At 53.8% G+C, this 56,221-nt stretch carries 56 protein-coding genes (1 of these 56 cut by a window edge); 24 read left to right on the top strand and 32 right to left on the bottom strand.

Going from position 1 to position 56,221, the window contains the following annotated elements; all coding sequences use genetic code 11:
• The 3 genes in view from serA to WHS88_09920 are tightly spaced (at most 13 nt apart) and all read right to left on the bottom strand, a layout consistent with a single transcriptional unit that may run on beyond the window.
• A protein-coding gene (gene serA, locus WHS88_09930) for a phosphoglycerate dehydrogenase (GenBank protein MEJ5260497.1) crosses the window boundary here: on the bottom strand, window positions 1-1,147 show its 5' portion. The gene continues 440 nt to the left of window position 1, outside the view; the window shows 1,147 of its 1,587 coding nt (coding positions 1-1,147); its start codon is at window positions 1,145-1,147; its stop codon lies off the left edge, out of view.
• Between the two features lie 13 nt (window positions 1,148-1,160).
• On the bottom strand, window positions 1,161-1,844 hold the full coding sequence (locus WHS88_09925) for a hypothetical protein (protein ID MEJ5260496.1): 684 nt from the start codon (window positions 1,842-1,844) through the stop codon (window positions 1,161-1,163).
• 10 nt (window positions 1,845-1,854) lie between these two features.
• Window positions 1,855-2,328, bottom strand: coding sequence for a DUF2752 domain-containing protein (locus tag WHS88_09920; protein MEJ5260495.1), 474 nt, complete (start codon window positions 2,326-2,328; stop codon window positions 1,855-1,857).
• 53 nt (window positions 2,329-2,381) lie between these two features.
• Here WHS88_09920 and WHS88_09915 point away from each other — a divergent pair, with 53 nt between their 5' ends.
• Entirely contained in the window at window positions 2,382-3,200 is an 819-nt protein-coding gene (locus WHS88_09915) for an inositol monophosphatase (protein MEJ5260494.1), read from the top strand.
• A 98-nt stretch (window positions 3,201-3,298) separates the two neighbouring features.
• On the top strand, window positions 3,299-5,164 hold the full coding sequence (locus tag WHS88_09910) for a hypothetical protein (GenBank protein MEJ5260493.1): 1,866 nt from the start codon (window positions 3,299-3,301) through the stop codon (window positions 5,162-5,164).
• Here WHS88_09910 and WHS88_09905 read toward each other — a convergent pair.
• Genes WHS88_09905 through WHS88_09895 form a run of 3 tightly spaced genes read right to left on the bottom strand, consistent with a single transcriptional unit; the run spans window position 5,159 to window position 8,088 of the window.
• Complete coding sequence (locus WHS88_09905; protein ID MEJ5260492.1) at window positions 5,159-5,728, bottom strand: TetR/AcrR family transcriptional regulator; 570 nt, start codon at window positions 5,726-5,728, stop codon at window positions 5,159-5,161. The two genes, WHS88_09910 and WHS88_09905, sit on opposite strands and share 6 nt — an antisense overlap.
• Window positions 5,698-7,023: a serine/threonine-protein kinase gene (locus WHS88_09900; GenBank protein ID MEJ5260491.1), complete on the bottom strand. Its 1,326-nt coding sequence runs from the start codon at window positions 7,021-7,023 to the stop codon at window positions 5,698-5,700. The genes WHS88_09905 and WHS88_09900 overlap by 31 nt, the downstream gene beginning before the upstream one ends.
• A gap of 36 nt (window positions 7,024-7,059) precedes the next feature.
• Window positions 7,060-8,088: a radical SAM protein gene (locus tag WHS88_09895; protein MEJ5260490.1), complete on the bottom strand. Its 1,029-nt coding sequence runs from the start codon at window positions 8,086-8,088 to the stop codon at window positions 7,060-7,062.
• A gap of 283 nt (window positions 8,089-8,371) precedes the next feature.
• Between WHS88_09895 and WHS88_09890 the strand changes: the two genes are divergently transcribed.
• The gene (locus tag WHS88_09890) at window positions 8,372-8,521 is read left to right on the top strand and encodes a hypothetical protein (protein ID MEJ5260489.1); all 150 of its coding nucleotides are present in this window, start codon (window positions 8,372-8,374) and stop codon (window positions 8,519-8,521) included.
• Between the two features lie 127 nt (window positions 8,522-8,648).
• Here WHS88_09890 and WHS88_09885 read toward each other — a convergent pair whose 3' ends face one another.
• From WHS88_09885 to WHS88_09875, 3 genes are read right to left on the bottom strand one after another with little or no spacing between them, the layout of a single operon-like run.
• The gene (locus tag WHS88_09885; GenBank protein MEJ5260488.1) at window positions 8,649-9,707 is read right to left on the bottom strand and encodes a hypothetical protein; all 1,059 of its coding nucleotides are present in this window, start codon (window positions 9,705-9,707) and stop codon (window positions 8,649-8,651) included.
• Between the two features lie 24 nt (window positions 9,708-9,731).
• Window positions 9,732-11,378, bottom strand: coding sequence for an ATPase, T2SS/T4P/T4SS family (locus WHS88_09880; GenBank protein MEJ5260487.1), 1,647 nt, complete (start codon window positions 11,376-11,378; stop codon window positions 9,732-9,734).
• Between the two features lie 24 nt (window positions 11,379-11,402).
• A complete protein-coding gene (locus WHS88_09875) occupies window positions 11,403-12,539 on the bottom strand; it encodes a PilT/PilU family type 4a pilus ATPase (protein MEJ5260486.1) in 1,137 nt (378 codons plus the stop codon).
• Between the two features lie 284 nt (window positions 12,540-12,823).
• Here WHS88_09875 and WHS88_09870 point away from each other — a divergent pair, with 284 nt between their 5' ends.
• Genes WHS88_09870 through WHS88_09860 form a run of 3 tightly spaced genes read left to right on the top strand, consistent with a single transcriptional unit; the run spans window position 12,824 to window position 15,274 of the window.
• Window positions 12,824-13,465 (top strand): hypothetical protein, encoded by a 642-nt coding sequence (locus WHS88_09870; GenBank protein MEJ5260485.1) that lies wholly within the window; start codon window positions 12,824-12,826, stop codon window positions 13,463-13,465.
• Window positions 13,466-13,491: 26 nt separating this feature from the next.
• Complete coding sequence (locus WHS88_09865) at window positions 13,492-14,499, top strand: class I SAM-dependent methyltransferase (protein MEJ5260484.1); 1,008 nt, start codon at window positions 13,492-13,494, stop codon at window positions 14,497-14,499.
• Window positions 14,492-15,274: a glycosyltransferase family 2 protein gene (locus WHS88_09860; GenBank protein ID MEJ5260483.1), complete on the top strand. Its 783-nt coding sequence runs from the start codon at window positions 14,492-14,494 to the stop codon at window positions 15,272-15,274. The genes WHS88_09865 and WHS88_09860 overlap by 8 nt, the downstream gene beginning before the upstream one ends.
• Here the strand turns inward: WHS88_09860 and WHS88_09855 are convergent.
• From WHS88_09855 to WHS88_09835, 5 genes are read right to left on the bottom strand one after another with little or no spacing between them, the layout of a single operon-like run.
• Complete coding sequence (locus tag WHS88_09855) at window positions 15,210-16,823, bottom strand: glycosyltransferase family 39 protein (protein MEJ5260482.1); 1,614 nt, start codon at window positions 16,821-16,823, stop codon at window positions 15,210-15,212. The two genes, WHS88_09860 and WHS88_09855, sit on opposite strands and share 65 nt — an antisense overlap.
• Window positions 16,824-16,826: 3 nt before the next feature.
• Window positions 16,827-18,047, bottom strand: coding sequence for a M48 family metallopeptidase (locus WHS88_09850; protein ID MEJ5260481.1), 1,221 nt, complete (start codon window positions 18,045-18,047; stop codon window positions 16,827-16,829).
• Window positions 18,048-18,066: 19 nt separating this feature from the next.
• The gene (locus WHS88_09845; GenBank protein MEJ5260480.1) at window positions 18,067-18,432 is read right to left on the bottom strand and encodes a four helix bundle protein; all 366 of its coding nucleotides are present in this window, start codon (window positions 18,430-18,432) and stop codon (window positions 18,067-18,069) included.
• A 38-nt stretch (window positions 18,433-18,470) separates the two neighbouring features.
• Window positions 18,471-19,040 carry a LemA family protein gene (locus tag WHS88_09840; protein ID MEJ5260479.1) on the bottom strand — a complete coding sequence of 190 codons (570 nt, stop codon included), beginning with the start codon at window positions 19,038-19,040 and terminating at the stop codon, window positions 18,471-18,473.
• Between the two features lie 42 nt (window positions 19,041-19,082).
• On the bottom strand, window positions 19,083-19,505 hold the full coding sequence (locus WHS88_09835) for a zf-TFIIB domain-containing protein (protein ID MEJ5260478.1): 423 nt from the start codon (window positions 19,503-19,505) through the stop codon (window positions 19,083-19,085).
• Between the two features lie 190 nt (window positions 19,506-19,695).
• Between WHS88_09835 and WHS88_09830 the strand changes: the two genes are divergently transcribed.
• Entirely contained in the window at window positions 19,696-20,472 is a 777-nt protein-coding gene (locus WHS88_09830; protein ID MEJ5260477.1) for an amidohydrolase family protein, read from the top strand.
• A gap of 27 nt (window positions 20,473-20,499) precedes the next feature.
• The gene (locus tag WHS88_09825) at window positions 20,500-22,044 is read left to right on the top strand and encodes a sodium-dependent transporter (GenBank protein ID MEJ5260476.1); all 1,545 of its coding nucleotides are present in this window, start codon (window positions 20,500-20,502) and stop codon (window positions 22,042-22,044) included.
• A gap of 189 nt (window positions 22,045-22,233) precedes the next feature.
• On the opposite strand, the gene WHS88_09820 is transcribed toward WHS88_09825, so the two are convergent.
• Together WHS88_09820 and WHS88_09815 are read right to left on the bottom strand one after the other, a co-directional pair.
• Complete coding sequence (locus WHS88_09820) at window positions 22,234-22,497, bottom strand: MazG nucleotide pyrophosphohydrolase domain-containing protein (GenBank protein ID MEJ5260475.1); 264 nt, start codon at window positions 22,495-22,497, stop codon at window positions 22,234-22,236.
• A gap of 12 nt (window positions 22,498-22,509) precedes the next feature.
• Window positions 22,510-22,914: an Rrf2 family transcriptional regulator gene (locus tag WHS88_09815; GenBank protein ID MEJ5260474.1), complete on the bottom strand. Its 405-nt coding sequence runs from the start codon at window positions 22,912-22,914 to the stop codon at window positions 22,510-22,512.
• A 341-nt stretch (window positions 22,915-23,255) separates the two neighbouring features.
• Between WHS88_09815 and WHS88_09810 the strand changes: the two genes are divergently transcribed.
• From WHS88_09810 to WHS88_09780, 7 genes are all read left to right on the top strand, one after another.
• Window positions 23,256-23,618, top strand: coding sequence for an STAS domain-containing protein (locus WHS88_09810; protein ID MEJ5260473.1), 363 nt, complete (start codon window positions 23,256-23,258; stop codon window positions 23,616-23,618).
• A gap of 54 nt (window positions 23,619-23,672) precedes the next feature.
• Window positions 23,673-24,137 carry an ATP-binding protein gene (locus WHS88_09805; protein ID MEJ5260472.1) on the top strand — a complete coding sequence of 155 codons (465 nt, stop codon included), beginning with the start codon at window positions 23,673-23,675 and terminating at the stop codon, window positions 24,135-24,137.
• Window positions 24,138-24,251: 114 nt separating this feature from the next.
• Window positions 24,252-24,728, top strand: a complete 477-nt coding sequence (locus WHS88_09800) for a hypothetical protein (GenBank protein ID MEJ5260471.1) — start codon at window positions 24,252-24,254, stop codon at window positions 24,726-24,728.
• A 303-nt stretch (window positions 24,729-25,031) separates the two neighbouring features.
• Window positions 25,032-25,823 carry a YfiR family protein gene (locus WHS88_09795; protein MEJ5260470.1) on the top strand — a complete coding sequence of 264 codons (792 nt, stop codon included), beginning with the start codon at window positions 25,032-25,034 and terminating at the stop codon, window positions 25,821-25,823.
• Window positions 25,813-28,386 carry an ATP-binding protein gene (locus WHS88_09790; protein MEJ5260469.1) on the top strand — a complete coding sequence of 858 codons (2,574 nt, stop codon included), beginning with the start codon at window positions 25,813-25,815 and terminating at the stop codon, window positions 28,384-28,386. Before WHS88_09795 ends, WHS88_09790 begins: the two co-directional genes overlap by 11 nt.
• Window positions 28,387-28,400: 14 nt before the next feature.
• Window positions 28,401-29,798, top strand: a complete 1,398-nt coding sequence (locus WHS88_09785; protein ID MEJ5260468.1) for an ATP-binding protein — start codon at window positions 28,401-28,403, stop codon at window positions 29,796-29,798.
• 30 nt (window positions 29,799-29,828) lie between these two features.
• Entirely contained in the window at window positions 29,829-30,263 is a 435-nt protein-coding gene (locus WHS88_09780; protein MEJ5260467.1) for a response regulator, read from the top strand.
• Window positions 30,264-30,333: 70 nt separating this feature from the next.
• Here WHS88_09780 and WHS88_09775 read toward each other — a convergent pair whose 3' ends face one another.
• Genes WHS88_09775 through WHS88_09740 form a run of 8 tightly spaced genes read right to left on the bottom strand, consistent with a single transcriptional unit; the run spans window position 30,334 to window position 36,990 of the window.
• Window positions 30,334-30,678, bottom strand: coding sequence for a nucleotide pyrophosphohydrolase (locus tag WHS88_09775; GenBank protein MEJ5260466.1), 345 nt, complete (start codon window positions 30,676-30,678; stop codon window positions 30,334-30,336).
• A gap of 11 nt (window positions 30,679-30,689) precedes the next feature.
• Window positions 30,690-31,577: a cysteine synthase A gene (gene cysK, locus WHS88_09770; GenBank protein ID MEJ5260465.1), complete on the bottom strand. Its 888-nt coding sequence runs from the start codon at window positions 31,575-31,577 to the stop codon at window positions 30,690-30,692.
• A gap of 17 nt (window positions 31,578-31,594) precedes the next feature.
• Entirely contained in the window at window positions 31,595-31,861 is a 267-nt protein-coding gene (locus WHS88_09765) for a hypothetical protein (protein ID MEJ5260464.1), read from the bottom strand.
• Between the two features lie 14 nt (window positions 31,862-31,875).
• A complete protein-coding gene (locus WHS88_09760) occupies window positions 31,876-32,310 on the bottom strand; it encodes a C-GCAxxG-C-C family protein (GenBank protein ID MEJ5260463.1) in 435 nt (144 codons plus the stop codon).
• 3 nt (window positions 32,311-32,313) lie between these two features.
• On the bottom strand, window positions 32,314-33,639 hold the full coding sequence (gene hisD / locus WHS88_09755; protein ID MEJ5260462.1) for a histidinol dehydrogenase: 1,326 nt from the start codon (window positions 33,637-33,639) through the stop codon (window positions 32,314-32,316).
• Between the two features lie 23 nt (window positions 33,640-33,662).
• The gene (locus WHS88_09750) at window positions 33,663-34,487 is read right to left on the bottom strand and encodes a hypothetical protein (protein MEJ5260461.1); all 825 of its coding nucleotides are present in this window, start codon (window positions 34,485-34,487) and stop codon (window positions 33,663-33,665) included.
• Window positions 34,484-35,017: an LOG family protein gene (locus WHS88_09745; GenBank protein ID MEJ5260460.1), complete on the bottom strand. Its 534-nt coding sequence runs from the start codon at window positions 35,015-35,017 to the stop codon at window positions 34,484-34,486. Before WHS88_09745 ends, WHS88_09750 begins: the two co-directional genes overlap by 4 nt.
• Window positions 35,014-36,990: an aconitate hydratase gene (locus WHS88_09740; GenBank protein ID MEJ5260459.1), complete on the bottom strand. Its 1,977-nt coding sequence runs from the start codon at window positions 36,988-36,990 to the stop codon at window positions 35,014-35,016. The genes WHS88_09745 and WHS88_09740 overlap by 4 nt, the downstream gene beginning before the upstream one ends.
• 213 nt (window positions 36,991-37,203) lie before the next feature.
• Here WHS88_09740 and WHS88_09735 point away from each other — a divergent pair, with 213 nt between their 5' ends.
• Both WHS88_09735 and WHS88_09730 read left to right on the top strand, forming a co-directional pair.
• Entirely contained in the window at window positions 37,204-37,764 is a 561-nt protein-coding gene (locus WHS88_09735; GenBank protein MEJ5260458.1) for a LemA family protein, read from the top strand.
• A 15-nt stretch (window positions 37,765-37,779) separates the two neighbouring features.
• Window positions 37,780-38,736, top strand: a complete 957-nt coding sequence (locus WHS88_09730; protein ID MEJ5260457.1) for a DUF3137 domain-containing protein — start codon at window positions 37,780-37,782, stop codon at window positions 38,734-38,736.
• A 53-nt stretch (window positions 38,737-38,789) separates the two neighbouring features.
• Here WHS88_09730 and WHS88_09725 read toward each other — a convergent pair whose 3' ends face one another.
• The 6 genes from WHS88_09725 to WHS88_09700 form a co-directional block, all read right to left on the bottom strand.
• A complete protein-coding gene (locus WHS88_09725) occupies window positions 38,790-40,787 on the bottom strand; it encodes a TonB-dependent receptor (protein ID MEJ5260456.1) in 1,998 nt (665 codons plus the stop codon).
• A 267-nt stretch (window positions 40,788-41,054) separates the two neighbouring features.
• On the bottom strand, window positions 41,055-42,671 hold the full coding sequence (locus WHS88_09720; protein MEJ5260455.1) for a TolC family protein: 1,617 nt from the start codon (window positions 42,669-42,671) through the stop codon (window positions 41,055-41,057).
• Window positions 42,664-43,923 (bottom strand): ABC transporter permease, encoded by a 1,260-nt coding sequence (locus tag WHS88_09715; GenBank protein MEJ5260454.1) that lies wholly within the window; start codon window positions 43,921-43,923, stop codon window positions 42,664-42,666. Before WHS88_09715 ends, WHS88_09720 begins: the two co-directional genes overlap by 8 nt.
• Window positions 43,920-44,675 (bottom strand): ABC transporter ATP-binding protein, encoded by a 756-nt coding sequence (locus tag WHS88_09710; GenBank protein ID MEJ5260453.1) that lies wholly within the window; start codon window positions 44,673-44,675, stop codon window positions 43,920-43,922. Before WHS88_09710 ends, WHS88_09715 begins: the two co-directional genes overlap by 4 nt.
• Window positions 44,665-46,035, bottom strand: coding sequence for an efflux RND transporter periplasmic adaptor subunit (locus WHS88_09705; GenBank protein ID MEJ5260452.1), 1,371 nt, complete (start codon window positions 46,033-46,035; stop codon window positions 44,665-44,667). The genes WHS88_09710 and WHS88_09705 overlap by 11 nt, the downstream gene beginning before the upstream one ends.
• 349 nt (window positions 46,036-46,384) lie before the next feature.
• Complete coding sequence (locus WHS88_09700; GenBank protein MEJ5260451.1) at window positions 46,385-47,839, bottom strand: glycosyltransferase; 1,455 nt, start codon at window positions 47,837-47,839, stop codon at window positions 46,385-46,387.
• Window positions 47,840-48,308: 469 nt separating this feature from the next.
• Here WHS88_09700 and WHS88_09695 point away from each other — a divergent pair, with 469 nt between their 5' ends.
• Together WHS88_09695 and WHS88_09690 are read left to right on the top strand one after the other, a co-directional pair.
• Window positions 48,309-49,199, top strand: a complete 891-nt coding sequence (locus tag WHS88_09695; protein ID MEJ5260450.1) for a serine/threonine-protein kinase — start codon at window positions 48,309-48,311, stop codon at window positions 49,197-49,199.
• Entirely contained in the window at window positions 49,159-50,007 is an 849-nt protein-coding gene (locus tag WHS88_09690; GenBank protein MEJ5260449.1) for a metallophosphoesterase, read from the top strand. Before WHS88_09695 ends, WHS88_09690 begins: the two co-directional genes overlap by 41 nt.
• Here WHS88_09690 and WHS88_09685 read toward each other — a convergent pair.
• Both WHS88_09685 and WHS88_09680 read right to left on the bottom strand, forming a co-directional pair.
• On the bottom strand, window positions 50,002-51,072 hold the full coding sequence (locus tag WHS88_09685) for a GGDEF domain-containing protein (protein MEJ5260448.1): 1,071 nt from the start codon (window positions 51,070-51,072) through the stop codon (window positions 50,002-50,004). The two genes, WHS88_09690 and WHS88_09685, sit on opposite strands and share 6 nt — an antisense overlap.
• A 2-nt stretch (window positions 51,073-51,074) precedes the next feature.
• Window positions 51,075-51,545: a hypothetical protein gene (locus WHS88_09680; protein ID MEJ5260447.1), complete on the bottom strand. Its 471-nt coding sequence runs from the start codon at window positions 51,543-51,545 to the stop codon at window positions 51,075-51,077.
• 232 nt (window positions 51,546-51,777) lie between these two features.
• Here WHS88_09680 and WHS88_09675 point away from each other — a divergent pair, with 232 nt between their 5' ends.
• The 5 genes from WHS88_09675 (at window position 51,778) to WHS88_09655 (ending at window position 56,207) form a co-directional block, all read left to right on the top strand.
• On the top strand, window positions 51,778-52,317 hold the full coding sequence (locus WHS88_09675; protein MEJ5260446.1) for a sigma-70 family RNA polymerase sigma factor: 540 nt from the start codon (window positions 51,778-51,780) through the stop codon (window positions 52,315-52,317).
• Window positions 52,314-54,026: a LamG-like jellyroll fold domain-containing protein gene (locus tag WHS88_09670; protein MEJ5260445.1), complete on the top strand. Its 1,713-nt coding sequence runs from the start codon at window positions 52,314-52,316 to the stop codon at window positions 54,024-54,026. The genes WHS88_09675 and WHS88_09670 overlap by 4 nt, the downstream gene beginning before the upstream one ends.
• Window positions 54,027-54,045: 19 nt before the next feature.
• A complete protein-coding gene (locus tag WHS88_09665) occupies window positions 54,046-54,891 on the top strand; it encodes a prepilin-type N-terminal cleavage/methylation domain-containing protein (GenBank protein ID MEJ5260444.1) in 846 nt (281 codons plus the stop codon).
• Between the two features lie 123 nt (window positions 54,892-55,014).
• Window positions 55,015-55,785 (top strand): PEP-CTERM sorting domain-containing protein, encoded by a 771-nt coding sequence (locus tag WHS88_09660; GenBank protein ID MEJ5260443.1) that lies wholly within the window; start codon window positions 55,015-55,017, stop codon window positions 55,783-55,785.
• Window positions 55,786-55,946: 161 nt separating this feature from the next.
• On the top strand, window positions 55,947-56,207 hold the full coding sequence (locus tag WHS88_09655) for a hypothetical protein (protein MEJ5260442.1): 261 nt from the start codon (window positions 55,947-55,949) through the stop codon (window positions 56,205-56,207).
• Window positions 56,208-56,221: the final 14 nt, after the last annotated feature.

Raw genomic sequence — 56,221 nt, 5'->3', positions numbered from 1 at the left:
CGGTGGTGTCAAAATGCGGCTGAAGCAGTCCGATGGCGAACGAGGTGGCAATCGGGTCCACGGTTTTTTCGGCGATGGAGCCGCGGAATTCGATTTGCACATTTTTGAGATGTCCGGATACCATCGCACTGGCCAGGGAGCCGATTCGCTGGGCCAGAGCGGCGTACTGGCTGATGATGGGGGACAGGCCGCCCATGGCCGGGGCATTGACGGCATTGCGGATGGGGCCGCCTTTGATGGCGTCCATCAGGATTTGGGCGGCTTCAACGGCGACTTCAATCTGGGCTTCTTCGGTACTGGCTCCCAAATGCGGGGTGACCAGGCAGTTGTCCAGTTCCTTGAAACGGGTATTCTCCGGCGGCTCTTTGGAGAAGACGTCGAGGGCGGCGCCGGCGATGGTTTTGGCGGCCAGAGCGTTGTACAGGTCCTCTTCATTGATGATGCCGCCGCGGGCGCAGTTAATCAGCCGGCAGCTCGGCTTCATCATCTTCATTTCTTTGGCGGTGATCATGTTGAGGGTTTTTTCATTTTTGGGAACATGGAGCGTAATGAAGTCGGATTCTTTGAAGATTCTTTCCAGAGAATCCGTAATGGCAATTCCCAGTTTTTCCGCCTCAACCGGAGCGGCAAAGGGGTCGTAGCCGAGAATTTTCATATTAAAGCCAAGGGCCATTTTGGCCACGGCCATTCCGATTCGGCCCAGACCGATGATGCCGAGGGTTTTGTTGTTCAGCTGGTTGCCGGTGTATCGCTTGCGGTCCCACTCGCCGCGTTTGAGACTGTTGCAGGCGGGGACGATATTGCGGCTGAGGGCCAGCATCAGGGCCATAGTGTGTTCAGCGGCGCTGAGGGTGTTGCCGCCGGGGGTGTTCATAACCAGAATCCCTTTGCGTGTGGCGGTGGGGACGTCCACGTTGTCGATGCCGACGCCGGCGCGGGCGATTCCTTTCAGTTTGCCGGGACGTTCGAGCACTTTGGCGGTGACTTTGGTGTCGCTGCGGATAATCAGGCCGTCATAATCGCCGATAATCGAGGCCAGTTCCTCTTCTTTGATTCCCGTGCGCACCACGGCTTCGAAATCCTCTGTGGAGTTGATCAGGTCAATTCCTTCCTGGGCCAGTTTGTCGGTAATGAGAATTCGGTACATGGTTTGAAATCTCCTATTCTGTTGAGTTCATAAGGGATTCAAGCGGTTCCAATTCTTCGCTGACTCGGAAAGCAGCTTTGGAGCACGGATAGAGGTGCCGCACGATGCAGTGGGAAACGGCTGTGAGCATGCGATGGACCAGTTGAGAGCGTCCTTTGGGTTCGAAGTCCACGGCGACTCGAATCAGCCGCGGGGTTTTTTCAGGTGGCCAGACAATCTGTCCGGATTCTGTTTCCGCCAGAAATGTTCGGACCGCCAGATTGCCCATATAATAGTTTTGTGAGCCCATAGGCACGGCCTGGAATTCGACGATTTCCACCGAGAGCAGATATGCGGCCTGAACACGGCGTGCTTCTTGCTCGACCTGAGACCAGGAAAAAGCGACGGAAGGATTGTGAAGAGCTGCCGACATCTGGAAAATCTTTTCGGGCGGGATTTTGATTTTTCGGTGGAAATCGGCGGCCAGGGTTTTCTGGAGGAGTCCGGGAATGTCCGCATCGGTTCGGCTGCCGGCGGACGGGCGAACCGCCAGATAGACGGATTTATCTTTTTGTGCGTACAGGGGGAACTGGGCGGCGATTTTCTGTTCCGAAGAGGAGGGGCTCAGAAGAAACCCCAGTGGCGAGCATCCGCCCAGCAGGGCCAGCAGCCCTGCCGCCGAAAACCAATCAAAAAAGCCTATTTTTTTGGGTCTCATTCTGTTTGTTTCAGGGTTGACTTTGCCCAATAAGGGTCAGCAGCAAAACCGCCATCCATCCAACCAGGACAATCAGGGCAGCTGCAAGAATTATCACTTTGCATCCTCCGGGTGAGCGTGCCCACCTCAAAAACGAAAAATCTATCCCAAAAATGGCGATGTGTAAAGCAAAAAAAAAGGCCGCAAAGGCTGCCAGACAAAAGACGGCGGCGGCGGGTTGGAGATAAAAGGACTCTCCAATACGCCCTGATGCGAAGGCCTGGATGGAATGGGTCCAGCCGCACCCGGGACAGGGCAGACCAAAGCGCTGTTTGAAACCGCAGACGCCGAGAATGGGACTGATGTCAAGCCATTGTCGGTCGCAGGCATGGAAAAAGGCGAATCCGACGGCAATGGCCATGGCGACAAAGGCGGCGGCAAGCCGGCCTCCGGCAGAGATGCGGTCGGAAGATTTTTCCGAGCTTATCGGCTGGCAATTGTTCATTTGAGTTGGTAAAATATCTTTTTTAGGTTTGTTCGTCAAGGGAAAGGGAATGTATGGGATTGTCTTCGACAGAAATCCGTGATTTGCTCGAGACGGCCGTGGTGGCGGCGCGTCTGGCCGGGCAGCGGGCCCTGGAAGAACTTCGCTTTGTTCATGCAACGCAGAAGGATGCGGATGAGCTGGTCACACAGGCCGACCCGATTTGTCAGAAGATTATCGTGGACCATATCAAGGAGACCTATCCGGACCATGGTTTTTTGTGTGAGGAGGGGCACGGCGGCAAGCTCTTTAAGCTGGCGCCGCGCGGCGAGCAGGGAATCTGGTGGGTGATTGACCCGATTGACGGCACGAACAATTTTGCCAACGGCCTGCTGTGTTTTTCGGTGAGCATTGCCGCCCTGCAGGATGGACAGCCGATTGTCGGAGTGGTTTTTGAACCGTCGACGGATTCGATGTTTACAGCCGCGGCCGAGATGGAAGCGCAGATGAACGGCTCCCGGATTCAGGTGAATCAGCAGGAGCTGAATCGATTCGCCTGTTTCGGAATCGAGAGCCATATGACGGCGGAGTTTGACAAACCGTATCAGACCATTATGCAAAAAACCCGTTTTCGCTGTCTGGGTTCGACGGCCCTGCACCTGGCGTATGTCGCCAAAGGGGCGATGGTGGGCTCTGTGACCATTCGTTCGCGTCTGTGGGATATTGCGGCCGGCGCTCTTCTTGTGGAACGGGCGGGCGGATTTGTCTCGTCTCCGGAGGGAAAATCTCTCTTTCCTGTCGTCCCGGAATCTTATCAGGGAGATTACATTCCGATTGTTGCAGGTCCGTTAAAGAAAAAGGAGGAAATTCTGAAGATTTTTCAAATGAAATAAAAAAGTTTTCGTGTAACAAGTTTTGAAAAGACCAGTCTTAATCTTGTGTGAATTCTAGAAACTGTTGCTCACCGTTGCTTTTTGAAAGGAGCGTTTGTATGAATCGAAGACTGTTTCCGGTTCTTTTATGTCTTCTTTTGTCGGTTGGCGGATTGTTTGTATCGGTCGGTTATTCGGCCTCCTCATCAAAAGATGCAATCCTCGATTTGCTGCCTGCTGATACGCTGATTTGTTTTCGACTTAATCATTTTACGGGGACGCTGGAGAAACTGGACCAGTATCTGTCGGGTGTAAGCCCGATGCCTGTTTCGATGATGTTTCCGATGTTTTTGGGAGGGGCGTTAGGGGACCCGATGCTGAATGGGGTAGATAAAAACGGTACGATTGCCGCAGCCCTGTTTCTGAATTCGACCGGTGGGGAACCGATGGCGGTGCTTTTGCTGCCCGTACCTGATGCCAAAGTGTACACATCAAGTTCTTATTCTCGGGGGGCGGATGAAAACGGGATTTATACGCTTTCTGCGCCGGGTTCATCGCTTGGTACTGTTGCATTTGTTCCGCTGGAGGGTATCCCCTATCTGATGCTGGGCCCTGCCGAACAGAAACAATCCCTTCTGGCAGTCCGCACGATTTTGAAGGAAAAGAAACAATCTCTGGCCGCTCGTCTGAATCCTGCGGATGCCCAGAATGCCGTTTCAGCTCCGGCGTGGTTTTGGCTGAATGTGGACAAGGGCTATCAGACGGCGGCGGGGCCGTTGAAGGAGGCGGTTCAGCAAGGCCTGCAGGCGGCCTCTCAGGGAGGAGCGGTAATGCCGTTTAAGCCGGAGGCGATTTCGACGATGCTCAATACACTGGATACCTGGATGGGACAGGCGGACAGTCTGAGCATCCTGCTTTCGCCTGTGCCGGAGCAGATGACGGCAGAGGTGCTTTTTACAGCCAAAAAGGATACAGAACTGGCCAAAATGCTGGTACGCGACCCTGCGATGAAACCGGGCTTTTCCCTGGGCGGCTATCTGGATGCGGAAGCCCCCGTTCATGTTTTGGCGGTGCTGAATAAGCCGATGATCGAAAAGGTCAACTGGATTTTTCTGGATGCTTTTCTTTCCCTGGCTGGGGATAAGCAAGCGGCTCTGCGGAGCCAAACGGAGGCCCTGCTGGCCAAAAGTATGAAGGCGACGGGAGCCCAGATGGCTTATTCATACGGCTACACGGCCGGTACCCCTCCGTTTTCAGCTCGTCAGGCGATTGAAATTACGGATGCGGCGGCGATGCGGGAGGTGGTAAAGGAAGGGAAAGACCTGGCGAATGAGTTTTACAAGATGTTCGGAATTCCGGCTGTCTTTACGATGGAGGAAAAGGCGGATCAGTACAAAGGCGTGTCGATTGATCAGATTGTGGTTCGGGTTTCCGTTCCGGAAAATGCATCGGAACAGGACAGAAAGATGCTTAAAACGATGTTTGGAGACGACGAAATTTATTTGATGGCACTCGCAGATAAAAAATTATTTATGGCGATGGGGCCGCAGGCCCGTCAGTCTCTCGAAAGGATGATTGATTTGCCGGCCAATGCCCCGGCTCCTGCGGAGATGCAGGCGGCTTTGAAGGCCGTTCCCAATGCTCAGACGGCGGATGCGGTCGTCTCCGTCAATGTCATTCGGCTGATGAAGGGGTTCGGAGAAATGACACGTTCAACGCAGGCGGTCAGTTCGGATGCTCCGATGCCGCCGTTTTTCGAGATAATTGAGTCCATTCCGGTTCAGACGCAAAGTGCTCTGGCGATCGGGGTCCGGGCGGACGGCGGACGCATTCAGACGCATCTGGTTCTGCCCAAGCAGCATCTGATGGAGATTATGAGCTGGACGATGCAGATTCAGCAGCGGATGATGATACGGCAGTTCCAGCAGAACCAGTCATCGACAACGCCTGCTTCCTCCGCGGCTCCTGTCGGCAATCCTTTATGAGAGAATCAGCCGAAGAGCTGTTTTCAGCAGGGATTCGGTCGGAAGGCCTGCCGGGACAGTGTTCTGCAGCCGGATAAGGCCCACGGCTGTGCTGAGCAGCAGCAGGGCGGAGGAGCGCAGGTCGAGCCGAAGCCCCTGCTCCGACTGAAAGGAGGCAAGAATTTTTTCCAGGCCGCCGGCCTGTTCGGCCCAGAAGAGACTGAACCGATCCGGGACAGGACCGTGGAAGACCGCCGCTTCGTCGGAAAGGCGCAGAACAAGCCGAAAAGCGAGGCCTTCCTGACTGCTGCCGTCCATAATTCGGCTTATCCATTGTTCAAAGGCCTCGTACGGATTCGACTCTGCCAGAGACAAAAACAGTCGGCGAGTTGATTCGAGGGCTTCTTCAAGGAGAGCGGTGCAGACATCCTCTTTGCTTTTGAAATAATGGTAAAAGGCCCCTTTGGTGATTCCGGCAGCGGTGAGAATGTCCTCCAGGGTTGTGGCGCAGAAGCCGTGTCTGCTGAAAAGATTGCCCGCAGCTGTTAGGATCCTTAAGCGGGTTTGGAGGGGATTTCTGGGCATGTTGAAAAAGGAGCCTGTCCGTATGTTAAATCGTAAGACTCACTTTTATTTTTCAACTGAAAAGCCAGGAAAAGCACAATCAGAAACAAAACAGCGCTGAGCGCAATCAAAGCCACTACGGCTACTTTGTATTTGGCGATGATTTCATCTGTGTAGATTTTTTTGGAATCTTCCTGACGATTGACTTCGATGCCGTCCTCCAGTTTTTCGAGGGCCTCCATATTGAACCGCTGGCGAGCGATGACGGGCGGATTGCCGTCCCGTACGGCCTGGAGGTCAATGAGCAGCTCCTCCATATTTTTGTAGCGGTCCTCTTTGTTTTTGGCCATCATGACTTCGATCACTTCCGAAATGCCGGCGGACAGCGACGTATTAATATGGTCCGGCGGGACCAGGGGCTCTTTGAGGTGTTTTCGCATCACTTCGGAGGGGCTGGAGGCATCAAACGGCACCCGGCCGGTGACCATATGATACAGGGTAGCCCCCAGCGCATAGATGTCCGCCCGTCCGTCGATGTCCAGCTCGCCGCGAATCTGTTCGGGAGCGATGTAGTAGGGGGTTCCGAAGGCCTTGCCCTGTTCGTGTTTGGCGGCCTTGATGTCGGAGGCCTCGCGGGCCAGACCCATATCCGCCAGCTTCACGATGCCCTCTTTGTTAATCATGATGTTTTTGGGCTTGACATCGCGATGGATAAGGCCCTGGGCGTGGGCGTGGGCTAACGCGTTGGCCAGCTGGATGATAATATCGAGGGCCTCTTTTTCACTGAAAATCTTGCCTTTGGACAGGTCGTCGTAGAGGGTCTTCCCCTCGACATATTCCATCACAAAATAGTACAGGCCGCCGACTTCGCCTACGTCGATGGCCTGTACGATATTGTTGTGGTTCAGTTTGGCGGCTATCCGGCCTTCTTTATAGAATCGCTCGACATAGTCGCTTTTCTGGACAAATTTTTTCGGCAATACCTTGATGGCTACGATGCGGTCTAAGGACAGCTGCTTGGCCTTATAAACCACTGCCATTGCACCGGAGCCGAGTTTGCCCAGGACGCGATAGCCGGGAATTTGAGTCGATACATCCCGGCTTTCCCGGATGGACCCCTTTAGGCGAGCGGCCTGGGAGGGGGTTAAGACCTGTTTTTCGACCATAAGCCGCTCCAGGGTAACCGGATTGCTTCCGGCGGCTCGAGCCTGCAGCTCTTTTTTGCACTCTTTCAGCTCTTCTTCCGTGCAGAGCTTCTGCTCGACCGCCATGCGTCCGAAAAGTGTATCAAAACTGGTTGCTTCGTTGTCAGCCAAGCCGGACCTCGCTGGATAAAATCACGCATCCTTCCTTCAGCATCTCTTTATCCCATAGCACTCTTCCGGTCCAATTATCGACAAAAACCTTCCTTTGTCAAAAAAAAACCTTCGGATGTCCGTACACAAATGGCATTTGGAGGCATACAAAGGGCTCGGCTGATACCCGTTCGAAACGGCCTGCGGGAGCAGTCCTGCCGGACCCGAATGAAACAAATGGGTCCAGAAAGGCAAATTCGGGGGGTCAAATGTTTCCCAGAGTACATGGAGCGGCTGCCGGGAAAGGTTTCCGAGGATGATGCCGCTGCATTGTCCGCAAAAGACATTTCCGAAGGGGTCGATATGGACCCCGCGGGCATTCAGGAAGGCATTTTGACAAGACTGCTGTTGGATTTGCTCAATCGCCAAGTCGGCTGCCAGAGGCCCAATGGACTCGGCGGCCCTGCCTGTAAACCGGCAGCGGTCCTCTTCGAGCATTTTTCGAAGCTCCGCCCGATTTTGGGGGTCTAAAAAGACCTCAATGTGCGGACAGTTTTCGAGGTATTTTTCCCAGCGGATTTTGACTTTTTCGGGGCCCAATATCTCCTGAGCCAGCGAGCGAAGGGTGCGAACGGCTTCGAGAGGAACGAATTCGGCATGGAAGGGGTCAAAACTGACAGCGAGCTCCTGAAGCCCGATTTTACGGAGAAAATGAAGTTTTTTTCGGGTCTCGGACAGATTGTGCACCCAGAAGCCGTTGGTTTCGAGGGAATTCAGGGGGGGCAGTTTCTGTGCTGCGGCCTTTTCGAGCAGAGCGGCCAGATGGTCAAAGTAAAGGAAAGGTTCACCGCCCGTAATATGGATGTGTGCCTCAGGTCCGGCCAGCTGGACCAGCGAATCCCACGCCTGGAGGGCGATTTCATGCGGCATCAGTCCGCCGGCCTGGGGGCTGCAATAATAGGAACAGAAGCGGCAGGCCGCAGAACACCGGTAAGTGAGCAGAAGGCCGGCATACCGCCAGTGTTTCAGTTTCGGACCGGAACGGTTTTGACGCCGGTTGTAGAGGTTTCGGTTCAGTTCGTTCAAATCAATTCAGCAAAAAATCAAAAATTTTTTCTTTTTTTGTCCGTCTTTCGTAAAGACGGAAATCAGATTTTATTGGACGTTCTGCACGGCTTCGCTTGCACACCGTCGACGGAATTCTATATCCTGTAGTTCCGTTTCCATTTTGTATAAATATTGTATCTGGTTTCAGAGCAGGCCGCAATCCGGCAGTTTCGCAGACAATTCAAGAAAAAAGGGGCCTTCTTCCGATAAACGAAATTGTACATGGACGTAAGAATGGCCTGAAGATAGGGAGATGTGCGGTATGAGTAAACGAGAAATTATTGATTGCATCCTTGAAATCAACAAGTCTGCCAAACCGGAATTTTTGGCCCAGTTTTCCAAAGAGGACCTGGACCTTTATCTGGAACACCTGATGGAAATTGACCTGGAGGAAACCGCGCTCTGCGCCTGAGCCGGGCAGGATTTCAGAATTTGTCTCTATCAGGAGGACAAGCATCCGGGTACTTGTCCTCCTGTTTTTTTGTTTTCGAAGAAGGCCGGACGGACCCTGTTACCGGATAGATAAAGTCCTGTTTTGTTTAGATTGCCCCCAGTGCTTTTTCCACTTCCTCGGTGCTCGGGACCGGTTTGGGCAGGTCAATGATTGCGTTTTGTTTAAAGGCCAGGAGCACCGGACGTCTTTCGGGGGGCAGCTGGAAGACAATATCCAGCCAGAGGGTCCGGTCGGTTCCGAGATTTTTGATTTCGGCAACAATCGGCTCATGAAGATTGAGTGAAACAAGCTGGTTGTTTTGGAGGATGCCGCTGGGGTAAACGACACCGGCTGAACCGAGGAGATGCCCGGCCTGTTCATTTTCCTTTACGAGCAGGACCACCTGGGCGGGGATAAAGGAGATTTTGTCATCCTGTTCCGCGCCGCCTTTGGGGATGGGGTTGCCGGAAATGCCCAGGCGAATAACGGCCATCCGGGGCTGATCGGGAAAATCCCGGAGCCGAACAGGCTGGACGCTGCCCAGGGGCAGTTTGACGGCTTTGGGGGAGCAGACGGCGGGGATGCCCTGTCCGAGGGCGTATCGATTCAAATGCAGGCGGGTCAGGTAATGGCTGTGCAGGACGGCAAAACTCTTGCTGGAGCTTAATGCCCCCCGGCTGACCCAGGAATAAAAGGCCGTGGTGAAGCCGTCGGCGTTGATAATCGGAGGATAGTTGATTCCCAGATGGAGGGGCTGCGAGACGGGATAGCGGCAGTAGAATGTTTTGGGGGGCAGGGGGGAAAGGGCGGCGGCAATCAGGATTACCCCCGAGACCAGCAGGCCGGTGAAGATGCCGGACGGGATTGTAATCATCAGTTTGACAGGACGTCCGAGGTCAAAATCCCCTTTGGCCAGGAATCCGGACAGGACGCGGATAAACAGGAAGCCGAAAAAGAAAATCAGCAGAAAGGCGGCACTCTGTATCCAAGAGACCGCCCATTTTTCCGATACCAGAAGCCCGGCCAGCTGTTCATAGTAGGAAAAGGCCAGGATGCAGCCCATGACAGCGGCCAGCATGTTGGTCATGGCCGTGATGATGTTGCATTTTAAGTAGAAGTAAAGCGCTCCGGCGATGAGGATGATTACAACCAAAATTGTCGGCATAGACAGATTCCGTTTTTCGAACAGTTATGGGTTTTTTGTGCTGAAATTCCGGATAACCTCATTGATGGAGGTAATCCCCATCGACACCTTCTTGATGGACTGCTCCTGCATATAGAGCATTCCGGCCTTGCGCAGTGCGGCAATCATTTCCTGCTGGCTGTTGGCCTGCTTGAGGGCCCGGGCCAAATCGGGGGTGAACCGAATGGTTTCAAAAAGACCGGTGCGTCCGTAGTAGCCGGTGCCCTGGCATTTTTCGCAGATAATCGGTCGGCCCCGTTTGTCGTACTCGATTTCTCCGGGTCGATAGAACATATCTACATCGTTGGCCGGAATATTGAATTTTTTGAACAGGGCCGGATTCGGTTTGTAAGCCACGCGGCACTGGTCACAGAGCATTCGCACGAGGCGCTGATTGATGACGGCCGTCAGGCAGTCAATCGCCGCTTCTTTATCGCCGACTAATTTAATCCATTTTTCGAGGGTCTGGCTGACACTGGCGGCTTCCATGACGGCATAGACCATTCGAGAATCTTTCACAGCCGCGCACAGCAGCTGGGCACACTGGGCATCTTCGCAGTCTTCGACCCCGATGATGTCGGGACCTTTTCGCAAAATACTTTGAAGCCTGCGCGAGTAGCTGGTGGTGCCGGTGTCGCTGAGGGTGAAGATGTTCTGAGTAATGTTGGGCAGCTCCGTCAACGGCGTTTTTTCGAGCGTATTGATGTTGTACAGAAACGGGTCGTGGCTGCGCAGCAGGGCATAGAGAGTCGTTGTGCGTCCGCTGCCGGCCGGTCCCGAAATCAAAACCAGTCCTTTGGTTTCATTTTTGAGGGATTCGATGGAGGCGATTTGGTTGTCGTTTAATCCCAGTTCCGTAACTTTTTTGACGGTGTTTTCATCCAGCCGGGTCAGCTTAATCTGTTCACCGGCGGTTGAACCGGCGGTGCTGACCTCCCATTTAATCGGATGAAGCTGGTCGCCCTTAACAATGACTTTGAATCGGCCCTGCTGGGGTTTTCGTTTTTCCTCAACTTCGAGGGCCGCCAGGTGCTTGATGTAATAAATGAAGGAATCCATCTCTTCCCGTGTTCGGGGGGTCTGTTTGCCGGGGACGCCGTCGATGATGTAGGTGACCTCGTAGTTTTCTTTTTGAGGCTGGAAGAGGACCTGACTGGCCCGGCGCCAGATGGCGTCGTCGAGAATTTCACAGGTGGTCACAAAACCGTAGGCCTCCGTCGTTTTGGGCTGGGGAAGGGGAACCTCATTGCCGTTGGCCGTAATGAAAGACAGCCCGCGGGAGGCCTTTTGGAGTTTCTTTTCGGCGTTGACGAACAAGTTGCGGAAATGGTCGGCTGTGAGAACTTTCTCGAAGTCGGCCACCAGGGCATTCCGGTGAATCACATAGGCCATGGATACGCCGCCGACGGCGATGAGAAAAATCAGCAGTCCGATGATGTAGATGGGAATCAGCAGCCAAAGCAGCAGCCCGAGAGCCCCTACGAGGGTAATGGCCAGGGTCCACGGTTTTTTGTTCGTGCCGACGGCCTGTGAATCCTCGTAAATCCAGTTGGCCAGGGGGAGCCAGCCGAAAAACGCCGCCAGCACAAGCAGAAACTTGAACAGGTTGATGTATCCGCCGTATGTGACTGCCGCTGCAAGCATATCCGCCATGAAGGTTCCTCACTGTTTCCGAGTTTAAAGAATGCCGCCCGCCGTGGAACGGATTCCTTTTAGGGCCATCTTGAGTTCCTCGACATTGGGAGCGTACTGTTCTGCGACCCTCAGGTCAATATATTCTTCCTCGACTAATTTCCGCAGACTTTCCGTAAAGTCCACCATGCCCTCGCCGTAGGAGGAGCGAATGACGCTGGACAAATCTCCCTCCCGGGATTCGCTGATGAGTTTCCGCACGACCGGAGTATTAATCAGGATTTCAACGGCGGGAATCCGCGGCACATCGGGCCGGATGCCGGGCAGCAGCTGCTGGCTGATAATCGCCCGCATTGTCAGGGCGAAGGTCTGGCGAATCAAATCCCGTTCTTCCTGCGGAAACATATCGAGCAGCCGCTGGATGGTCTGAGGGGCATTGTTGGCGTGAAGGGTTCCGAAGACCAGATGGCCGGTTTCGGCGGCCCGCATCGCGGCGGTGACGGTCTGCTGGTCTCGCATTTCGCCGATGACGACGACGTCCGGGTCCTGCCGCATCAGGGTGCGCAGAGCATCGTTCCAGTTGAGGACGTCGATACCAATTTCCCGCTGAGAAACAATGGATTTTTTGTCGACATGCAGAAATTCAATCGGGTCCTCGATGGTGATAATGTGTTCAGAACGGGTGCGGTTAATATGATCAATCATGGAGGCGATGGTGGAAGTTTTTCCGCATCCGGTCGGTCCGGTTACGAGGATAAGGCCGTCGTGGTTGTCGGCGATTTTTTCGACAATAGGCGGCAGGTGAAGGGTCTCGAAAGGCGGAATTCTGCCGCTGATTCGGCGGGCGACGACGCTGATGTAGCCGCGCTGGCGGAAGGTGTTAATGCGGAAGCGGTCCAGTTCGCCGACCTGATAAGCGAAGTCGAGAGAGCCGTGTTCGAGGAAGTACTTTTTCTGCTCCTCGCTCATGATTTCAAAAATCAGCTCTTCGATTTCTTCTTCGGTGAGGGGCTGGCCGGTGGTATTCTTCAGTTTGCTGTGAATCCGCATCTTGGGAGGCATTCCGACCTTCAGATGGAGGTCGCTTGCATCGGCCTTGATGGCGGCCTTGAAGAGTTTTTCAATCTGGGGCGGATTTTTCAGTTTTACAATATGAGTATCTAACGGCTGACCTTCCGGCATTCGGCTGCTCCTGACAGATACCAAAGGTTTCTCATTTCCAGCGGTTAAACTGGAGTTGTTTTCCCCTCTTTTCGGGGGTAAGTCCCGAAAAACGGATTATAACCGTCTTTTTCAATCTCTGTCAACCCAGAAGACAAAGATTCCCCTGTAAGTTGTATTTACTCGAATTGATGAAAAATGGGAAGGTTTTCGAATAACCGGACAGAATTGTGCTGTTTTTCCTTTACAGAATGGTTTAAAACGGCTATAGATAGGCGGAAAGGACTTCAGAAAAGGGATGAGGTATGAAACAAAAGGTCGGTCTTTTCACGGTACTTTGGATAGGAATTCTGTCGGGTTTGGTTGTCGGCTGGCCGCGTCCGTCGGCCGTTCCGGAAAAGGGGCGCTGGACACTCGATATTACCTATGAACATCCCGTCCTGATTCAGGTACCGTCTCCTCAGACCGGTCAGCCAAAACGCTTCTGGTATATGATTTTTTCCGTTACGAACCTGTCTTCAGAAGAAGAAGTCCCGTTTTATCCGAAATTTGAACTGGTAACGGACACGTTTCAGATTTTGTCAGCCGGACAGGGCGAGCCGTTCAGCGTGTTTGAGACTGTTCGGGCTCGGCATCGGGGGCAATATCCGTTTCTTGAATCGCTCGATTTTGAGGACCATCGTATCCGAAAAGGCCAGGACAATCGGCGGGATTTCGTAGTTTTTTGGCCGGATTTTGATGAGAAAGCCAAGGAGGTTCGGTTTTACCTGGCCGGGCTGAGCAATGAAACAATCGCTATAGAGCACCCGACTTTGAGAGAACAGGACCGCCCTGTGCAGGTTTATCTGCGGAAGACCCTTCAGCTGACTTATTCCATCGGAGCGGACCCCCAGCTTCGCGGACAGGCCTCCCTGCGGTTTGAAAATCAGGACTGGGTGATGCGGTAGGCAAAGGGGTGCGGGCTGGCTTGCCGATGACGGAAGCGGGAATCACGAACCAGTCGTGTATTTACTGCGGGCACGCCCAAAGCCGTTTTTGCTATGCAGCCGAAAGCATCAAAGGTGAAACATTCTCACTTTTCCATTGTTTGAAGTGCGGTGCCTATTTTCTGTTTCCGCGTCCTGATGACCGTCAGCTCGAACGGTATTATGATGAGGCCTATTACGGCTCTCAGACAACCAAGTTTCTTCCTGCTGTCGAGAAGGTTCTGGATTTTTTTCGGCAGGGTCGTGCTCGTGCGGTAAGCCGTTTTGTTCGGCCGCCGGCACGGGTTTTGGATGTCGGCTGCGGAAACGGCCGGTTTCTTGGTTATCTGATTGAGCGGGGGTATGAGGGATATGGGGTAGAGCTGCCGGGGCGGGCGGCTCAGCGGGCGGAACAGGTGTCCGGAATCCATCTGAAAATCGGCACCCTTGAGGACGGGGATTTTCCGAAGGGTTTTTTTGATGCCGTTTGTCTGTGGCATGTCTTTGAGCATTTGCCGCAGCCGAGAAAAACACTTCAGACCATCAATTCTGTTCTCAAGCCCGGAGGTTTTTTGTTTTTGTCGATGCCGAATATCCGAAGCTGGCAGGGACGGCTTTTTAAAGGCCGCTGGCTTCATCTGGACCCGCCGCGGCATCTGGTTTTCTTCTCGCCGGAGGGACTGGTGCGGGTACTCAGCGAGCAGGGATTTCGATTGTGCCGAAAGACGACTTTTTCACTGGAACAGAACGTTTTCGGAATTCAGCAGAGTCTTCTGAACTGCATCTGCCGCAAACGGGAGATTTTGTTTGAATTTTTAAAGGGCAATCGTTCCTACACGGCCGGATATCCGATGGGATTGCTGCGGCTTCAGCAGATTTTTGCCTTGCTGACCAGTCCGCTGTTTGTGTTGGGGGCGGCTTTGGAGTCGCTTTTCGGGGCGGGGGGAACAATGGAGATGGTTTTTGTAAAGACGGAAAAACCGATTTTTGAAGGAGAAAAATCCGCCGATGTTTAAAGGGCAAAAAGTGGTGGTGGTCATGCCGGCTTATAATGCGGAGGCGACGCTGCGACGCACGCATCAGGAAGTGATGGAGCAGGGGATTGTGGACCTGGTGATTGTGGTGGATGACGCCAGTTCGGACCGCACGGCCGAGGTGGCCCGGCAGCTGCCGTGTACGCTGGTTCATGTTCATCCCCGCAATCAGGGCTATGGGGCCAACCAGAAGACCTGCTATCGGCTGGCGCTGGAGCAGGGGGCGGATATTGTGATTATGGTGCATCCGGACTACCAATATACGCCGCAGCTGATTCCGGCGATGGCGTCGATGATTGCCAACGGCCTGTATCCGTGTGTGCTGGGGTCACGGATTCTGGGCGGCTATGCCCTCAAAGGCGGGATGCCGCTGTGGCGCTATGCAGCCAACCGGTTTTTGACCTTTGCGGAAAACCTGCTGATGGGGGCCAAACTGTCGGAGTATCATACGGGCTATCGGGCCTTTTCGAGGACACTGCTGGAACAGCTGCCGCTGGAAGCCAATTCGGATGATTTCGTTTTTGACAACCAGATGCTGGCGCAGATTCTCTGGCTGGGATATCCGATTGGGGAGGTGTCCTGCCCCACAAGGTATTTCGCCGAGGCATCGTCCATTAACTTCCGCCGCAGCTGCGTGTACGGCCTGGGGTGTCTGAAGACGGCTCTGCAGTACCGTCTTGCCAAATGGGGGCTTATCCGCCCGGCTTTGTTTCCGGTGTGTCCTGCGGTGAAGGCAGGGCCGGAAAAGAGCGTTTGAAAATCAGCATATAGGTTTTTTGAGAGAACGGATCTCCGATTTTTTCACAGAAGGAGAAACCGTGCTTCTCTAAGAAATCCTGCAGCTGCTGAAGAGTCTGTTCATCAGGATTCCAATGAACATCCGGGCAGTCATGGACAGGGAAAAAGAGATATTCGTACGATTGCAGGGTGCCAAGACTGTTCAAGGTTGACAGGTAAGCCGCCTTTGGAGCCGCGACGGCCTCGAGCGGAACCCGAAGCGGGGCGACCGTTGCCAGAATCAGCCGCTCAAAGGAATTGTTGAAGACGAGCAGCCCGGAAGAATCCTGAATGCGGGAATGGATGGCTTGTGTAAAATTTCGTGTGCAGTGGGGGCCGTCGTGTGTTCTGGGAAAAGCAAACGAGCAAGAAAGATTCGAACCCAATACAAGGAATAGAAAGGCAGCAGCGGGGTTAAGAACTTTTGGAGGAAGAGAGCAGAGTCCTGCAGCAAGAATCAGCAAGACGGCGGGAATCGTAAAAAATTGAAAATGGGGGCTGTTCAGTGTTTTCATTTGCAGGATACAGTCTGCCAGATAATAGGCCGCCAGGTAGATGCCGAATGACATAAGAAAGATGCGGCCGGTCCGGTTTCTCCACAGAAAAAAAACGCCGGTGATGCCGATTCCAGAAACGATGCCGAGAATCAGGAATTTGTAAAAGACGTATGTTCCGGGAAGAAACTCGGAAAAATTGGAGGAGAAAAGATATTCGAGGAATCGACGAAAGCTGCTTGTGCCGTAGAAATAGTAGTCTCCGGTGCGTACGGCTTTTAACTGGTGGAAAAATGACGGAAGCCAGGGCAGATAAAAAAGGAAGGCGACGCCGCCGGCTGCTAAGGCGGCCAGCCAATTTCTTTTCTGTTTCGGATTTGACAGCACAAGAAAGGCCAGGTCAAAGATAAAAACAAAGATGAACAGATAGATCGAATAAAGCCCAAGGACGGCCGTGAAGATAAAAACAAAGTATAACAGCAAACTTCGCTGTTTCTGAGTGCTTTCGGAGAATTCCAGAATCAGCCGGAAGGAAAGAAGGGATAAAAACATTACCAGCGGGTACGGCCGGAGCAGGAGAGCAAAATGGATACTGTAGGGGCTGACTGCAAGAAGAGCGGCTGCCAGAAAACCGCAGACAGGGCCCCCGAATTTCTTACCTATTGAATAGAGCATTCCAATCGACAGAACCGAGAAAACTACGGACACTATTCGGAAAAGAAGAACATCATTCCCGACGTATTTGAGGAAGAAATGGAGCAGCAGATAATAAAACGGCGGGTGCATTCCGGTTTGCTCCATCGATTTGAGCACATCGGACAGACCGCGGTCGGGGGAGTATTCCATCAGGGATTGGAGCTGCCGGACGGGGGTGGGGGTGTGGGGGATGCGGCTGGGGTAATCGAGTGCCTTTCCGGCGGCCTGAAGCAGGCTGACGCTTTCATCCCCGCTGAGCGGCAGATTCCAGCAGTACAAAATTCGCAGGATAAATCCGATGAACAGGATTGCCGCCAGGAGCCAGCCGGTTTTGGACATCGATTATCTCCGAATTGCGACAATCTGCCCGCACCGGGGACATTGGGCCTTTGGAGCGGGAAAGTTCGGCGGGATTTTCATCGTAATGCCGCAGGAGCATGGGAGAAAAACAAAACCGTTGACTTTCCGCATTAAGTCTCCGATTTGGCGGTTTAGTCGTGCGGAATCCGTGGGGACCGGGGCTTGGGGGGGCGAAACAGAAGGACTTCTCGGCGGGATGGATTCGTCTTTGACGGCAGAGGGAGGGATAATGCCTGCACGTCGGGTTACTGCCCTGTAGGATTCTTCATAATCTCGATAGGAAACCCCTTGACTCATCCGCCGCAGGATTCGAATGCGTTCTTCGATGGGAGGATGAGTGCTGAACAGATGGGCGGCGTTTCGTCCCCGGAATGGATTGGCAATATACATCGGGGCGGTTACGGCGTTAGCGGCCTGCATCGAAACGGAGGAGTTGGCAATTTTTTCGAGGGCTGAGGCCAGTCCTTCCGGGTATCGTGTCAGACGCACGGCTCCGGCATCGGCGAGATATTCCCGCCTTCTGGACAAGGCAAAATAGAACAATTGGGCAAAAAGGGGAGCCAAAATGGATAGGATGATTGCTAAAATGAAAAAGACGGCCTGTGCTCCGCCCCCTCGGCCTCGTCCTCCTGATGAATATCTTCGCCCGCCGATAGAGGAATAATACAACCCTCTCAGGAAAACCTGACTAAGCAGGACGATGCTGCCGAGCATGACCCCCGCCAGGGTGACGTAGAGGATATCCCGGTGGACGATATGGCTGATTTCATGGGCGATGACGCCCTGCAGTTCATCCCGATTCAGGCGGGCCAGAAGACCCGCCGTGACGGCTACAGAGGCTGTTTCTGGGCTTCGGCCTGTGGCGAAGGCGTTGGGGGCGGGGTCATTAATGATATAAATCTTCGGCATTTTCGGCAGGGAGGCGGCGATGGTCATTTCCTCAACAATATTGAACAGCTGCGGGTGAACGTCCGGGGTTACGGGGACAGCCCGGCTGGAGGCCAGCAGAATCTGGTCTCCATTGGTAAGACTTATCAGCATCAGGATAAGCCAGACTGCCGAGGCGACTATCATACCCACCCAGCCGGCATCAGGTCCCCCGAGAGCGGTTCCGAGAATAAAGCCCAGCGAAAGCAGAAAGACTCCCATCCCTGCCAGCAGCAGGACCGAGTTTCTTTTATTGATTCGAATCTGCTCCCACACGGTAGTTTTGAGGTATAAGTTATGAGTTTTGAGTAGTTTGAGTTTTCCCTGTTTTCACAATGCTTGTGAGCATTTTTATCAGTTCTTCCGCTTCATTTAATAAAAAGGATATTTCATTTGCTGAAACGATTTCCGTATCTTTGAGCAGACGAAGCCAATAGTATGTTTCTCTTGCTTCCTGTGATGCGATTGTCATTCTGTGAAAAAAATCTTTGCGGCCGCCGCTTGCGGATGCCTCTTCTATGTTGGCTCCGATGCTTGTACCAGAGCGAAGGAGTTGGGAAGAGATTTCAACGTGATGTTTTTGTTTTAGTTTTGTGCTCAAATGGATAATCCCTATCGCAAAAGAATAGCTTTTTGTCCGAACTGTATGTGGGTTGTCCATAAAAATCTTATGCTTTATACAGAACTCATAACACACAATTAAAAACTGACTTTCGGGACTTCACGCTGTGCGGGCTGTTCGATTTCAAAGAAGTCGCGCTTGGCAAATCCGAACATTCCCGCCACGAGGTTCGAGGGGAACATCTGGATTTTGTTGTTGTAGAAGAGCACCTGATCGTTGTACGCCTGGCGGGCGAAGGCGATTTTGTTTTCCGTGCTGGTCAGGGCCTCCTGAAGGGACAGGAAGTTTTGGTTGGCTTTCAATTCGGGATAGTTTTCGACCACGAGGAGAAATTGGCTCAAAGCCCCGCTGAGGGCGGATTCGGCCTTGGCAGCGTCGGCGACATTTTTGGCCCCCATCGCTCGGCTGCGGGCCTCCGTGATTTTTTCAAAGGTCTCCCGCTCGTGTTTCATATATCCTTTGGCGGTTTCGACCAGATTCGGAATCAGGTCGTGACGGCGCTTTAACTGCACGTCAATCTGAGACCAGGCGTTCTCCACCTGATTTCTCAGCTGGACCAGAGCGTTATAAATCCCGATTCCCCACAGAGCCAGCAGAATCGGAATTCCGATTACAACAAACAGCAGAATCGTTCCAGCCGCCGCCACGTTTGGGCTCCTTTCAGAAAAGAAACGCTTTCTTTTTCCATACTATTGTGAAGAGGGAGTCGGGTTCGAATTTGTTTCCGATTTTTGAAACATTTTGCCCAGAAAAGACGGAATTTTTTTCTGCGAGTCAAAGCGTCCCATTTGCAGGACCGCTTCCAGTTCCCCTCGGTCAAACCAGAGGCCGTGCCCCTTTCCGCAGCGGTCCAGCAGGACAGAAGCAGATTCGGGGCCAACGAGGACTTTTTCCATCTTTTTTCCGCAAATCGGACAACGACGCGGATGTTCCTGGATATGTTCTGCGGGCTGAAAAGATTGAAGAACCTCCTGAGCTTTCTTCGAGTCGCCCAGCAGCTGTTCCAGCTCACCGCTGTCCAGCCAGATACCGCGGCAGGCCAGACAATAATCTGTTTCGACATTGTCCAGCTCGAGGGTAATCATCGGATTTCGGCAAATCGCGCAGTCCACAGTTTCCTCGCCGGCTTCCAACCAAGCTGTATAGTAGCGATGCCGGAAGGGACTGTCAAGGCGGCAGGGGGAATGCCGACAAAATACCGCCGTTTCTTCTTGACAGGGGGGGTGGGACGGCGCTAAGATGCTGGCTTCTAAAAACATATCATCGGAGCGTAGCTGGGGTTTTAGGGAAAGAGGATTTGGAATGATTATTGACTGCCATACACATATCAGTTGTCCGGAACAAGAGGTGGATTCGGAGCGTCACCGGACGGTCTGCCGGGAAATTGACGGCTGTTTTGTGCTGGCCGGCTGTGATGTGGAGCGGAAGGAAGCCAATCATCATCTTTCCGAATATATTTCGGGAAATCCCAAGGCGGTGGGGTTTGCTGTGGTCAATCCGGTGGAGGATGAGGTATCCAAAAGAGCCATCAAAGATGTTACGGAGGATTTGGGGCTGCGGGGGGTGGTGCTGTATTGTGCGGAAGACCGGTTTCATCCGGCACACACCCAGGCGATGGAACTTTATGAACTCTGTCAGGAGCGTGGGATTCCGGTTTTCTTTCATAATTGTCCTCCTTATTCGTCGGAAGCCGTTTTGGATTATGCCCGTCCCTGGCTGCTGGATGAAGTCGCCCGAACCTTTCCCGGCTTGAAGATGATTGTCGGTCGGATGGGAATGCCGTTTCTGGAGCAGACGCTCTGCCTTTTGGCCAAACATGAGAATGTATTTGCCGATTTAACCGTCAATCCGATGAAAGTCTGGGAGGTGTACAATACGGTGGTTTCGGCCTATGAGGCGGGGGTGATGGATAAACTTTTGTTCGGCAGCGGGTTTCCCTATGCCCAGCCGGGGGCGTGCATCGAGACGCTTTTGGGTTTTAACAAGCTGCTTTCAGATTCCCATCTGCCGGCGGTGCCGCGGGAGAAACTGAGGAGCATTGTGGAACGGGACAGTCTGTCCCTGCTGGGCTTGTCGTAATTGTGAATCGGTTGAGAGGGGTTTGGGTTGGAACGGGAGCATTGGACGAGCAAGTGGGGGGTGATTCTGGCGGTGGCCGGCAGTGCGGTCGGGCTGGGCAATTTTCTCCGGTTTCCGGGCGTGGCGGCCAATCACGGCGGCGGGGCGTTTATGATTCCCTATTTTATATCGTTTCTGCTGCTGGGGCTGCCGCTGATGTGGATTGAGTGGACAATCGGGCGGTTCGGAGGCGGTTTTGAGCACAGCACGGCACCGGGCATCTTCCAGACGATGTGGAGGAAGAACCGCTTCATCAAGTATTTCGGCGTGATTGGGATTTTCGGGCCGGTTGTCATTTTTTCTTATTACACCTACATTGAGTCCTGGCTGCTCGGGTATAGTTTTTTTGCTGTGACAGGGCGATACGCTGCCTGTACGACGCAGGAGGCGATGAAGAGCTTTCTGCAGGGGTATCAGGGACTGGGCGGGCCGGACAACCCGTATTTCGGCGGCATGGGCACGGCGTATCTGTTTTTTCTGCTGACCTTTGGGCTGAATCTGCTGATTGTCAGTTTCGGAATTACCCGCGGCATTGAGCGGTTTTGCAAACTGGCTCTGCCGCTGCTGTTTGTCATCGCCATCGTGCTGGTGATTCGGGTGCTGCTGCTGGGGACGCCGGACCCGACCCATCCGGAACGTTCGGTGTATAACGGCTTTGGTTTCCTCTGGAATCCGGACTGGTCGGCCCTGCTGAAAGGGCGGGTCTGGCTGGCGGCGGCCGGACAAATCTTTTTTACGCTCAGCTGCGGCTTCGGCGTCATCCTCACCTACGCCAGTTATTTGCGCAAGCAGGATGATGTCGCTCTGTCCGGGCTGACGGCGGCGGCGGCCAATGAATTTGCGGAGGTAGTATTGGGCGGCAGTCTGGTGATTCCGGCGGCCTATGCCTTTTTAGGACCGGAGGGAATCCGAGAGGTTGCCCAGAAAACGTTTGACCTGGGCTTCGTGACAATGCCGCTGATTCTGCAAAAGATGACCTTTGGGCAGATTTTCGGCTTTCTTTGGTTTTTTCTGCTTTTCATTGCCGGCGTGACCAGCTCGATTTCTCTGGCGATGCCGGCGATTGCCTTTATGGAGGACGAGTTTAATCTGACGCGCCGGGAAGCGTGTTTGTTTTTTGGAATTGTGACGTTTGTGCTCTGCCAGCCGGTGATTTTCTTTTATGGAAACGGCGTGCTGGACGAGATGGATTTCTGGGGTGTAATGGTGGGGCTGGTGGTTTTCGCCACGGTTGAGGCCGTCCTGTTCGGCTGGGTTTTCGGAATGGAACGGGCGTGGACGGAGCTGCACTCGGGCTCCGACATTCGGATTCCGGGGGTATATCGGCTGATTATCAAATATGTGACCCCGCTGTTTTTGATGGCGATTTTGACTACCTGGTTTGTGCAGGAATGGGTGGATGTGTTTCTGATGAGAAATGTGGCGGAGTCCAACCGGCCGTTTGTCCTGATTACCCGACTGGGACTGCTGGGCCTGTTTGTCTTTTTATGTGTGATGGTGTGGGTGGTCTGGCGCCGTCGACAGGAGCAGTAAGATGAATCTGTATGGATGGTTTTTTATGCTTCTCAGCTGCGGAAGCATCACCGCTTTGTTTGTATTCTGTCTGATGCGAACGCTTCGTTCAGGGGGAAAGGAAAGAAACGTTTCCGGGCGCAGTGAATAAAAAACCCCAGCCCGTTGTCCGGTCTGGGGTTGGCGGTCTTTCTCCAGATTGCAGCGGATTTATTTGAAGCCCTCTACATTTCCGAGAGTGTATTTTTCCACCGCTTTTTCGAGGTCCACATCGTTGATGTTGGCCAGCGTGCACAGCCAGGCGAAGACGTCGGCAAATTCTTCGGCCTTGTTTTGAGGGTCATTGCCTGCCAGGGCGGTTGCCAATTCTCCAACTTCTTCAATGAACCACAGAAACGTACCGGGTGTTCCCCGTTCTCGATCCCGCTTTTCGTAGCGGTCTCGAATCCATTGCTGAAATTGACGGATTTCCATACCTGCTGATTCTTAAGAGAGCTGCCCGAGCACCTGAGAGAGTTTGGCCTTGTCATAGATGGCCCGCACCTCTTCGGTGGCTTTGCGGCAAAGTTCCTCCATTTTTACGCTAAAGGGGGCATTATTGGTCTGTTCCGCCAGGTGCAGATGTGTGAGCAGGGGCCCATCCACCGCCTCAATGATTTCCAGCAGGGAAATGTTTTCGGCCGGACGTGCCAGGAAAAAGCCGCCGCGAGGACCGCGTTTGCTGCGCAGTACATTGGCTCGGACGAGCTGCTGAAGGATTTTTAAGAGGTATTCCAGAGGAATATTGTATTCTTTCGAAATCCGTGCCGCCAGCACGGCACCCTCTTTGTAATTCTGAGCGATATACCCGACCGCAATAAGAGCATACCCTGTTGACCTACTGATTTTCATAAGAAAACCTCCTGTGATTTATCGTTGATTCGAACTGTTCGTTGAGTACGATATCCTCATCTTTCCAAGTAGAATCTCACAAATCTATAGGTTTATTATCAATAAATGTTCAGGACTTGCAAGAGTAAAATTATCGATAAACGAAAAAAAGAAGATTTTGAGAGATAAAGAATTGACGGATTCTTATCGGCGATAACGGCTCTGTATTATCTACAATTATAAGTATTCTAAAATTATGTTGTTAGATAGGATTTGTTCCGGTTTTTGGATTGCGGTCTTGACAGCGGAGAAGGGATACCATACGATTCCGGCAAAATCAAAAAATACGTATGGGAGGTTTTATGGACCAGAAGAGTCCCAATATGACGGTCGAATATGTCGGCCAGGATGTGATTGTGGCGACGCTCGTCGATGAAAAGATACTCGAGGAATCTCAGATACAGGCCCTGGAAAGTTCCTTCCTGCCTTTGATAGAAGAAAATCAGCCGATAAAGCTGGTGGTGGATTTTTCCCAGGTTCGGTTTCTCACCAGTTCTGTGCTGGGGCTTCTGATTCGTCTGAGCAAAAAGATTTACGAGGCGGAAGGGATTTTGCGTCTTTGCGGGATTCAGCCGAAGATTTATGAGATTTTCAAGATTACCCGTCTCGATAAGGTTTTTGACATTTATCCAACCCGTCAGGAAGCCCTGGAGGGATTGGTGTAAAGTGTGTCCGTTTTATGATTCCGCTCTCAGGACAGTCTGAGAAAGGGAAATCCTATGGCAGCCCAATCTGAATGTTCGCCCACCCGTCTGGATTTGCCCGGAACGATGGAGGCGGCGGAGCGTTTTTGCGGCGAACTGCTTCAGGAGGCCGTGCGGAAAGGATTCGACGAAGAAGACCTGTTTGCCATCCATTTGGCTTTGGAAGAGGCCTTTGTCAATGCCATCCAGCACGGCAATCAGGGCGATCCGAGCAAGAAGATTCATGTGGAGTACTGCATCAGTCCAAGCCGTTTTGAGATTTCCATCGCGGATGAGGGACCGGGGTTTCGGCCGGATGCCCTGCCGGACCCGCGGGAGCCGGAAAACCTTTACAAATGCTCCGGCCGGGGGGTTCTGCTGATTCGCTCGTTTATGGACCAGGTCCAGTATAATTCCAAGGGCAATCAGGTCCGGATGGTCAAGTTCAAGGGCAAGACAGGCCCTGAAAAAGGTTCCAATCAATTACCGCCAAACGTCTGATAATCCAAGTTCTTTCCTGCTTTTTCCTCATTTTTTATTGTTTTTTCATCCTGTCGAAAAAGTTGTCTTCCTATTCTGCCGACGCATACGAGGTTTTGTTAAGAGGATGTGTTTATGGAAGACCTGTACGATTCGCTGTTTTCGTCGAGCCAGTTTTTTATGGAACAGCTGGCCCGTCTGATTCTTCCGGAGGTCCCCGAAGATGGTCCCTGGCTGGTTTTGGTGGGGACGGAGCGGAAAATCTGGACGGATGACCGTTTGCGATTTGAGCGTCATTTTCCGGATTCACAGGCTCTTTTTTCGTATTGTGAACGGATTGAAGATGGACAGGACCCGGTACTCGGGTCGGTAGAAGGCGGATGTCTGCTGGGGAGCGAATTGTATACGGAACGCTTCCCTGTCGGTTATCTTTTTGTCATCTTGCCGGGCTATACCCGGGCAACAGCTCAGGCCAATCTTGGGCTGATGGAGCTGTTTTTCTCTCAGATGCGCGTTCTCTGCAGCCTTCTGGATAAAAACAATCAGTTTCATCAGCTGCACCTGAATCATTTGAGCCGCGCTTCCAAGGTTCTTTCCAGTCATTCCGATTGAGTTTTCCCCTCTGATGGACTGTCCGATAATATGCGGCCGATTCGGCCTGGAGTATCTGCGGATTCTTTGCGTCTTAATTTTTGAAAGAACAAAGACTTGCGAAAATTTTTCGCCCCAGAAAATCCTCGACGGTTTGTTGATTAAGTTGAGAAAGAAAGATGTCGAAATTTTCCAGAGAAATCAAGGTGTGAGAATCCTGTATAGTGAAACCTGTTTTTAGCAACATGATGATTGAGGGGAGCTCCGATTGAGTTGAGAGAGAGTTTTTAAAGGAAGGAATTCTTAAAGGGGTCAAGGCATCGAATGCCGTCAAAGCGATGCTTAAAAGCTGACTGGAAACAACAATCGATAACAGGCGGCGTTTGCGCAGCAGTCGCGGCTGCAGTGCGAAGGCGGGCTGAAATTGGTTGGGCGGTCTTTTTCTTTTTGAGTCTGCTGCCGAGCGGAGGAATTGCGGCGGAACCCCCCGCCGGCCTGTTTGCAGCGGGGACGGTAGGCCAGGCGATGACGGAGTCAGGCAAGACGCCGGAGGAAGTGGAATATCAGGTGAAAGCGGCATTTATTTACAATTTTATGAAGTTCACGGAATGGCCTGCGGAGAAGATGGGAAACGGCGGCACGGATGAATCATCAGTTCCTCCGATGCAGATCGGGATCGTCGGTGAGAATCCCTTCGGCAAGGCGTTTGAACCGTTGATGGATAAGAAAATCAAAGACCGTCCGTTGAAACTGGTTTTTGTGCCCGGGATGGCGGCCTATGTGAAAAAGTATTCTGACAAGCAGGCGGCTGTCGAGCAGTACTGGCGAGAGCAGGGAGAAACGATTCGCGGCTGTCATGTCCTGTTTTACTGCCATTCCGAAAAGAACTGGCTGAACGACCATTTGCAGCAGGTACTGACCCTTCCTGTTTTGACGGTGGGGGAAACGGAGGGCTTTCTGAATTCGAAAGGGATGATTGTCTTTGTGAAGGAGGAGAATAAGGTTCGATTTGAGATTCATCTGACTCAGGCCGAAAGGCAGGGCCTGAAAATCAGTTCACAGCTGCTGAAGTTGGCACGTCGAGTGATTCAGGAGAAGGCATCCAATGCAAAGTAATGTCCGTTCGAATCCGGGTGAAGGGAAGCCGTTATTGGCGCGGCACCGTTTCCGCTGGACAATCCGGCGCAAACTGACCTGCGTGATTATGGGTACCTCGCTGACGGCCCTGATTCTGGCCGGCGGCATCTTTCTGCTCTGGGACCGTCAGGTGCAGCGGCAGGGGCTGATTCGGGACCTTCAGGTCCAGGCCCAGATTGCCGCGGAGAACTGCAAGGCGGCGGTGCAGTTTAAGGATGTGGAAGGGGCTCAGGAAACCCTTCAGATCTTTCGGGGCAAACCGACTATTGAATACGTTTGTGTGCTGGACCGAAACAATGAGCTGTTTACGGATTTCTATCAGGGGCTCGAGCATCAGAAACATCTGCATCAGGGAACGGAAAGGCTGAAATGTTTTGGAATAGACCTGACGATTCTTTCGGAGAAGGATTATTATTTTACAGATACTTTTTTGGTTTTGTCTCAGAAGATTGTTCTGGAAAATGAGCAGATCGGCCGAATCGTGCTCTGCTCCAATCTCAAGCCCCTTCGGGAGTCCCTCCAGCGGAGCGCCGTCATTAACTTGTGTATTCTCCTGCTGGCGGCCGTGGCGGCGTATATTCTTTCCGCCTCTCTGCAGGGGCTGATTTCCGGTCCGATTCTGTATCTGGCGGAGGCAGCCAAGCTGGTCTCTGAACGCAAGGACTATTCCGTCCGGGTTCCCCTGAGCAGTCAAGATGAAGTGGGAATTCTGATTGAGGCCTTCAACGGGATGCTCGAGCAGATTCAAAAGGAGATTGAAGAGCGGCAGAAAGCTCAGATTGAACTCATTCAGCATCGGGACCATCTGGAGGAGATGGTCAATGAACGGACGGCGGAACTGAAGCAGAGCAACCGGCAGCTCGAACTGGCGGTGGAAAAGGCCAACCTGCTGGCCAAACAGGCCCAGGAAGCCAGCCGGGCCAAAAGCGAATTTTTGGCCAATATGAGCCACGAAATCCGCACACCGATGAACTCGATTATCGGCTTCAGCGATGTGCTCAATGAAGAGCCCGGTCTGGATCCGGAACATCGCAAATACATCCAGCTGATTCTGAATAACGGCAGGATGCTGCTGCAGCTGATTAACGATATTCTGGACTTTTCGAAGATTGAGGCGGGCAAGCTGAATACCGAAATTGTGGAGATTTCCCTGCGGGAGTTTCTGGAAGACCTGAATTCGCTGCTTCGTCCGATGGCCCTGAATAAAGGGCTGGATTTTGAGATCCTCCAGTGCAGTGATTTGCCGGTGATGATTTATTCTGACCCGGTGCGGGTCCGCCAGTGTCTTGTGAATCTGGTGAGCAACGCCATCAAGTTTACCGAGTCCGGTCATGTGTTTGTCAATGTGTACATTCAGCGGCAGGATGAGGCGGACTACATCCGGTTTGATGTGGAGGATACCGGCATCGGGATTCCGGCGGACAAGATTGAGAAGATTTTTGAGGCCTTTACGCAGGCCGACGGCAGCACCACCCGCAAATACGGCGGGACGGGTCTGGGACTAACGATTACCAAACAGTTGGTTCATCTGCTGGGCGGCTATATGGAGGTGCGAAGCGAGGTCGGCAAGGGCTCGGTCTTCTCCATTATCCTGCCGACCGGTGTCAATGTCAAAGACCAGCCGGTGATGAATCGGTATGAACATACGGAAACGGCGGTTCAGGAGCTGGCCGGGGAAAAGAGCGTTCCTCAGGGACCGCTGAAAGGACGCGTCCTGGTGGCCGAGGACGCCAAAGGCAATCAGGTCCTGATTCGTCTGCTGCTGGAGAAAATGGGGGTGGAGACGGACATTGTGGAAAACGGTCAGCTGGCTGTCGAGCGGGCTCTGCAGGGTGGATATGATTTGATTCTGATGGATGTGCAGATGCCGGTGATGAACGGCCTGGATGCCGCGCGGCTTCTGCGCGAGAAAGGGTGCAGACTGCCGATTATCGCCCTGACGGCCCATGCGATGAAAGAAGATGAAAAGCGGTGTCTGGCGGCCGGCTGCAGCGGGTATCTGCAGAAGCCGATTGACCGCGAACGGCTCAAAGAAGTGCTCTCTCAGTATCTTTCCGGAAAGGATGATGATATGGACAAACAAGTAGATCAGATTCGTTCACAGGTGGAACAATTGACGGATTTGTGCCGGAGTGCTATCGGCAGCCCTGAACAATCCGCACCGAAGAATCCGGCTGCCAAGACTGCTCCGCTGATTCGATGGGAGGATTTGTCCCAAATCTGTGACGACCCGGAGATTCTGCAGGTGGTGGCGCAGACGGTTCTGGAGGAAACGCCTTCCGTGCTCCAGCAGCTTCAGCAGGCGGTAGAATCAAAGGATGTACCGAATGTACAGCTTTTGGCTCATCGGATTAAGGGGACGGCCCGAAACATGGCGGCGTCGGAACTGGCCGAAAAGGCCTTTGCGCTCGAACTGGCGGCCAAGAGCAATCAGCTGGAAAAGGCCGACGCATTGTTTGAAGAAATTCGTCGTGCGTTTGAGCGTCTGCGTGCCTTTTTGGCTCAGCCCGACTGGATTGAACAGGTTAAATCGGCTCCGTAAAGGACAAGCGGCGGATGGAACAGACGAACACCCAGTTGCGTGGCGGTACTTCGGGCAGCTCTTTGCGAGGCCGCGAAAGCCGTTCTCTTTCCGTCCTGATTGTGGATGATGACCCGACCTGCCGGACTCTTTTGAAGAAAATGCTCGAAAAAAGTCGGATGAGACGGGCGGATGACTGCATCGTTTGCGCAGGAACCAAGCAGACGATGCTCGGGTATCTGGCTCAACGACCTTTCGATGTTCTTTTGCTGGACCTGCATCTGCCGGATGGGGACGGCCTGGAGATGGTGGCTCAGATTAATCGGCAGTATCCGGCTACTGCCATTATTGTGATTACTGGAGAGAATGATAAAACCGCAGATTTGACGGCAATGTCCTATGGGGCACAGGATTATCTGGCAAAAGGAGAATTCAACCAGGCCTTTCTAACCAAGTCGATTTATTTTGCTCTCGAGCGGAAGAAAAATCAGATGCAGACGCAAAAAGCCCTCGAGGAGCTGGCCAGGGCCCACAAACAGCTTCAGAAGGCCCAGGCCCAGATGATTCAAAGCGAAAAAATGGCCTCCATCGGTCAGCTGGCGGCGGGCGTGGCTCACGAGATGAATACACCGGTGGGCTTTGTAGCCAGCAATTTTGAGACCCTTCAGACCTACTTGACGAAGCTGAAAGGGCTCCTGGCTCTTTATGAACAGGTGTGTGAAGTGCTGGAGAAAAATCCTTACCCGCCGGTGCTGGAAAAACTGCTGGAAATCCGCAATTTTCGGCAGGAAAAGAAAATTGATTTTATCCTTGCGGATATTCAGGACCTCTTTACGGAGTCGCAGGAAGGCCTTCAGCGGGTCACAAGCATCATTCAAAACCTGCGGGATTTCTCTCGAATCGACCAGAGCACCGAGATGTGTGATTATGACCTCAATGACGGTATCCGCAGCACCCTCGTTGTGGCCCGCAACGAAATCAAGTATGATGTGGAGGTGGTGACGGAATTGGGAGTACTCCCCAAAATTCATTGTCATCCCGGACAAATCAATCAGGTTTTTCTGAATATTCTGGTCAATGCAGCTCAGGCCATCCGTTCGCAGAATCGTCAGGGACCCGGACATATTTTCATCCGAACGCGCCAGGAGGGGGAATTTGTGGTGTGTGAAATTGAAGATGACGGTCCGGGAATTCCTCCCGAGATTCGTTCCAAGATTTTTGACCCGTTTTTTACCACCAAGCCAGCCGGAAAAGGCACTGGGCTTGGTTTAAGCGTTTCGTATGATATCGTGGTGAGCAAACACCAGGGGCAGATTCTGGTGGACAGCGAGGTTGGAAAAGGCACAAAATTTACGATAAAACTGCCTCGGGAAGGTCCGAAAGAGACGACAGACCGAATTTTGCAGGAACAGTCTGAACCCTATTCTGTGTAAAATCGGTAATGCTGAAATAAGAGGTGAGATATGGAAAATCCTACCGTTCTGTTTGTAGATGATGAAGTACGGCTTTTGCAGTCGCTGCGGCGAGGTCTGATGGATGAGCCCTACCTCTGTCTGTTTGCCAACAGCGGGGCGGAGGCCCTCGAGATTCTCAAAAAGAACAAAGTCCATGTAATCGTAACCGACATGCGGATGCCGGAGATGAACGGTCTGGAACTTCTCCGCAAAGTGCGGGAGCTGTATCCGGACATTGTGCGAATGGTCTTGAGCGGCTATACCCAGATTACAACTTTGCTGACGGCCATTAATGAAGGGCACATTTACAAGTTCATCACCAAGCCGTGGAAGCTCGAAGAGGAATTTAAACCTATGGTTCGAGAGGCCCTGAAATATTATGATACAAAAAATCCGCCGAGGGAATCTGTTCCTGCCGGAGCTTCATCCCATTCATCTTCCTGAGAAAGAAGGCATTGGAAGGCCAAGATTCGGCTTTCTCTTTGCGGCGACTCCGAAAGAATTCTCGGAGAAGTTATAAGTCTTTGTATTTGGTGCTCCGGCCCTTGGATTTTTCAACCGGATATTTTTGCTCATTAATTTCGATTTTTCGGCGGGCGGCCTCGAAGGGGTCGATGTCCAGTTCGCAGCATAAATAAATCAAAAAGGCGAAAATATCGCCGATTTCCTCTTCCACCCTTTTCCGCTCGATTTCCGTCAGTTGTCTGCATTCAGCGGGCTGCTTCCACAGAAAATTTTCGAGCAGTTCGCCTGCCTCGATAATCAGCCCTTCCGCCAGATTTTTCGGGTCGTGAAACTGCTCCCAATCCCGCCGTCGGCGGAACTCCAGCAGCCGATTTTTCAGGGTTTGATAATCCATCGGTTTTCCTTTTACAGCAGGGCGGTGCTGAAGTATCGTTCGGCACGGTCCGGAAGCACTGTAGCGATATTTCCTTTGATTCGGGCGGCCATCTGTCTGGCTGCCCAGATATTGGCTCCGGAGGAGATGCCCACCAGCAGGCCGTGTTTCATACTCAACTGCCGGGTGGTTTCAATGGCGTCTTCATCGGTGACCTCGATGACTTCATCCACCAGAGAAACATCCAGAATGTCGGGAATGAAGCCGTCGCCGATGCCCTGAATCTGATGCAGGCCGGGTTCGTGCCCCAGCAGGGCGGATACGTCTTTGGGTTCAACGGCGACGATTCGCACATCGGGTTTGTGCTCCCGCAGGAAACGTCCGATGCCCTGCAGGGTGCCGCCGCTGCCGACGCCGGCGACGAAACAGGCAATATCGCCGGTCATCTGCCGCCATAGTTCCACGGCCGTTTGTTCATAATGAATACGGGGATTGTCGGGATTCTTGAACTGCTGCGGAACAAAGACGCGGGGGTCTTCGGCCTGCATTTGTTCGACCGTTTCGACGGCGCCGGCGATGCTTTTTTCGGCGGGAGTCAAAATCAAATCGGCTCCGAGGGCTTTGATGAGTTTCTTGCGTTCAACGCTCATATTTTCGGGCATCACGATACGGACTTTGTAGCCCTTCAGCCGCCCGACGAGGGCAATGCCGATGCCGGTATTGCCGGAGGTGGGTTCGACGATGATGGAGTCAGGTTTGAGCTTGCCGTCCCGCTCGGCCCCTTCGAGCATGGCCAGGGCCACGCGGTCCTTGATGCTGCCACCCGGATTGAGAAACTCCGCCTTGGCATAGATGGGCTCTCCCCGCAGCTGAATCAGGGGCGTATTGCCGATCAGGTTGAGGATATTATCCGTAAGCATCCGCAAGAGCCTCATCATTAGGGGTGGTTGAAAAGCATTTTCTTGACTTCGACGCCTTCGATTTTGTTGAGTTTGGCCGCCAGTTCATCGGCGGTTTTTTCGTCATCGGTCATTTCGAGCAGAATCAGTCCATTGGGGGAGCAGTATCCGGCCTCGGCTTCGTGCAGGCCCAGACGGGTCCGGATGCTGCAGCCGTATTCCGTCAGAAGATGCTGGACGGAATCGACATGGTGAATTCGGTCTGTAATGTGTACACCCAGGATAATGTGTTGTTTCAGCGGCATGTTCGGCTCCTTTCTTATTCGAGCATTTTCTCCAGTAATTCTGCGGCGATGCGGACAAACTGCGGGCATTCGTCAAAGGCGCCCGGTTTCTGCGAGGCGGCCAGCCCCTCCGGAGCGGCCATATCGAAGCCGAGCAGCTCTCGGCAGTAGAGCGAGCCGGCGTGGTCTTTGAAGCGATACATCAGCTCGCGGGTCCTGCGGTACAGGTCGTATTTGGTGTTCTTGTCCTGAGGGTCAGCTGTGCCGTAGCGCAAACCGAGCACCAGAACGGCCCCGGTCAGGGCACCGCAGATTTCGCCGTTTCGTCCGATGCCGCCGCCCAGCCCGCCGGCCAGTTTGACGGCGGTTTCCTGCGGGAGCCCGAACCGCTCGCACCAGACGGCCAGAATCGCCTGAGCACAGTTGTATCCTTTCTGGAATAAGCAGACGGCTTCTTCAACCGGTTCCATAGATTATCCTTTCTTCGGCGGCTGTTTCCGAAGGCGTTTCTGAATGCTTTTGGCATGGGCATCCAGACCCTCCGTTTGAGCCAGCCGGATAATATCTTCCGCACTGCGGCGAAGCTGTTCCTGCGTGTATTCAATCCAGCTGATGGATTTGACAAAATCGTTGCTGGTCAGGGCGCTGAAATATCGGCTGGTCTGTCGAGTGGGGAGGGTATGGCTGGGGCCGGCCCAGTAATCCCCGACGGCTACCGGCGAATAGGGGCCGACAAACACAGCACCGGCGTTCTGCAGCCGGCGGGCGACGGCTCGGCTCTGCCGGCCGCATTGGACCTGGACGTGTTCGGCGGCAAACTCATTTGCCCAGTTAATTGCTGCATCCAGCGACGGAAAAACCAGAATGCCGCTGGATTCGAGCAGGCATCGGCGTGTGCCTTCCGTCCTATCCAGCTGGGGCAGCTGCTCTTCGAGTGCCGCCAGGACCTTTCGGGCAAAATCCGGTGAATCAGTGACGACAATCCCGGCGCCGGGATTGTGTTCGGCCTGGCTGAGCATGTCAGATGCTACCCAGTCCGGGTCGGCCTGGCGGTTGGCGACAATCAGCACATCGCTGGGGCCGGCGAAGGAATCAATATCCACCAGCCCGAAGACCTCTTTTTTGGCCAGCTGGACGACATCGTGGCCGGGTCCGACGATTTTGTCGACCTTGCGAATGGTTTGGGTGCCGAAGGCCATTGCTGCGACGGCATGGGCTCCGCCCAGCCGGTAAACCTCTGTGATGTTCAATTCCCGGCACAGGCCGAGGATGACCGGATGGATGCTTCCCTGCCAGCGGGGCGGGGAGAGGACGGCGATTTCTTTGACGCCCGCCACCTGGGCCGGCACGGCGGTCATAATCAGGGTACTCGGCAGGGGGGCGCTGGCGCCGGGTACACAGACGGCAACCCGCCCCAGCGGAAGATAGCGAATACCGGGATGGCGGTTTTTTCGGCCGATGAAAATCGCCGACTGGTACTTGCGGACATTCCGGACGGCCTTGCGGAGGGATTTCAGCAGGTCGGGGGGCAGCTGCTTGTGCGCCTTTTCGAGGTCTTTGGGCGGGATGCGAAACTCCTGCGGCGACAGGCGGACTCGGTCAAACCGTTCGCTGTATTCGCACAGGGCTGCATCGCCTCGCCGCCCGACATCGGCGACAATCTGACGAACGGACTCGGCCAGGTCGTGTTTACCCTCCAGAAAGGCCCGCATCGAATGTTCTTCCAGCAGACGTCGGCTTTTGGCCTCAAAGTCCGGCTGTCCGGCAATCAGCAGAATGGAGTCCAGTGTTCCGCTCACACAAACGCTCCTGACAGAAAAAATTATGGAGTAAAGTTGCCGTGTGTATAGGTTCGGGCGGCCCCCTGAAGGAGCAGAAAGGTTCGTCCTCGAAAGGTGGTCAGCACGCCGGATACACGGAACCGCATGCGTTCGAGCGACTGTCTGTGCTGCTGCTCGACCTGCTCGAGCGTCCGGCAGGGCAGCAGGACAAAAGACTGTTCGGCTACGTTTCTTCCGAAACCGTCCAGGACAAACTCGCCCGCCGGACCGAGGCGGACGAAGCGTCCGGTTCGACTGACAAGCATCGTATCTTCTTTGACGGCGGCGGGAGCCGTCTGTGCCATTCGGGCAAAATCGGTTTTCTGGGCCGGCTTCATTCGCTTGAGGATATCCGGCGGAATTACAGAGGATTCATTGGGGTCGGCGGCCGCCCGCAGGACATTTTTCATTTCCGCTTCCGTAGGCTTGGAACTAGCCGGCTGTTTCTCGGCCTCGGAGGAACCCTTCAGAGGGGCCGCATCAAAAATAAACAGGAAGTTGCCGTTTTGGTATTGCGTTACGACGGCGTCAATGCGAACCTGAACCTGGTTTTCCGTTCCGGCATAGGAGAGGATTTTTTCGAGTGCACTGGAAGGCAGGATGGTCAGTTCTGTTTCCGGAACAATTGTCAGGCCGCGACTGGTGAGCGTTGTAAGCGGGCTGAAACGCCAGGCCTTTGTTTTCTCGTTGAGCCGGGCGACCCCTTCGACCTGCCGCAGCTCCAGACCTTCGGGCAAAGGACGGGTTTTGGGCTTTTCCGCTCCCGCAGCGAATTGTATAAAGGCCACTGCCAACAGTGCCGCAAAAAGAGGCAATATGTTTTTCATCGGAGTCCCTCTTGCTGAAGAATGGTCAGGACTTCTGAAGGGGTTTCGGCGGTTCGAATGCAGCGAGTGCTTTTTGGGTCGGCCTGGGCCATCATCTGCACCAGCGGCTGCCAGAAGTTTCCCATCAGGATAATCGGCTTGTCAGTTCCCGGAAACCCTTTGTTTTTGTGTTCCCAGACGTCGGCCAGTTCAAGCAGAGTGCCGGTCCCGCCGGCAAAGACCAGATAGGCACTGCCGAGCCGAATCAGCGAAGCCAGCCGCTCCGTGAGGGTATCCGTCGGGATTTCCTCAGTCAGGTAGGGATTCGGGCTTCGCTTGAAGGCGCGGCAGGTTACGCCGATGACTCGTCCGCCGACAGAGGCCGCCCCACGGGCGGAAGCCAGCATCACGCCGCCGTAGCCGCCGTTGGCGACCGCATAGCCGCTGCGGGCCAGCAGGGCCCCCATCTGCTCGGCGGAGCGGAAGACCTCGTCCTGCTCGCCGGCACGGCTGGTTCCAAACAAGGTAATGACAGTCTGTTTTTCGTTCATGACGGCATGGCCTTCTTTTTGGCGTAGTTGAGCAGACCGGCGGCCAGCAGGATTTCCCGGTCCCGATGAGAGAGGACCAGACGGCCTTTGAAGGAAAATCCCTGTGTACGGTTGAAGATTTCCACCTCATTAGCGCTGCGGACGGCACCGGTCAGATCGGGGATTTCGAGCATATCATCCATCTGGATTCTGTCATAATCGGCCGGGTCGGTGAACTCAATCGGCACGATGGCAAAATTAATCAGGTTGGCCCGGTGAATGCGTTCGATGGATTTGGCCAAAACCGCCCGCAGCCCCAGATACATCGGGCACAGGGCCGCGTGCTCGCGGCTGGAGCCCTGGCCGTAGCTTTCGCCGGCGACGACAATCCCGCACAGGCCCTGCTTTTTCAGGGCCAGACAGCGCTGGGCAAAGGTCGGTTTGCCTTCCTCATTGAAACTGTTGAAGACATATTTGGAATATTCCGGTACGTTGGAGCGGTATTTGAGGAAGGCGCCGGCCGGCATAATGTGGTCGGTGGTGATTTTATCCCCGCACTTGAGAAGGACCTGTCCGGTCAGTGTTTCCGGCAGGGGTTTGGGCGACTCGGGGACGACAATTGTGGGTCCTCGGATAACCACGGCAGAGACAGCCTCTTCCGGAGAAAGGGGCGGGTCAATCATGCTGTCATCAATCAGATATTCTTTCGGCAGTTTGATGGTCGGATACCGCAGTCCAATCATCTCTTTGAGACTGCGCGGGTCAGTAATTTCCCCCATAATGGCGGAGGCCGCCGCCGTCTCCGGGCTGACCAGATAACACTGGTCGCCCTTGGTTCCGGTCCGGCCGGCAAAATTGCGGTTGAAGGTCCGCAGGGTGACGGTACCATCACCCGGTGAGAAGCCCTGCCCGATGCAGGGGCCGCAGGCACTTTCCAGAAGCCGCGCGCCGGCGGCCAGCAGGTCGGCCAAGGCCCCGCTGCGGGTAATCATCTGAAGCACCTGACGGCTGCCGGGGGCGATGCCGAACTCAACCGACGGGTCGATTTTTCGCCCTTTGAGGATTTCGGCGGCAATCATCAAATCTGCATAACTGGAGTTGGTGCAGCTGCCGATGACGACCTGATGAATTTTTCGTCCGGCGATTTCCTCCACGGGTACGACATTGTCCGGTGAGGAGGGACAGGCCGCCATCGGGACCAGTTTGGACAGATTGATTTCAATGATGCGGTCGTAATGAGCATCCGGGTCGGCGGCCAGCGGGCGGTAATGCTGCGGTCGATTCTGGGCGGCCAGAAATTGTTCGGTCATTTCGTCGCTGGGGAAGATGCTGGTTGTCACGCCCAGTTCAGCGCCCATATTGGTCACGGTGGCCCGCTGCGGGACGGTGAGCGTCTGCACGCCCGGCCCGAAATATTCAATCACACAGTCCACGTTTCCTTTTGTCGTCAGAATGCTCAGCAGCTTGAGGATGATATCTTTGCTGGAGACCCACTCCGGAAGCCGTCCGGTCAGGTGAACGCCGATGACTTTGGGACAGGTCAGATAAAAAGCCCCTCCGCCCATCGCGGAGGCGACATCCAGTCCGCCGGCACCAATGGCCAGCATTCCCAGTCCGCCGCAGGTGGGGGTGTGGGAATCGCTGCCCAGCAGCGTCGCCCCCGGTCTGCCGAACCGTTCAAGATGAACCTGATGGCAGATGCCGTTGCCGGGACGGGAGTGATAGACGCCCACCTTGCGGGCGATGCTTTGCAGGTAGAGATGGTCATTGTGATTTTCCGGTCCGAACTGCGCCATATTGTGGTCCACATAACTGACGGACAGCTCCGTCCGGACACGGGCAAGTCCCATGGACTCAAACAGCAAAAAAACCGTTGTTCCCGTGGCGTCCTGGGTGAGGGTTTGGTCGATACGGATGCCGATGGGCTCGCCCGGCTGAAGTTTTCCTTCAACCAGATGCTGCTGCAGGATTTTGTAAGTGAGCGTCTGACTCATTCTAAGGTCCCGTCCATACGTAAGTTATGTTTTTATCAGTCTCGGATGTCCTTTCCCTTATAGCATAAAAAAAGGGATTTTACAAGAATCAGACTCGCCCGGAAAAAGCAAAGATTTTTGAAACAGCCGCCGGGGAGAACCCCTCTTTTTATTGACGGAGTCAGAAAAAGTCGGTATGGTTTCTCGGGATTCGAAGCAATTAAGGAGCTGCAGATGTTTTTCTGGATTCTGGGGCTGACTGTACTTGGGCTCGGGATATTTGTCATCGGGGGGTATAACTCTCTGGTTTCCAAACGCAACCAAATCCGCAACATCTTCGGGACGATGGATGCAATGCTCAAAAAGCGTTGGGACCTTGTGCCGAACCTTGTTGCGGCGGTGAAAGGGTATGTCGAACACGAGCGGCAGCTGTTCGAAAAAGTCAGCGAACTGCGTGCAAAGGCGTTGAGCGGGGCTCTTTCAACAGAACAGAAGGTAACCCTCGACAACCTGATGACGCAGCTGGTCGGTGTCGTTCGCGGGGTTGCGGAGCGGTATCCGGACCTGAAGGCCTCGGAGAATTTTCTGCATCTGCAGCGGACCCTGAATGAGCTGGAAGAGCAGATTTCAGCGGCACGGCGTGCGTTCAATGCCGCTGTGACCGATTACAATAATGCTGTGGAGATGTTTCCGACGAATCTGCTGGCGGCCCTGTTCGGTTTTCGGCGTCAGGAACTTTTTCAAATCGAGGCGTCCGAGCGGGTGGTTCCGAAGGCCTCATTGGGGCAGACATAAGCAGGAGAGGTGAGGTTGAAAACTCTTGAGGAAGTCAAGACCTTTTATGAACAGGCCCTTCTTCCGGATTTGAAGGTTCTGGAGAAAAAGCGTCGACAGATTTTGGCAGGGCTGGCAATCGGTTTGAGTGTGCTTCTGGGGGGCGGATTATTTTTAGCGGGCCCTTTCTTTGCAGCCACGGAGGAGCCGGCAGCCGTGATTGTGCCGATGCTGGTGATGCTGTTTCTTTTCGTCGGGTTTTTGGTGATTTTGGGGTGGGGGTATCAAAGGGATTTTAAGGAGCGGATTATCCGGCGTCTGGTCTGCTTTCTGGAGCCCGGTCTGCAGTATGACCCCAAAGGGAAAATTGCCCAGGCGGAGTTTCTTCGGTCTGAACTGTTTCAGACAAGGCCGAACGTTTATAAGGGAGATGATCGAGTCTGGGGACTAGTCGGCAAGACTCGCATTGAGTTTTCGGAGATTTTGGCCCAGCATATCCAAAGGAGCGGCAAAACGACGACTGTTCAGACGATTTTTCGCGGTCTTTTTTTCATGGCCGACTTTCCCAAGCATTTTCGCACCAAAACCTTTGTTTTGCCGGATACAGCGGAAAAACTGTTGGGACGCTTCGGCAAAACCCTCCAGTCTCTGAATCCGGCTCGTCCAAACCTGATTGTCCTCGAAGACCCCCGGTTTGAAAAAGAGTTTGTCGTGTATGGGCAGGACCCGATTGAAGCCCGATATATTCTTTCCCCCTCTCTGATGGAACGCATTCTTCAGTTTCGCCAAAAGACCGGGCGGCGAATCTTTTTGTCTTTTGTCGATTCCAAACTCTATCTGGCTGTTTGGTTTGACCGGCCTTTGTTTGAGCCGAAACTCTTTCGAAGTCTGCTGGATTTCCAGACCCTCCGGGAATATTGTGGAGATATTCAGCTGGCGGTGGGGGTGGTCGAGGACCTGAATCTGAATACGCGAATCTGGTCCAAGGAATGAGTCGGGGCGTTTTTTCCTGCGGCAGAAGCTGTTTTGCTGACTGTGTCGGGCGGTCAGAAGCGGCAGGAAAACTCCAGATACAGCTGCCGTGGGACCTCGTTATACCGGCCGGTTGCCCAGTCATAGCCGCCTTCGGGGTGAGAGCGGTCCAGCAGGTTCATGCCCCCGACAGCGATTTCCGCCCGGTCGTTCCAGAGCCGCCGGGACAGACGCACATCCAGCCGCCAGAAGGGCTTGCCCGGGATGTATTCGAGGTATGGAGTGGCGGTGTCGGTCCAGTACAGCTGGGTGTTCAGCGTGGTGACTTCATCCAGTTTGAAGCGGTTTGTCAGGCCGACCCGGTGCTTGGGACTTAAGATGATGCCGGTTTCGCCGGTGCGCCAGTTGGTCAGCTCATTGCGTTTGGTTTGATGGAGATAGGTATGGAATCCCCGCACGAGCCACCAGGCGGTCGGCTGCCATTCGATGCTGCTTTCGATGCCGTAGGTTGTGACACTGTATACGTTATCCCACTGGTTGTACCAGTCTTGTTCCACCCAGTCGGAGCCCGGCAGCCACGGCTGAGATTCCTGAAGGAGTCCTTTCCGAAGGGCCATCATATCCTTGTCCTGATTGAGATATCCCTCGATGTTAACGGACAGGTTGTCGGCCCACTGACCGCGATAACCGAGTTCATAGGAAATCATCGTTTCGTTATCCAGCTCGTCATTGCCCTCTCCTTCGACGCGCAGTCGGCCTTCATATTTGAGCGGGCCGCAGCGGAACATCTGCCAGAGGGTCGGTCGGCGGAAGGAGCGGGCGACGGCTCCGCGGAGGAAATGTTTGGGGATAAACTCCCAGACCAGAGCGCTGTTGGCCGCCCAGTCAAAATGGGTCAGCTGGTTGTAGTGTCCGCGCCAGCCGAGCGTCAGCCAGAGGGTATCGGCCAGTGTGATTTCGTCTTCGAGAAAGATGCTGCCCTGATTGTTATCGAAATCCTCCGGAATAGTATTCTTCTGGTCATTCAGCGGATGGCTGCGGTAGATATCCCGTGTAAAGTCGGCTCCCCAGACGATATTGTGCCGGCCGGTTTGGAAATTGTGCTGGATTTCGAGGATTTCTTCTCGGGAGCGGATGTCCGCCCGGTTGTAAAGCCAGTTGTTCGAGCCGGAGTAATAATTGGTGGATTTGTCGCGGAAGATATAACTTTCCGTCCAGCGTATCTGCCAGATGCTTCCGTCCTCCAGCCGTTTCTCCCACTGGAGATTGAAATAGTCCAGCGTTTCGTTATTGGAATAGGCGTTTTGATGTCCGCCTGTGAGCGTCAGGGTCGAGTCTTCTGATAATCGGACTTCCGCCCGGCCGGTGCTCAGGAAAGCGCTGTAGTCATCCGGCACTCGGCGTCCGTTTTCCCGGACAAATCCGTCATTGGCCAGGTGTCCGAGCATGGCCCGCCAGGAAATATTGTCTACGGTCCCGCCGTATCGGAGGAAACTGTGAAGCAGGCCGTTATTGCCGGCGGCGGCATAGACGAGTCCGCCCTGTGTGTCGGCGGCTTTTTTGGTGATGATGTTGATGACGCCGTTCATCGCGTTGACGCCCCAGGCCACACCGGCGGACCCGCGAATGACTTCAATGCGTTCGATTTCCTCCAGAAAAATCGGGTGCAGGTAAAACAGGGCGCCGCCCAGATAGGGGTCGTACAAGGGCCGTCCGTCCAGAAGAATCTGCATTCGTTCATTGTTCCATTTGACATAGCCGCGGCTGCCGACGGCTGAAACAAGACCTTTGGTTTGAAAGACATCCATTCCGGGAACCAGACGAAACAGGTCGTCGATTCGGGTCGGCCCGGCCTGCCGGATATCCTCGGCGGTGATGATGTAAACGGCGCGCGTGGCACGGTTGATGGACTGGGGGCGGCGGGCGGAGGAGGTGATTTCAATCTCCATCAGGGCCTCCAGCGGCAGTTCAAACAGGTCCATCTGGGCTGAAGGGGAATCTTCCGTTTCCGCGGCTGTGCAAGCCAGCGCTGTACACAGAAGAAAGCAGCAAATTCCTTTCCATCGCTTCAATTTTGTCTCTCGCTTTTTAATGCCCAGGAAAGCTGACAGGGGGAGGTTTTGCCCTTGGCTCCTTTTTGGACGCTATGTGTATCGGATGGTCTTTCCTCCTTCTTAAGCAAAACAGCGGTTTTGGGAATCGTTTCTGGAGAGTTTTCAGGAGTCCGATAATTTACTGGTTTTTGGGAAAGAAGAATTGTTTTGAAAAAACCAAAAAAGAGGATGAGGGCAGGCCGGAAACCTGTTCAGATTATCGGAACAGCGGAAATTTTTGGAGAGTTATCGGCGGACGGTGATGGGCTCCCAATCCACCTTGGCGGCTCCCATGAGGGTTCCGGTTGCGTAGGCCAGGTCCACCAGGGAGATTTGATATTCCGTGACGGCGCGAATCTCAGCACTCTGGGCGTTGGCCAGACGGGCCTGGGCCTCCAGAACATCGGTCGAGGTTCGAAGGCCGTTTTCGAACTGGCGGATTTCCGCTTCGACCAGCCGGGCCTCCAGCAGAACATTTTGGCGGGCGGCCAGAATCCGCTGCCAGTTGGCCTGTGCCTGATCGACGGCGTTCAGGACTTCCATCTCAATGAGCGACTTGCGGTTTTCCTGGGTGGCCAGCAGCTGCATCCGCTGATAAAAGGCGGCCCGCAGGTTGCTTTTGGCGGCTTCATTGCCCAGCGGAATCAGCAGGGTTAATCCTAATCGGTGGTCGGCAAAACGATTTTCCTGAAGCAAATCGTAGGAATCGTTTCGTGTGGGGCCTAAGCCGTTGATATTGTAGGTATATTCGAGGTTGACGACCGGCAGGGCCTGATTTTTCAGATAGTCAATCGTGCTGACCTGACGGGCAATCTGGAGTTCCATCTCCAGCAGCTCCATTCGGTTTTCGATTGCTTTGGCGACCAAATCTTTTGTATCCAGTTCGTATCGAACCAAATCCGGTTCCGTGGCCGGAATCAGCCGCACGGGTGATTGGACCGGCAGATTCAGCTGATTGACAATCCTTTTTAATTCCCGCTGACGGGCCCGAAGGTTGTTTTCCGCTAAGATAATCTGCTCGGCCTGCGAGGCCATTCCGGCCTGAGCCCGAAGGACTTCCACTTCGGCTGTCTGGCCTGCCGCCGCCATCCGCTGAGCCCGTTCCAATTGAGCCTTGGCCAGGTCATACTGCTGAAGCCGGACCTCCAGTTCCTTGCGGGCCGCCGCCAGACGCCAATACGCCCGATCCGCCGCCGCCAGTACGGAAATGACTTCCAGTTTTGTACGGGCCTCGGCTATCTGCTGGTCATACCGGCGGAGACGGATGGAGTACATAGAAGCTCGATGCCCGGCATTCCGAAGCAGCGGCTGGCTGATGGAGAAAGCCAGACCGGTGGAGTAGGAAGGATTCAGGAAAAATGAAGTCTGGTTTGTGAGAGTTCGATTGTCCACCAAATCCACCGTCAGGGTGCCGCCCGTCTGCAGGGGCATCTGAACGCCCAAATCCACCGTGGCTGATTCCGTGCTGGAGCCCTGGACAAAAAGGGCGGTTCCGACCGGACGGTCTGTTTTGGAATACTGAATGCGGCTGAAGAACGATGCCTCAAATTTGGCCTCCTCAGCACTGAGGGCTTCGGCGGCGATTGTCGGACTGAGCAGTTCGGCCTTCAGTCCGAGATTGTTTTCCAGTGCCCAGGCCCGGCACTGTTCGAGGGTCAGCCGGATTTCCTCCGGCAGGGGAGCGGGGGGCTGGGGCTGTTCGTTGGGTTCCGCCGCCGGAAGAATCAGCGGCTCAATTTGTCGCAGTTTTTCCGGCTTGGCCTTTGCTTCATAAAACGAAACCGGTTCCGGAGTTGTATCGCAGCCGAGCAAAAGAAGAGACAGTCCGACAAGCCATCCGAGCAGAGCGTGTTTTTTATTCATGACGCAGGGCCTCAATAGGATTCAGACGGGCCGCTTTGACGGCCGGAAACATTCCGAAAAAGATGCCGACGGCGGTGGAAAATCCCACAGCCAGCAGGGTTGCCCAGCCGGGGACCTGGGCTTTGGCCAGAAAGCCGGCGGTCTGTGAAATGAGCTTGGCCAGCAGGTGCCCCAGACCCAGCCCAATCAATCCTCCAATCAGGCAGAGCACGACGGCTTCGACCAGAAACTGCATCAGAATAGCGGATGCCTTGGCCCCGACGGCCTTTCGCAGGCCGATTTCTCTTGTTCGTTCTGAGACGGATACGAGCATAATATTCATAATCCCGATTCCGCCGACCACCAGGGAAATGCTCACAATGGCCGCGGCCACCAAACTGAGCATGGCCATCATCGAACGGACTTTGGCGACTTCACTTTCCATAAAGAAGACGCCGAAGTTGTTGGGTTCTCCCGGTGGCACCTTCCGCATTTTCCGCAGAAAGAAGGTCAGTTCCGCCTTGGCCTCTTCGGCTAAATCTGTGCTTTTGCAGGAGGCCATCGCCTCAATCCAGGATTCGCGAATCGACTGGGCCGTCTGGAAGGGGATAAAGACTTCGATGCGGTCTCCCTGTCCTTCAAAAAAGGCCCGGGGCCTTTCTTCGACGATGCCGATAATCAGAAAAGTATGATAATCCAGCTGAATGGTCTGTCCGATGCAGTCGCGGTCCAGATACAGTTTTTCCTGGAGTTTTTGCGGGATGACACAGACCCGGCGTGCCTGACGCTGGTCAAGATAAGAGAAAGGACGGCCGCGGCTGATGGGGCGGTTTTCAATCTTAAACCAGCTTTCTTCAACGCCGGTCACCTGCACATTTTCCGCTGTGTGGTCTTTGTAGCGGGCGGTCATATTGCCCACTCGGCTCATCAGCGTCAGATATTCGACGGAGGGGCAGTGTTCCAGGACGCCTTCAAACTGCTCGGGACGGAAGCGGATTTCCCACCAGTTGGTGTTTTTCTGGGCACCGGTACGGGGCCGCTCGGGCCAGAGGAAGATTTTTTTGGTGCCGAAGAACTCAAAGTTCTCCATAATCATCGCATTCATCCCGTTCATCCCGGCCACGACCGCTGTCACAGAGGCCACGCCGATAATAATGCCCAGCGTTGTCAGAAGACCGCGGGTTTTGTTGACCCAGATTTGTCCTAAGGCCAGCAGGATGCTCTGGAGGAGCAGACGCAGAAAAATCAGCGGTGTCAGCAGCAGCGTCTTCATCGGTTCTCCTTTTGAGGCACAGAGCCCGTCGGGTGCAGCAGGGCCCAGGCGGGGTCCTGCTCGACCGGCAGGTCGCTGATGATTTGTCCATCCCGCATTCGAACGATGCGCCGGGCATGACAGGCGATATCCGCTTCGTGTGTCACCAGAATGATCGTCTGTCCCTGCTGATAAAGGGTTTCAAACAGGGCCATAATGCTCTGGCTGGTCTGGGTGTCGAGGTTGCCGGTCGGCTCATCGGCCAGGAGCAGACTGGGACGGGCAACGAGTGCCCGGGCGACGGCCACACGCTGTTTTTCGCCGCCGCTGAGCTGGTTGGGCCGATGGTGCATTCGTTCGGCCAGACCCACCCGTTCGAGGGCCTCCTGTGCCATTCGCCGTCGTGCCCGGAAACCGACCCTCGAATACAGCAGAGGCAGCTCCACGTTTTTCAGGGCATTCAGCCGCGGCAGCAGCTCATACGACTGAAACACAAATCCGATCTGTTCATTTCGTATCTGGGCCAGCTGGGCTCCGCTCATTTCCGTCGTCAGGATGCCGTTAAGCTCGTAAGTGCCTTCGTCCGCCCGGTCCAGACAGCCGAGGATGTTCATCAGGGTGCTTTTGCCGGAACCGCTGTGGCCCATGATCGCCACGTATTCATTGCGCCGCACCTGCAGATTGACGCCTCGCAGGGCATGGACTGTTTCGCTGCCGACGCGATAGCGGCGATGGATGTTTTTGAGGGAAATCAGCACATCATTAGGCGTCATGGCCGTCTTCTCGGGATTCGGCGATTTCTTCGGCAGGCATATCATTCTGAAGGGTTTCGAGGATTTTATAGGGGCCGACGATGATTTTGTCGCCTTCGTTCAGTCCTGCCTCGATGAGGGTATTGAGCAGGTCGCTGGGGCCGACGCGCACGGGTGTAATTCGAGTCTTGCCGTCAATCAGGCGAAATACCACCGTCAGAAATGATTTTTTGGGGTCCACCAGCGGGTTATTTTTGCGGACGTCCTCCGGCAAATCATCGATTCGCCGTTCGAGCACCGCCTGGCTGGGCACCAGCAGCACACCCTGATAGCGGGCGACTTCGATGTTCACATCGGCCGTCAGGCCTGTGTACAATTTGCCCACGTCTCCTTCCAGCAGAATCTTGGTTTCGTAATATTTGGCGCCGGTGGTGGTGGAGCGGCTGCTGGTCAGGGCGATGGAGTGCACGGTGCCCTTGAACTCCTCTTCCCAGAAGGCCTGGACGTGAACTTTGGCGGGCTGGCCGACCTTGACGCGCCCGATGTTGCTTTCATCGACCTGTGCATTCAGAATCATTTGGGACAGGTCCGCTACCGTCAGAATCACTGTGCCGGGATTGTTCATTGTGCCGGTCATCACGACCTCGCCGACCTCGGCGTTCAGGCGGGTAATTACGCCGTCTATCGGAGCGGTAATCGTGGTATAGCTGAGGGCTTCGCGGGCTTCCTCCACACGGGCCTGAGCCGCCCGCAGATTGTGCTCCATCACAACCAGATTCAGCTGGGCGGCCTGCAGGTTCTTTTCAGCGGCTTCAACCTGGGCCTGCAGCTCTTCAAAAGATGTCCGGGCCTGGTCATAGGCGGACTGGCTGATGTCCTGACTTTCGAAGAGTTTCTTTTGGCGTTCGAAGTCCTGACGGGCCTGCTCCAGGCGGCTCTTTTGTCCCGCCAGTGAGGCCTTCTGGCTGAAAATCCGGGCCTTTTCGACCTCAATCTGGGCCTTTTGGGCCTCGTAGGTTGCTTCAGCGCTGTTCAGTCGGCTGACCATATCCCGGTCGTCCAGACGCACCAGCACGGACGGCGGAATCGGCGGGTCGGCGTTTGGATTGCCTGCTGTGACGGTTTCGCCTTCTTTGTAGGGCAGTTCTGTGATGCGGGCTGACACCTTGGCGCTGATATCGACCTTCGTTCGGGGCTGAATGTCGCCGGGGGCGTTCACTGTTTCCACCAGTTCGCCCCGTTTCACGACTTCCGTGCGCACCTTCAGCGTCGTTTTGGCCAGGGCCTTCTTTTTCATCTGATGGGAAAGAAGGCCGCAGCAGGAAATCAGAAGAACCAAGCCAATCCCGACAAACAGGATAACTTTCTGTTTCTTTTTCACGTTTGAGAGTCCTTTTTGGATTCAAGTTGCCGGCTTGCACCGCAGATAACAAGATTCCCGCTCTTTAGACGGTCAATCCTCGCCATTGTTACAGAAAATATTGAATTTTGCAACGAATTGTCCTGTCGCCGATTTTTCTATTTTGCCTGAATGTAATGGAGTGGAAAGAAAGATTTGAATCCCAATATCTTTCTCAAATTCCCCAATCCAAACAGGATGTTCCAAAAGAAACGTCTAAGACGGAGCTCTTCTGTTGCCCAGACGCTGTGTATACAGAACGCGCCAGGAAGCGGTTTGTTGACTGTTGCCTTTTTGGAGCGGCTATTCGTTCCCTCGCGTGTGCTCGTACTCAGACGGGCAGAAGGGTGCGGCTGACAGGGCTGCCGGCGGGTTTTACGGGCTGTCTGACGGCTGCAGCGGTGACGGTGCCGGGGGCGGGCAGGGTGCGGGTGAGCCATTTGTTGTTGCCGACGGTCAGGAGGGCATAGGGGCTGATCCAGAAAAGGCCGGCCAGCCAGAAAAGCGAATAAGCAAAGGCCCAGAGGGCGTTGCTGGAGCGGTACTTGAGAGCATAAAACGTGCCGGGGATAATCGCCATCATCTCCGCCCCCAAAAGGAGTTGGGCCAAAAAGGCCTGGGGTTCCCAGAGGAGGCAGCCGAGCGTGCCGAAAATCATAATAGTTGCCCCGAACAGGTTGACCACGCTGTGGAGGAAATTCAGCTGGGCTCCGAGGCGGTTGGTCCGGAAGGGTTTGAAGACAAAACGGGCCATCACGATTGTTTCCCGGATATTGCTGCGGGCCCACCGAAGGAACATTTTGCACAAGCCCTTGTAGCGGACGGGAACCTGCGTGAAGACGACGGCATTGGACTGAAACTTAACCGCGAATCCCTGCTTGAGGATGAGGTTGGTCATCGCCCGGTCTTCACCAATGTTGGATTTTTGTCCGAGGAAGCGCTGATTCATCCATACACGCAGAACCTTCATCACGAGGTCCCGTCGATAGGCGGACAGAGCGCCAGGGGTGCAAAGGACGGAGTCAACCTGGCTTTGGCTGGCGCGGATAAAATCAAAACTGAAGGCAAAAGAAACATCGAGCATCTTGGGAATCAGTCCCTGATGCTGGTTGAGCACTCGAACGTTTCCGGCGACAGCGCCGACGTTGGCTTGGGTAATAAAAGGACTGACGAGATTGCGCAGCGTGTTTTTCTCAATGAGGGAGTCGCTGTCGATGGTGACCAAAATCTCCGCATTGCTCCGAATAAAACCTTCGTACAGGGCTTTTCGCTTTCCGCTGTTGCGTTTGAGCCGAAGCGGCGTGACCAGATGAGGATGTCGGGCGGCAGCCTGCTGAATCCACTCCCATGTGTCGTCAGCACTGCCGTCATCGACGGCGATAATTTGGAGTTTGTCGGTCGGATAATCGCTGGCCGCCACACTGTCGATGGTGTCGGCTACGTGACGGCCTTCATTGTAAGCAGGAATGATGACGGTGCAGGTCGGCAATTCGCTGTCCGTACACGTCCGGGCGGGCTTATAAAAGAGGACAAGATAGAAGCGCCACAGGAGGGCTGCTACGTTGATTACGAAGAGAGAGCGGGCGACGGCCAGATAAGCAATTCCCCATTGAAGGGACGTAAGCCGATCGAGGACTCCTTCGATTTGGTCCCGCTGGGCCCAGGCGCCGAGGACGATGGTCGAGATGGCGATGCAAATCATCGTTTTACTCGACCACTCATACAGGTTGTCTTTTGTGAGCATACGGCCCGGTACAAACCCGGCTGTAAACGGCAGTATTTTCATATATAAGTCTTTCTAAAATAAAGGTTTATGTTCTTTTTTCCTTTTTTAAATATGCACATTCCCCGCCAAGGGAATGGAGAAAAAGCATAGACTGACATCCGGGAAGAGAAAAAGTGAATTTTCAACGGACAGCGCTGACGCGCTCGTTGCGGCTTTATGCTAAATCTGCCCTTTTATTAAGGACTATGCATTCTCAAAGAGTTTTCTCCCGTAATCTGTATCTACGTACTATATCACAAAAGGGTTTTGGGGTCAAGAACAAAAAAGCAAGAAGTTGTGTCCTTTGGCCGAAAAGAGAAAGTCCGCTTTTTTTTGAAAAATTTACATTTTTTATCAGAAAACTCTTGCTGGACAAACGTTTGGCGGATGAATATACTCTCAAAGGGTTTTAAAAAAGTCTACAAGGGCGAAGGAGTATTGTTTCAAATATATATGGATTTAAGTACATAGGAGAAAAGGATTTACAGTAATGCCGATTGAAAAAGTCGACATCGATGGGTTTACGATAATCAAACGAATCGGCACCGGTGCGCGCAGTCTGATTTACCTGGCGATTGATGAAGAAAGCGGCCAGACGGTGGCTCTCAAACGGGCGGTGATGGAAACACCTGAAGACCTCCGGATTTTTGAGCAGATGGAGACGGAGTATAAGGTCAGCCGGCAAATCGACCATCCGTATATCCGGAAATGCTATAAGATTCTTCGAAAGCGAAAACTTCTTCGGACCCAGGAACTGCTGCTTTCGATGGAATATTTTGACGGGCAGAGCCTGGAAGAGCTTCCGGGCATCAGTCTGGGTGATGTGCTGCTGATTTTTCGAATGGTTGCCACGGCTCTGAATGCGATGCATCAGAAGGGATATGTGCACTGCGATATTAAACCCAACAACATTCTCTTCAGCAAAAAAGGAGCCATCAAAATTATCGATTTAGGCCAAAGCTGCAAAATCGGTGAGGTAAAAAAGCGGATTCAGGGGACGCCGGATTATATTGCCCCCGAACAGGTTCGTCGGGAGCATCTGAGTCACCGAACAGACATTTTCAATTTGGGTGCCACGATGTACTGGGCTCTGACGGGGAAAAACGTCCCGACGCTGATTCCCAAAAAGAATGAATACGGCTTTTCCGTCCCGGTCACTGCCGATTTTAAGTCGCCCAGCGAAATCTACAAAAAGATTCCTGTGGCGCTGTCCAATCTTGTGATGGACTGTGTAAAGGAACGTCCGGGAGACCGTCCGTCGAGTATGTCGGAAATTATTGCCCGTCTGGATGTGATGATTCGCGAAATCTTCGGAGCTCGTCTGCAGAACCAGCAAAGCCATGTCGCAGCAAACAATCCAGCTGTACCTGAAGGGGGCTGAGGCCAACCAGACCGACCCCTTTCGGCAGGGCAACCTGATTGTGCTGCCGGAGAAGGGACGCGTGATTGTCTCGGGGGATTTGCATGGTCATCGGAGGCATTTCGAAAAAATCGTTGACTATGCGGACCTGGAAAATCATCCCGAGACCCATGTGATTTTTCAGGAGATTCTTCACGGCGGGCCGGAGGATGATTACGGGGGCTGCCTTTCCTACCGCCTGCTTCAGGATGCGATTCGCTACAAGCTGCTGTATCCGGGTCAGGTGCATATTCTTTTGGGCAATCACGATACGGCCGTCGTCAATCAGGGGACCGTGATGAAAAACGGACGGGAGGTCAACGTGGCGATGCAGGAGGCGATGAAGCGGGAATATCAGGACCATTTCAGCCTTGTCCATCAGGCGATGGTGCACTATCTGCTTTCGCAGCCGCTTGCGGTCAAGACGCCGAATAAAATCTGGATTTCCCACTCGCTTCCGGCGGACCCTTATGTGGAATCGTTCGATGTGGAAATTTTTGAGCGTCCGTACACCATAGAGGATACACGCCGGCCCAACTCGGTTTATCTGCTGACCTGGGGCAGGCATCAGAGTCCGCAGGCCCTTCGGCGGATGGCCGAGCGTCTGGAGGTGGAGCTGTTTGTTCTGGGGCATCAGCCGCAGGATGAGGGGTGGGGTGTCATCGGCGATAATACGCTGATTTTGGCTTCCGAGCACAGCCACGGCTGTCTGCTTGTTTTCGAGCTGGGGCGGCTTTACAATCTTGACATGCTTCGCGAGGCTGTAGTTCCGCTGGCTTCTATTCTATAAGGGTTGGGGGTTTTTCGGCGGTTTTGCCGTATTTTGTTCCGCCGGCGAAGGTGGAGTCTCGTTTTTGTCGCCGATAAGAACAATTTGATTTTTTCCCTGCCGTTTGGCCTCCAGGAGGGCTTTGTCCGCTCGTTTGAGCAGTTCGTCGGCGGTTTTTCCGTCATCAGGATAGGACGCCAGTCCTCCGCTGATGGTCAGCTGTCCGTGTCCCTCCGGGCCGAGCATCGGAAGCCGGGAAGACGAAATTTCTCTGCGAAACCGCTCGGCCATAAAGAGCGGCTCACGAGGATGCCGGGCCGAATGATGTCTTCGTTCGCGGCGAGCGTCGGGGCTGTCGGTTCTTTTTTTCTGCTCCGGAAGGTCCCAGAAAACGACGGCGAATTCATCCCCGCCGATGCGGGCGACAACATCGTGGGCCCGGCAGCACCGGCGAATCAGTTCGCCTGCCTGAATGAGGACCTGATCTCCGACGGAATGGCCGAATCGGTCATTGTACTGCTTGAAATTGTCGATATCGAACAGCAGCAGCGTTACGGGAAACTGATATTGCCGGGCCAGCGCCAGAACCTGGATAAGGAACTGATTGACGTAGCGGCGGTTTTTCAGTCCCGTTAAATCATCTTCCGTTGCCAGTTTTTCGAGCTGACGGATTCGCTCCTGGTAGTGCCGTTCGCGCTCACTGGTCAGCGGGTGAATGCCGGGGGCGGTTTGAGGATTGCGCGTCAGCTCTTCTGCCAAGACGGGACAAATCAGATAGTCATCCGCGATTGCCTCCATTTGCGTGCCTCGTCCCGTCAGCTCCCGGGCCAGCGGCTCTTCGAGCATCTGGGCCAGAAGAAGAATGCGCGAGTGGGGACTGCCTTTTCGAAGGGCACGCAAGGCCTGTTCCGGATGTCCCGGAATGTCGGACAGGAGCACGGCAATCGTATCAAACGACATGGACTGGATTTGTTCTATTCCCCCCAGAACCGATTCGCAGACGCTCATTTCATTCAGATGCTCCGGATCGATCAGGGCTTTTTGGGAAGACCCGATGAACAGGATTTTTTTCGGTCGTTTTTCCATGTCTATTCCGGGCTGAAGAGGGCCTGCAGTTCTTCCGGACTGATTCGAACGGCATCCGGCTCCGTCGGCATCCTTTTGCTTTCATTCGAAAGGGGTTTCCGGTGTTTTTCGAGGAGCCAGCGGACCGCTTCTGCTGCGGGAATACTCGGCGGACAGGGCACGATGAGCCCTTCCCAGACAGCCTGCTGGAGCGACAGCGGGCAGTCCTGATTGTCGGCAAAAACGGCAATGCAGCGAATGTGGGGGCGGCGGCGAAGGAAGGACGTAAAGAAGCTGCTTTCTTTTGCTAATTCTCCAGCCGAAGCAATAAACAGAACAAGTTTTTCTTCAGGGCAAGCGCAAAGAATCTGAACGGCCTCGTAAATATTGGCGCAGGTCTCCTTTGATTCTATGCCGGTCAAACCAGACGGTCCGCCTGAAAGCCGATTTATACTGTCGAGAACCAGGATTTTTGCATCAGCCGGGACTTTCATTTTTTCCTCAAATTCCAGACTTCATTTTACCAATATTCTCCGATGAAGTCAAGGCAACAGTCAGGCAAATCATTGCCTATTTTATCATTAAAATGAAAGGGATGAGATTTTTTGGAGAAATATCAGGATATTATTGGGCCATTATATCGCATAAATTTTAGCAATTTAAAAAAATGTTTTCGAGTGATGTTTTTTTCGTAAAAAAAGAGGGATTCAGGATAAATATTTAAAGATGACGATGCCGGAAGAAAAAGAACATAGCCAGGAACAGTTTCTACGTCTGCTGATGCTGAATGATAAGCGGATTTACGCTTACATTCTGTCATTTGTCCCAAATGCGGCGGACGCCGATGACATTATGCAGGAAGCATCTGCTGTGATGTGGCGCAAATTCTCTTCGTTTACACCCGGGATGGATTTTGTGGCCTGGGCTTTAACGATTGCCCGGTATCAGATTCTTTCTTATTTTAAGAAAAAAAAGAGCAGGAAACTCTGTTTAAGTGAAGCCCTTGCGGAATCACTCGAACAGGAGGTTACTCGGGCGTTGCCGGAGATGGACCGACGAATGGGGGCGATGAAGCGGTGCATCGACAAACTGGCCCAGATGGATCGGTACATTCTGAAACTTCGTTATGAAAAAGACTTAACGCTGGAGAACATCGGCGCTCATATTTCCAAGTCAACCCGGGCTACTTATTATGCACTGGTTCGAATTCATCGGAATCTGCTTCAGTGCATTAAGCAGACACTTGCCGAGGAGGCGGCACAATGACTTCTCTGCCGAATGATTTTTATGACTGGATGCTCGCCAGCCTTTACGGGATGGCGACGGAGGAACAGGAATCCGCCCTGGCGGCCCTGCTGGAGTCGAATCCGGAGGCTCGTCGGGAGTATGTGGATTTTCTGATGGTGTATGCTCACCTGCATCGGCGAAAGGGGGCCAGTCTTTTTGTAGAAGACTCGTCGGCCGATTCACTGCTGAACGAGCAGGCCTGGATGATTCTTGCAGAAGAAGAAAAGACGGCGGAAGCGGTTTGGGTGGAACGTCCTTCGGAGGAACCTGCAGCGTCGGAAGCGGCAGTCCAATCTGCTGCCGTGCGAAGCCCGGTCAGCAAGCTGTCTATCTATTCGCTGCTTTTGTCTGCGGCGGCCCTGATTTTTTTGATTGCCTATGCGTATCTGTCCCCGTCTCGGAACAATGGGCTGACCGTCGGCCGGCTGCAGCGGACGGTCAATGCCGTTTGGCAGGATGCCAGCGGCCGTTCCCTGACAAACGGCTCTGAACTCTATCCGGGACCGATTCACCTGGTCAAGGGGCTGGCGGAAGTTGTTATGGAAGGAGGGGCGACGGTTCTCTTTGAAGGTCCGTCCACCTTCAGTCTGGAAACCCCGGCACAGATTTATCTGCAGGAAGGGCGTCTGGTGGCCTCCATGAACGGGTCTGGGAAACAGGCCTTTGTCGTGCGTTCTCCGACAGCCAGTCTGGTTGATTACGGGACGGAGTTTGGGGTTTATGTCAAACCGGACGGCCAGACGGAGGCATACGTTTATGAGGGCTCCGTTCAGATTCGGGACTCATCGGACCCGGTGAAGTTTACCCGAAGTCTGCTGCTGAAGACCGGTCAGGGAGCGGCGGCGGATGCACGAGGACAACTGACAGCCGCTTTTGTGAATCCATACCATTTTGTTCGTTCGAGTCAGGTCGAGGTTTTTGAACAGGCCCCCCGAATCGGGGGATATTACCGCTGGCGGTCGTGGGTGTATCGTCTGCATCGGGAAGACCGTTCTTTGGCGGCGCATTACTTTTTTGAACGGGATGCGGACAATCCGGACCGATTGGTCAACGCCGCCGGAGGCGGACGCAGCAGTGACGGTTTGTTTGGAGGCGACGGGCGGAATAAGCCCGATTGGGTGAGCGGACGATGGCCGCAGAAAGAAGCGGTCCGGTTTGAGCGGGGGAAAAGCCAGGCGATTGTGATTGGGCCGGAGGCGGGGCTTTCGTTTGGCTCGCCGCTGACGATTTCGACCTGGGTTTATTTCCCGGACAGTCAGCAATGGGGCGGGCATTTGATTTCCTGCCGGCAAGGGTATCGGATTAATTATCAGTTTTCCCTCTTTGATGACCGGTATGTTTACAATTATCAGAAAAACCGGTTTGAGTTTCGGCAGTATGACGGGGCGGGAAAAGCGGGTTTTTACAGTCAGACATTTGTTCCGCAAAGCGGGGTGTGGTATCACTTCGCGGTTGTTTATGACGGCAAGGAGCTTCGTTTTTATGTTAACGGCAGTCTGTTTCAGTCGGCCCCGTATGAAGGGCTTGCCAAAACGGAGCCGGCGGAGATTTTTCTGGGGGCGATGAAGATTGATGATTATGTTCTGCCGGAAGGAGATTTTGACGGAGTAGTGGATGAGCTGATGATTTTCCGTCGGTGTCTGTCCGGCGGGGAGATTCGGGACTTGTATGAAAACGGCAAACCTTAACCTGACTGAGGAAAGAAAGATGAAGCAAGTGTTGAAATCCGGCCGAGGTTTTACGTTGATAGAACTGCTTGTGGTGATAGCGATTATCGGGCTTCTGCTGTCGATTATTATTCCGGCCATCGGAAAAGCCAAAGACATCTCCAAACGGATTATCTGCAGCAGCAATGTCAAACAGATTGGTGTGGCTCTGCGAACCTACAGCCACAGTTTTGATGATAAGCTGATTCCGATGTATCATCTGGGGGGCAGTTATGCAGGCAGCCGATATGACCCGTCTGCGTCCGGGACCAGCGGCGGTGTGACCAATGTAAAGCCGCAGCCGTACAATGCGGTCATTACGCATCAGGGCAGTCTGCTTTTGAGCAACGGCCAGCCTCGTCCGTTTCATTTGGCGGTTTTGTATGATTTGGATTATTTTACAGAGCCGAAGTCCTTTTATTGTCCGGCTCAGCCGCGGATCACGGACTATCCATATCCCTATTATTACGAAGCGTATGCCGACCGGGGTTCCTGGGGGACTTATGTGCCGACCTACGGCGGACATGCTTTCGTGAGGACGTCTTATAATTACTGGATTTATGACAAAAAATTCTACAGTCAGCTGGGAATCCGTCCGGTGGTGGTGGACAACCTGCAGGAATGGGAGGTGATTCCGCATCGGCAGAATCGCAGTGGAAATTCTGCTCCGCAGGGGGTGTCGGCTCTGTTTGGTGACGGGCACGTGAGTTTCTGTTCGGACCGGAATATCTTCAGTGCCGAGACCTGGAACAACAAGAATCGCGCCGGAGACGGATACTCCAACGGGCCGGGAGATGATGTCCAGACGTTTGAAAAGATCCTGCGGGCAATTCAGGGAGACCAATAAAAGCAAAGAAATCGTGTGAAGTGTGTGTGCGCGTGGTGAAGGTGTGGACGAATCCGTTTTTGCGGGCCTGCCGCAGAAGCGGATGAATCGGAAAAGCAGGTATGAAAAGAGAATGGAGGAAAGATGATGAAAAAGATCATGTTTTTGACCCTGGTGATTGGGTTGGCCGGAGTCAGTCAATCGACACTGGTGAAAGTGGATGATTTTGAAACCTATAATGTGGGTCTGATTCGAGACCAATCGACTCCGTGGACAGCGATTGGAAATACAATGTTTCTCAGCGTAAAAGAGGCAGATGGCAATAAATATCTGGCCTACGGCTGGAACAGCGGCGGTCCTCGCGGGGGATACCGTCCGATAGACCCGGTCAGCAGCTTGTCCACCGCGACACTCTTTTTCCGGGTTTATGCAGGGTTAGGCACTCTTGACCATGCGTTTGGTCTGACGGACCTGGCGACGCCGGCCCAGGACTACGGCAATTTCCGACTGCAGATGGGGGCTCTTTCCGTCAGCGGTCAGAGCACGAAATTTCGGCTGATCGGCCGAAGCAGCAGCGGGGCTCAGGACCTTGTAGTACTGGATCGACAGGTCTGGTACAACGTCTGGGCGGTGATTAACCATCAGGCGAATACTTACGATGTGTACTACACAACCGGTTTGGCCGGAGCGACGGAAGCCGATAAGGTCGGTACGGGTATTACATACCGGGTCGGCACAACGAACGACCTGATTCGGTTTTTGGTGCTGGCAAACTATGCCGGTGAGGGAGATTCGTTCCGTCTGGATGATATTTATCTGACCAACGGGATTGACCTGTCTAATCCGCTGGTTCCGGAGCCGGCTTCGATGATGCTGCTGGGACTGGGCGGACTGGTTATTTGCCGCAAACGCTGAACGGTGTTTTTTGCGAAAGAAGATTCTGCTTCAGGGTCGGGCTGTTATGGACGAAGACATAACAGTCCGATCTCTGAAGAGGTAACCTGTCTGGGCCATGGGGGAGGGATTGTCATGTGGACTGTCAAAAAGTCTTATAATTGATTGGAAAGGCAGGTTGTATGAACAAGACGATTTTATTCTGGTTATGGATTGGGCTGGCGGTTTCGGCTCAGTCCGCCCTGGTGGATGACTTTGAAAGTTATCAGCCGGGGGTGATTACACAGGTAACCGGCGGCAAGTGGGTTCCGGTTTACGGTGGTGCCGGTACAGATCCCGGTGCAGATTCGGAGGTTCGACAGATAGCGGTTGACCCGACGAACCCCAACAACCGAGTCATTTATGTAGTGCCGTTTCCAAAAAATAATTTTAGCATTTTCTAAATTCAAGACTTGCG

The sequence above is a fragment of the Anaerohalosphaeraceae bacterium genome, assembly GCA_037479115.1.
Lineage (GTDB): Bacteria > Planctomycetota > Phycisphaerae > Sedimentisphaerales > Anaerohalosphaeraceae > JAHDQI01.
The sequence above is the reverse complement of the archived record's forward strand: the minus strand, read 5'-3'. Positions and strand labels throughout refer to the sequence as shown.

Bases quoted from the DNA above. Each gene is read 5' to 3' on its own strand.
- WHS88_09925 (MEJ5260496.1), bottom strand. From the start codon at position 1,844: ATGAGACCCAAAAAAATAGGCTTTTTTGATTGGTTTTCGGCGGCAGGG.
- WHS88_09920 (MEJ5260495.1), bottom strand. From the start codon at position 2,328: ATGAACAATTGCCAGCCGATAAGCTCGGAAAAATCTTCCGACCGCATC.
- WHS88_09915 (MEJ5260494.1), top strand. From the start codon at position 2,382: ATGGGATTGTCTTCGACAGAAATCCGTGATTTGCTCGAGACGGCCGTG.
- WHS88_09910 (MEJ5260493.1), top strand. From the start codon at position 3,299: ATGAATCGAAGACTGTTTCCGGTTCTTTTATGTCTTCTTTTGTCGGTT.
- WHS88_09905 (MEJ5260492.1), bottom strand. From the start codon at position 5,728: ATGCCCAGAAATCCCCTCCAAACCCGCTTAAGGATCCTAACAGCTGCG.
- WHS88_09890 (MEJ5260489.1), top strand. From the start codon at position 8,372: ATGAGTAAACGAGAAATTATTGATTGCATCCTTGAAATCAACAAGTCT.
- WHS88_09885 (MEJ5260488.1), bottom strand. From the start codon at position 9,707: ATGCCGACAATTTTGGTTGTAATCATCCTCATCGCCGGAGCGCTTTAC.
- WHS88_09880 (MEJ5260487.1), bottom strand. From the start codon at position 11,378: ATGGCGGATATGCTTGCAGCGGCAGTCACATACGGCGGATACATCAAC.
- WHS88_09875 (MEJ5260486.1), bottom strand. From the start codon at position 12,539: ATGCCGGAAGGTCAGCCGTTAGATACTCATATTGTAAAACTGAAAAAT.
- WHS88_09870 (MEJ5260485.1), top strand. From the start codon at position 12,824: ATGAAACAAAAGGTCGGTCTTTTCACGGTACTTTGGATAGGAATTCTG.
- WHS88_09865 (MEJ5260484.1), top strand. From the start codon at position 13,492: ATGACGGAAGCGGGAATCACGAACCAGTCGTGTATTTACTGCGGGCAC.
- WHS88_09860 (MEJ5260483.1), top strand. From the start codon at position 14,492: ATGTTTAAAGGGCAAAAAGTGGTGGTGGTCATGCCGGCTTATAATGCG.
- WHS88_09855 (MEJ5260482.1), bottom strand. From the start codon at position 16,823: ATGTCCAAAACCGGCTGGCTCCTGGCGGCAATCCTGTTCATCGGATTT.
- WHS88_09845 (MEJ5260480.1), bottom strand. From the start codon at position 18,432: ATGGACAACCCACATACAGTTCGGACAAAAAGCTATTCTTTTGCGATA.
- WHS88_09830 (MEJ5260477.1), top strand. From the start codon at position 19,696: ATGATTATTGACTGCCATACACATATCAGTTGTCCGGAACAAGAGGTG.
- WHS88_09820 (MEJ5260475.1), bottom strand. From the start codon at position 22,497: ATGGAAATCCGTCAATTTCAGCAATGGATTCGAGACCGCTACGAAAAG.
- WHS88_09815 (MEJ5260474.1), bottom strand. From the start codon at position 22,914: ATGAAAATCAGTAGGTCAACAGGGTATGCTCTTATTGCGGTCGGGTAT.
- WHS88_09810 (MEJ5260473.1), top strand. From the start codon at position 23,256: ATGGACCAGAAGAGTCCCAATATGACGGTCGAATATGTCGGCCAGGAT.
- WHS88_09805 (MEJ5260472.1), top strand. From the start codon at position 23,673: ATGGCAGCCCAATCTGAATGTTCGCCCACCCGTCTGGATTTGCCCGGA.
- WHS88_09800 (MEJ5260471.1), top strand. From the start codon at position 24,252: ATGGAAGACCTGTACGATTCGCTGTTTTCGTCGAGCCAGTTTTTTATG.
- WHS88_09795 (MEJ5260470.1), top strand. From the start codon at position 25,032: ATGCCGTCAAAGCGATGCTTAAAAGCTGACTGGAAACAACAATCGATA.
- WHS88_09790 (MEJ5260469.1), top strand. From the start codon at position 25,813: ATGCAAAGTAATGTCCGTTCGAATCCGGGTGAAGGGAAGCCGTTATTG.
- WHS88_09785 (MEJ5260468.1), top strand. From the start codon at position 28,401: ATGGAACAGACGAACACCCAGTTGCGTGGCGGTACTTCGGGCAGCTCT.
- WHS88_09780 (MEJ5260467.1), top strand. From the start codon at position 29,829: ATGGAAAATCCTACCGTTCTGTTTGTAGATGATGAAGTACGGCTTTTG.
- WHS88_09775 (MEJ5260466.1), bottom strand. From the start codon at position 30,678: ATGGATTATCAAACCCTGAAAAATCGGCTGCTGGAGTTCCGCCGACGG.
- cysK (MEJ5260465.1), bottom strand. From the start codon at position 31,577: ATGCTTACGGATAATATCCTCAACCTGATCGGCAATACGCCCCTGATT.
- WHS88_09765 (MEJ5260464.1), bottom strand. From the start codon at position 31,861: ATGCCGCTGAAACAACACATTATCCTGGGTGTACACATTACAGACCGA.
- WHS88_09760 (MEJ5260463.1), bottom strand. From the start codon at position 32,310: ATGGAACCGGTTGAAGAAGCCGTCTGCTTATTCCAGAAAGGATACAAC.
- WHS88_09750 (MEJ5260461.1), bottom strand. From the start codon at position 34,487: ATGAAAAACATATTGCCTCTTTTTGCGGCACTGTTGGCAGTGGCCTTT.
- WHS88_09745 (MEJ5260460.1), bottom strand. From the start codon at position 35,017: ATGAACGAAAAACAGACTGTCATTACCTTGTTTGGAACCAGCCGTGCC.
- WHS88_09740 (MEJ5260459.1), bottom strand. From the start codon at position 36,990: ATGAGTCAGACGCTCACTTACAAAATCCTGCAGCAGCATCTGGTTGAA.
- WHS88_09735 (MEJ5260458.1), top strand. From the start codon at position 37,204: ATGTTTTTCTGGATTCTGGGGCTGACTGTACTTGGGCTCGGGATATTT.
- WHS88_09720 (MEJ5260455.1), bottom strand. From the start codon at position 42,671: ATGAATAAAAAACACGCTCTGCTCGGATGGCTTGTCGGACTGTCTCTT.
- WHS88_09715 (MEJ5260454.1), bottom strand. From the start codon at position 43,923: ATGAAGACGCTGCTGCTGACACCGCTGATTTTTCTGCGTCTGCTCCTC.
- WHS88_09710 (MEJ5260453.1), bottom strand. From the start codon at position 44,675: ATGACGCCTAATGATGTGCTGATTTCCCTCAAAAACATCCATCGCCGC.
- WHS88_09700 (MEJ5260451.1), bottom strand. From the start codon at position 47,839: ATGAAAATACTGCCGTTTACAGCCGGGTTTGTACCGGGCCGTATGCTC.
- WHS88_09695 (MEJ5260450.1), top strand. From the start codon at position 48,309: ATGCCGATTGAAAAAGTCGACATCGATGGGTTTACGATAATCAAACGA.
- WHS88_09690 (MEJ5260449.1), top strand. From the start codon at position 49,159: ATGTCGCAGCAAACAATCCAGCTGTACCTGAAGGGGGCTGAGGCCAAC.
- WHS88_09685 (MEJ5260448.1), bottom strand. From the start codon at position 51,072: ATGGAAAAACGACCGAAAAAAATCCTGTTCATCGGGTCTTCCCAAAAA.
- WHS88_09680 (MEJ5260447.1), bottom strand. From the start codon at position 51,545: ATGAAAGTCCCGGCTGATGCAAAAATCCTGGTTCTCGACAGTATAAAT.
- WHS88_09675 (MEJ5260446.1), top strand. From the start codon at position 51,778: ATGACGATGCCGGAAGAAAAAGAACATAGCCAGGAACAGTTTCTACGT.
- WHS88_09670 (MEJ5260445.1), top strand. From the start codon at position 52,314: ATGACTTCTCTGCCGAATGATTTTTATGACTGGATGCTCGCCAGCCTT.
- WHS88_09665 (MEJ5260444.1), top strand. From the start codon at position 54,046: ATGAAGCAAGTGTTGAAATCCGGCCGAGGTTTTACGTTGATAGAACTG.
- WHS88_09660 (MEJ5260443.1), top strand. From the start codon at position 55,015: ATGATGAAAAAGATCATGTTTTTGACCCTGGTGATTGGGTTGGCCGGA.
- WHS88_09655 (MEJ5260442.1), top strand. From the start codon at position 55,947: ATGAACAAGACGATTTTATTCTGGTTATGGATTGGGCTGGCGGTTTCG.